Consider the following 57,671-nt stretch of genomic DNA (forward strand, 5'->3'; position numbering starts at 1 on the left):
AGCTGACCATCATCCCGCGTGGTGGCGGCACCGGCTACACCGGCGGCGCCGTGCCATTGGATGCGATGAGCGCCGTCATCAACACCGAAAAACTCGACCGCCACAATGGCGTCGAATATGTCGACCTGCCCGGCCTTGAGGGCAAACGTCCGGTGATTCACTGCGGTGCGGGCGTGGTAACGCGCCGTGTCGAAGAAACCGCCTCCGCCGCCAAACTCGTGTTTGCGGTCGACCCCACTTCCGCCGATGCTTCTTGCGTGGGCGGTAATGTGGCTATGAATGCCGGCGGCAAAAAAGCAGTATTGTGGGGCACGGCGCTGGATAATCTGGCGTGGTGGAAAATGGTTAACCCCGAGGGCGAATGGCTGAAAATCGAACGCGTGCGCCACAATTTCGGTAAAATCCATGATGAAGAAACCGCCGTTTTCGATGTGCACACGCTGGATTCAGACGGCCTCAAAGTTGTGAAAACCGAACGGCTGGAAATTGCCGGCCACAAATTCCGCAAAGTCGGCCTCGGCAAAGACGTCACCGATAAATTTCTCAGCGGCCTGCCCGGTGTGCAGAAAGAAGGCACCGACGGCATCATCACCAGCTGCGCCTTTGTGTTGCACACCATGCCCCAACACATCCGCACCGTGTGCCTGGAATTTTTCGGCACCGTGGCCAACGCCACACCGTCTATCGTAGAAATCCGCGATTACCTGCTCGGCCACGATGCCGTACAGCTGGCCGGTTTGGAGCATCTCGACTGGCGCTATGTGCGCGCAGTCGGCTATGCCACCAAAGCCGCAGGCAAAGGCCGCCCGAAAATGGTGTTGATTGCCGATGTGGTATCTGACGATGAAAACGCCGTACAAGAAGCAGCTTCGCACATTGTGAAGTTGGCCAACGCCCGCGACGGCGAAGGCTTTATCGCCGTGTCGCCCGAAGCCCGCAAAACCTTCTGGCTCGACCGCAGCCGCACCGCCGCCATTGCCAAACACACCAACGCCTTTAAAATCAACGAAGACGTGGTGATTCCACTGGAGCGTTTGGGCGAGTATTCAGACGGCATCGAACGCATCAACATCGAATTATCGATTAAAAACAAACTCGCCTTGTGCGAAGCCTTGCTGCCCTATCTGCACGGCAAACTGCCTGTCGACAAAATGGGCACCGACCTGCCCAGCAGCGAATTATTGGGCGAACGCGCCAACCACGCGCTCAAACATGTGCAAACCGTGCAAGAGCGCTGGCAATGGCTGCTCGACAATCTCGATGCGCCGCTGGCCGACTACAAACAGCGCTACGGCGGTGCGGTTCACGCCGCCCCCGAAGCGCGCGATGATGAAAGCAGCTTCACCGCTTTTCGCGATTTCTGTCTGCGCGTGTCGGTGAAATCCGACATCATGAAACCGCTGGCTGAAATTTTCAGCGGCAAAACCGACACCAAAATTCTCGCCGACCTTGCCAAAATCCACAGCCGCGTGGTGCGCGGGCGTGTGTTTGTGGCGCTGCACATGCACGCAGGCGACGGCAACGTGCACACCAACATTCCGGTGAACTCTGATGACTATGAAATGCTGCAAACCGCCCACAAAGCGGTTGACCGCATCATGGTGATTGCCCGCAACCTCAACGGCGTGATTTCCGGCGAACACGGCATCGGCATTACCAAGCTCGAATATCTCACCGATGAAGAAATGCAGCCTTTTTGGGATTACAAAACCCGCATCGACCCCGAAGGCCACTTCAACCGCCACAAGCTGATGAAAGGCGCCGACTTGCGCCACGCCTACACGCCCTCATTTGAATTGTTGGGCGTAGAATCGCTGATTATGGAGCAATCCGACCTCGGCACCATCGCCGAATCGGTAAAAGACTGTCTGCGCTGCGGCAAATGCAAACCCGTGTGTTCCACCCACGTGCCGCGCGCCAACCTGCTCTACAGCCCGCGCAACAAAATCCTCGGTGTCGGCCTCTTAACCGAAGCGTTTTTATACGAAGAGCAAACCCGCCGCGGCGTGTCGCTGCGCCATTTCGACGAACTCAACGATGTCGGCGACCACTGCACCGTCTGCCACCGCTGCGTGAAGCCCTGCCCGGTCAACATCGATTTCGGCGACGTTACCGTGGCCATCCGCAACTACCTGCGCAAAACCGGCAAAAAGCGCTTCAACCCCACCGTAGCCGCCGGGATGGCCTTTCTGAATGCCAAAGACCCGCGCACCATCAACATCTTGCGCAAAGGCGTGGTAGATGCCGGCTTCAAACTGCAAAACTGGGGCTACCAAATGGGTAAAAAATTCCATTTGGGCGCCAAAAAACAAAAAAACGCCCCCAAAACCACCGTGGGCGCCACCCCGATAAAAGAGCAGGTGGTGCATTTCATCAACCGCCCGCTGCCGCGCAATGTGCCGATTAAAACCGCCCGCGCACTTTTGGGCGTGGAAGACAACAAAACCGTGCCGATTATCCGCAACCCCGCCCTGCCCGAAGACAGCGAAGCCGTGTTCTACTTTCCCGGCTGCGGCTCTGAACGCCTGTTCAGCCAAGTCGGCCTCGCCACCCAGGCCATGCTGTGGCACGCCGGCGTACAAACCGTGCTCCCGCCCGGCTACCTCTGCTGCGGCTATCCGCAAGATGCCGGCGGCAATGCCGACAAAGCCGAACAAATGACCACCGAAAACCGCGTACTGTTCCACCGCGTGGCCAACACCCTAAACTACCTCGATATCAAAACCGTGGTCGTGAGCTGCGGCACCTGCTACGACCAGCTCGAAAAATACCGCTTTGAAGAAATCTTCCCCGGCTGCCGCATGATCGACATCCACGAATTTTTGCTGGAAAAAGGCATCAAACTCGACGGCGTCAGCGGCCAGCAATACCTGTATCACGACCCTTGCCACTCACCCATCAAAACCACCAATCCCACCCAGCTCACCAGCAAACTGATGGGGCAGGAAGTGGTATTGAGCGACCGTTGCTGCGGCGAGAGCGGCATGTTTGCCGTAAAACGCCCCGATATCGCCACTCAGGTAAAATTCCGCAAGCAGGAAGAAATTGAAAAAAACAAAGCGCAACTGCCGCAAGGCGAGCCCGTGAAAATGCTCACCTCCTGCCCCGCCTGCCTGCAAGGCTTGAGCCGCTACAGCGACGACAACAATATGCCCGCCGACTATATCGTGGTGGAGATGGCCAAGCATGTTCTCGGCGACACATGGCAAAATGATTTTGTTGAAAAAGCCACCCGCGGCGGTATTGAAAAAGTGCTGCTCTAACAGCATATAAAGGCCGTCTGAATAGTTTAATGCCCTTCCACAAAAACAAGCTGACAAGGCGCAAGCCGAAACGCTGCACACATATGGAGCCGGTTGACTTGGGCGTTAACGCCTTAGCGAAATCAGCCCTATTCGAGCGCAGGCGAGCCAATACAGTTAGATGATTTGTATAATTTGTATGAATGGGTATAACAGGTATCAAACCATTCAGACGGCCTTATTTTTTACACCAAAGGATGAACCATGCTGATGCGCCGTATCAAACAAATTGTTGTTGCCTATCTCGTACAAAAAGCCGTGCGCCATATTTCACGCAAAATACAGCAACCGCGCAAATAATCAATACGCCGGCTCATTGATGCCCACTCATAAAAGTTAAGCAAACAAGGCAGCGAGCCCAAGATAGCTCAGGCCATATGGGGTCGGTTGACTGAGTGCTTCAGAAAGTTTGCGGGCGAAGCCCTCGCTGCGGCTGCGTGGCAACCACCACCCGCTATTCAATGAAAACAAGGCCGTCTGAAACTGCACTTACCGTTTTCAGACGGCCTTAACCTATCGGCAAACGCTTCACCGGCGCCGGCAAACCCGCCAATTACCCCCATTCACACAAGCAAGCTAACAAAGCGGCAGGCTGAACACAGTCGCACACTTGCTTCGGGCTCAGGAAAAGCAACGCAATCGGATTATGTTTGCAAGATAAACAGGCCGTCTGAAAGCTTTCAGACGGCCTGTTTATCTATAAACCGGATGGAAAACAGAAAATATACATTGGCACAAAAATGCGATGGCAAGATGCCTGCCGCATATCTGCACCTGATGGCTTATCCGCTGAAACCTTATTCCGGAATACGCAGTTTCTGACCCGGATAGATTTTATCGGGGTTGCTCAACATCGGTTTGTTGGCTTCAAAAATTTTCATGTATTTATTGGCATCACCGTAATATTTTTTGGCAATGGCCGACAAAGTGTCGCCACTGGCCACATCATGGTATTGCGCAGCCGAAGATGCCGGGAAAGTCAGATTATTTTCTACATCAGACACACCGGTTACATTACCGGCGGCCAACACTGCTTTTTCAGCCGCTTCTTGAGAAGGCGCCGAGCCGCTCAGCGTTACTTTGCCTGAAGCGCCGTCAAATGCTACGGCCAAACCGGTCAGGCCGAGGTTTTGTTTTTCAATATATGTTTGGATGGCAGCGGAAGCTTTACCGTTTAAATCTTCCACATTGGCAGCAGCCGCAGCAGCCACTTCTTTTTCGTCTTTGCCAAACAATTTTTCGCCTGCATTTTTAATAAAGCTGAACAAACCCATGTTTTCACTCCTAATCGTTAAAAAATCCGGCGAACCGGCTAGGCTTCCTGACATTCGTTGATAAGGGCATTTTGGCTCCTGAACATGCAGCAGATGCGCTTTTAAGGGCAAAATACGCCTGTCAATCAAATTTAGTCAGAACAACTTAAGCTTTATCATTGTATCGCCGGGCTGTTTTTTCAAGCGCCAGAGGTAAAAATTACTTGGTTTTACATAATACGGCACAGTTGGAAACCGACACTTGCTCCGACTGATTAAGCGCCCGCCACCGTAAATATTAAACCGCTTCACTATAGAACGGTAAACACCTTTCGCTATACAATACGGCACTTACCTCTCCCAATTTCAGACGGCCATGAACGGCGATATCACCCTGCTTACTTTATTTTTTATCGGCTTTTTCGGCGGCGGCCACTGCGTGGGCATGTGTGGCGGGCTTTCCAGCGCCTTCGCCTTACAGCTGCCCCCGCATATCCACCGTTTTTGGCTGATTTTACTGCTCAACAGCGGCCGTATCAGCAGCTATGTGTTGATCGGCGTATTGCTCGGCGGGCTCGGCCAAATCGGCATTTCACTCGACCAAACCCGCTGGCTGCAAAACAGTCTGTTTGCCGCCGCCAATATTTTATTGCTATTGTTGGGGCTGTATCTGGCCGGCTTATCGACTTTGGCCACTAAAATAGAAACCATCGGCAAGCCCGTTTGGCGGCGGCTGAATCCGCTTTTAAACAAACTTCTGCCCATACAGTCAATACCCGCCTGCTTCGGCGTGGGGCTGCTGTGGGGCTGGCTGCCTTGCGGGCTGGTATACAGCGCATCGCTCTATGCACTCGGCAGCGGCAATGCGGCACAAGGCGGGCTGTATATGCTGGCGTTTGCCTTGGGCACACTGCCAAATCTGCTGGCTATGGGTTTTTTTGCGACGCAATTAAAAAGCTTTTTGCAACGGCGCAGCATCAGGCTGGCCGCCGGCTTGATGGTGGCAGGCTGGGCGCTGTGGCAGCTGATTCAATTTGTGCATACCCGTTTTTGAGCCAATCAAGCCGTTTTGGGTATATGCATCCGACCGGCGGCCTGCAACTTTATCCGGCCAAACCATGCCGGCACAAGCCATACCAAATACTTGAGGCCGTCTGAAGATTCAGACGGCCTCATACCCATTCACAACCATAACCTAACGGCGTTGACCCGCCTGTGCTCGAAGAGGGCTGGGTATCGCTAGAATACCCCAAGATGCTGAAACGCCAAGTCAAGCACTACCTCTACTGTGTTCGGTTCAGCCCGGTTTGCTTATTGTTGTAAATGGCCATCAATCATTTGCATACAATAAACCATAACGGGTAACATCAAACCCGGAGGCAGATGCTCAGTGCAACAGCCCCCACAACATACGTGCGGCAATCACCAGCAACAAAATACCGAATGCCAGCTTGAGCTTTTCAGGCGGCAGTTTGTGTGCGGCTTTAACGCCCAACGGCGCAAACAGCATAGTCGCCACGCTTAACACCGCCACTGCCGGCAGATACCAAAAGCCCCATGTGCCTTCAGGCAGGCCGGCCACATTCCAGCCTGAATACAGATAGCCCACCGCACCGGCTACAGCTATCGGCCAGGCCAACCCTGCCGAAGTGCCCACGGCGGTGCGCACCGGCACATTGCAATACAGCATAAACGGCACCGACAACGAGCCGCCGCCGATGCCCACCCAGCTCGAAGCAATGCCGAACAGCGAACCGACCGCCGTCAGACCGGCCGCCCCCGGCAGGCTGCGCGAAGGCTTGGGCTTGGCATCGGCCAAAGTTTTAAACGCCACCAGCAACACAAACACCACAAAAAAGATTTGCAGCGCTGCATTGGAAATATATTTTGCCAACACCGAGCCGACCATCACGCCGGCAATCATTCCCGGCGCCATGCGCCGCACCACCGCCCAATCCACACCACCCTTGCGGTGCTGCGCCATCACGCTGGAAAACGTGGTAAACACCATAATGGCAAACGACGTGCCCACAGCCAAATGCTGCGCATGGTCAATTGCGCCCAGCCCCTGCATCTGCAACACCCACAACACCACCGGCACCACCACCATGCCGCCGCCGATACCGAGCAGCCCGGCGACAAACCCGGCAAAACTGCCCACCAGCAGCATAATCAGTATAACTTCAAGATTCCACATAATTTTCTTTCAGACGGCCTCAAGCCGCCACAGCCGCCATCGGGCCATGCTGATTCAAGCAAACAATCTGACCGTGTGTTTGATTCAGATTGAAGAAAACGGTTTCGCCACGACAGAGCCAACCGAACCTGCACAGTTATGCTGCTTTTATCTTGCCGTCTTAGGGTGTCCAGATGTGTCGTTTATGGCGGGATTTTTGTTCCTAAAAATGCAGATGCAAGGCAAAAAACGCAGCAAGATTGGACATCTTGCGAGGATTTTTAACGCAGCAGCTGCGTTTTCAGGGGCAAAATACACCCTTAAATCGAATGGTTAGGATTCCCTAGTGTTTTTTTGAATAGACATTCACAAGCTGCATCACAGATAAAGCGGCTGTTTCAGTGGTGTTTGCGCCGTTTAAGCCACTTCCAGCCGAACATCACATAACCCGACAAACTATAGGCCAGGAAAAACAAAAACAACACCAACGAAGGCTCCATCGCCACCACCAGCAACACCAACATAGCCAAAATAATGGCAAAGAAAGGCACTTTGCGGCGCACGTTGATTTCTTTAAAGCTCCAAAACGGCACTTGCGCCACCATCGACAAACCGGCAAACAAGGTGATAAACAAACAGATCCATTCCACCGCAGGAAAACGTTCATAGCTGTGGTTGACCCAAATCATGCCCACAATCAGTGCCGCCGCAGTCGGGCTTGGGATACCGATAAACCAGCGTTTGTCGGCCTTACCGATTAAAGTGTTGAACAGTGCCAGCCGCAAAGCCGCGCAGGCGCAATAAATAAAAGCCACCGAATAGCCCACTTTGCCAAACTGCCAAAGCTGCCATTTATAGGCAATCAATGCCGGCGCCACACCGAAGCTCACCATATCGGCCAGGCTGTCGAGCTGCTCGCCAAACGCGCTCTGGCTGTTGGTCCAGCGCGCCACCCGCCCGTCCATGCCGTCGAGCAGCATTGCCACAAACACGGCAATCGCCGCAGTTTCGTAGCGCCCGTGCATGGCTTGGGTGATGGCGAAAAAAGCGCAGAAAAGCGCCGCTATCGTAAATGAATTCGGCAGCAGGTAAATACTGTTTTGACGTAATGAAGGCCGGTTACCCGGCAACGGATTTTGCGGTGTAGCCATATTTTTCCTGTTTGGCCGCGAGGTTTCAGACGGCCTGCGCTTAAGATGCTACCGATTATACCGCATATTACACCGCCAAACCGCCTTGTTGCATGTGATCAAAGCAGAGCTCATGTTGAGATAAGCCATCGTGCTGAAAGTATCCTGAGGCCGTCTGAACCCTCCGGTAAACCAGTAATCATTCAGACGGCCTGCAATATCAAAAAAGCAGACCCGAGGGTCTGCTTTGAACACTTTATACAGCATCTGCACTTCAATACATGCCTTCGCGCTCTTCACGGGTGCTGATATAAATATTTTTCACCTGAGTATAGGCGGCCAGCATCATTTTGTGGTTTTCGCGGCCGATGCCGGAAGTTTTATAACCGCCAAACGGTGCGCCTGCGGGCAGACGGTTGTAACAGTTCACCCACATACGGCCGGTTTCCACAGCTTTGGCCACGCGCAGGGCGCGGTTGATGTTGAGTGTCCACACTGCACCGCCGAGGCCGTATTCGCTGTCGTTGGCCATGGCAATCACTTCTTCTTCGGTTTTGAATTTAATCACGGTCGCCACCGGGCCGAAAATTTCTTCCTGGGCAATGCGGTCATCATTGCTGTTGGCGGCAATCAAGGTCGGCTCAAAGAATTCACCCTTGCCCAGATCACCACTCTCGGCGCGTTTGCCGCCGGTGATGATGCGCGCGCCTTCTTGCTCGCCGATTTTCACGTATTTGGTGATGGTGTCCATCTGACCGGCGTTTACTTGTGCGCCCATTTGGGTATCATCTTCCCACGGCAGGCCGACTTTTACCTTTTTGAATTCTTCAGCCAATGCGGCCACAAATTTGTCGTAAATGCCTTCTTGCACAAAAATGCGCGAACCGGCACAACATACTTGTCCTTGGTTAAACAAGATGCCTTTTTGTGCGCCCTCAAGCGCCTTGTCAAACGGCATGTCGTCAAAGAAGATATTGGCTGATTTGCCGCCCAATTCCAGCGTGGCGGGAATCAGCATTTCGGCAGCGGCGATGCCGACATGGCGGCCGATTTCGGTAGAGCCGGTAAACGCCAACTTGCTGAAGCCTTTATGGTGCAACATATATTCGCCGGATTTGGAGCCGCGACCGGTAATCACGTTCAACACGCCTTTGGGCAGCAGATGGTTGATTTTTTGGGCAAACGACAGCAAGCTCAGCGAGGTGCTGGATGAGGGATGAATCACCACCGTGCAGCCCGCAGCCAACGCCGGCGCAATTTTCCAAGCAGCCATCAGGAAAGGAAAGTTCCACGGGATAATCTGGCCGACCACGCCGATGGGTTCGCGCAATACGATGGAAATATCTTCATTATAAATTTCGTTGACGCTGCCCTCTTCGGCCAGAATCACGCCGGCAAAATAGCGGAAATGCTCAGCACCCAACGGAATATCGGCAGCGCGGGTTTCGCGAATCGGCTTGCCGTTATCAAGTGTTTCCTGCAAGGCCAGCTCTTCGGCGTACTCGTCAATCACATCGGCGATTTTGTTGAGAATGGCGCTGCGCTCGTAAACAGTGGTATGCCGCCAGGTTTTAAACGCTTCCTGGGCAGCTGCCACGGCGGCATCAACGTCTTCATTGGTGGCATCAATAAAAGTGGCCAACGGCTCGTTGTTGGAAGGGTTGTAAGAAGTCAGGCTTTCGCCCTTGCTGCCGTTGGTCCATTCGCCGTTAATCAAGAGGCCGTATGCTTTATCAAACACGTTTAAATCTTTTGCCATGTTACTTCTCCTTAATATGATATGTGTGAACATCTGACTACCCATTCACAAAAATAACCTAACGGCTTTGGCTCGCCTTGCCGCACTACTTACACTGTCTTCGGTCCGCCGCCTTGTTAACTTACTTTTGTGAATGGGTATAACCGATACCGAGCATGCAAAATTGAATGCTCAGCCCTGCAAAAGTGGTTTCAGCTTAGACCGATTCGCTGCTGATTTCAAGGCGGCAAGCCATGATATTTTCTTACAAAAAACCTGCCGCCGGGCAAACATTTTCAATAACAGATATATTGATTAAATATTTTTTTATTTTCTATTCAAAGATATACAAAAAGAAATGTATTTACATATTTGCTCTATTTTTGAATTCAAAACATATCGACACAGGTGTATATAAACGCAAAATATTGTTAATGCTTTATTCGAAAAAAGGCCGTCTGAAAATTCAGACGGCCCGGATCAAATGCAGGTATGACAAACCTTCCATGATGCAAGCTGCTGCGGTATCCGGCAGCAGCTGCTAGGAGGTTCGTTTATAAAGGGATTTTTGCTCCTGGAAATACAGATACCGGGCAAAAAACACAGCAAGAGACATCTTGCGAGTATTTTTTAACGCAGCAGATGCGTTTTTCAGAAGTAAAATACACCCGTAAATCGAATGGTCAGGATACCTTATCGAAACAGCTTAGTTTTTATCCAAATCTACCAATTTGTTTTGCGCAATCCACGGCATCATACCGCGCAATTGATTGCCGACCACTTCAATCGGATGCTCGGCATTGATGCGGCGGCGGGCAGTCATGGCCGGGTAGTTGGTGGCGCCTTCCTGAATAAACATTTTGGCGTATTCGCCGGTTTGAATGCGTTTCAGGGCGTTGCGCATGGCATCTTTGGTGGCGGCAGTGACCACTTCCGGGCCGGTTACGTATTCGCCGTATTCGGCATTGTTGGAAATAGAGTAATTCATGTTGGCAATGCCGCCTTCATACATCAAATCCACAATCAGTTTCAATTCGTGCAGGCATTCGAAATAAGCCATTTCAGGCGCGTAGCCGGCTTCAACCAAGGTTTCAAAGCCGCATTTCACCAGCTCAACCGCGCCGCCGCACAATACGGCTTGTTCGCCGAAAAGATCGGTTTCGGTTTCTTCGCGGAAGTTGGTTTCAATCACACCGCCTTTGGTGCCGCCGTTGGCTGCGGCATAAGAGAGGGCGATATCGCGGGCTTTACCTGATTTATCTTGGTAAACTGCAATCAGCGTGGGCACACCGCCGCCTTTTTTGTATTCGCTGCGCACGGTATGGCCGGGGCCTTTGGGAGCGACCATCACCACGTCGAGGTCTTCACGCGGCACGATTTGGTTGTAATGCACATTAAAACCGTGGGCAAAGGCCAATACCGCGCCCTGTTTCAGGTTGGCTTCGATTTCGTTTTTATACACAGTAGGCTGGTTTTCATCCGGCAGCAAAATCATCACCACATCGGCAGCTTTGGTGGCTTCTGCCACGCTCAATACTTTATGGCCGGCAGCTTCGGCTTTTTTCCATGAGCCGCCCTGACGCAAACCGATTACCACGTTAACACCTGAATCTTTCAGGTTGGCCGCATGGGCGTGGCCTTGCGAACCATAACCGATAATGGCTACGGTTTTGCCTTTGATCAGGCTTAAGTCTGCGTCTTTATCGTAAAACACTTGCATTTTTTTTCCTTTGATATCGAGGGGTTGGCTAATAAATTTAATCAGAAATGCTTTGCATCAAGATAATTTCCAAACTGTCGGTTTTGCCTTCGATGGCGTTGACAAAGGCTTGGAAATGGGCGCTGGCATTATGCTCGTCAATTGCAGCCTGCGACTGCCAGTTTTCGATAAATACCAAACGGTCGGGCTGATTGATGTCTTGATGCAGGTCGTAGCTGATATTGCCTGCTTCACGGCGGCTGGCCGAGACCAATTGTTGAAACTTCTCAAGCAGCTCTTGGCGGTGCCCGGCTTTGACAACAATGGTGGCGACAATTTTAATGCTCGACATGTTCACACTCCGAAAAATGATAACAGAATCAAATATACTTGATTTTCCGGCTTGCCGGATAGGTTTGTTTTCAGACGGCCTGAAAAACAAATACGACAGGCCGTCTGAAAATACCGGTCAGATTTTTAAAATCCGTTCACCACGGCCGATGCCTGCCGCACCGGTACGCACGGTTTCCAAAATCAGGTTTTTGCTGACGGTTTCGAGGAAAGAATCGAGCTTGTCGCTGGTGCCGGTCACTTCAATGGTATAGCTTTTATCGGTTACATCCACCACGCGGCCCCGGTAAATTTCAGCCAGGCGCAGCATTTCGTCGCGATCTTTGCCGATGGCACGGATTTTAACCAGCATCATTTCACGCTCAACAAAGCGGCTTTCGTTTAAATCCACCACTTTTACCACTTCAATCAGCTTGTTGAGCTGTTTGGTAATCTGCTCCAACACCGCATCGTCACCGTGGGTAACGATGGTCATGCGCGAAAGGGTTTTGTCTTCCGTAGCGGCTACAGAAAGCGAGTCGATGTTGTAATCGCGTGCGGAAAACAGGCCGACCACACGGCTCATCGCGCCCGATTCGTTTTCCATCAGGATAGATAAGATGTGTCTCATGGCACGCTCCTTGTGTCGTAATCTCGATCGTTTACATCGTTTACATCGCTATCTTGCGGCGTTTCACGCATATGCGGCGGCAACACCATTTCATCCAGGCCCTTGCCGTTGCCCACCATCGGGAACACGTTTTGTTTTTTATCGGTGATAAAATCCATAAACACAAAGCGGTCTTTCAGCGCCAACGCCTCACGCAGCGCACCTTCCACATCAGAAGCTTTTTCAATGCGCATGCCCACATGGCCGTAAGCTTCGGCCAATTTCACAAAATCGGGCAGCGAGTCGAAATAGGTTTCCGATTCGCGGTTGCTGTAGTAAAGCTCCTGCCATTGGCGCACCATGCCCAAATAGCCGTTGTTCAAACAAATGGTTTTAATCGGCAGCTTGTATTGGAAACAGGTGGACAGCTCTTGGATATTCATCTGAATCGAGCCTTCGCCGGTGATGCAGCACACATCTTTGCTCGGGTCGGCCAGATAAGCGCCCATCGCATAGGGCAAACCCACGCCCATAGTGCCGAGGCCGCCTGAATTGAGCCATTGGCGCGGCCGTTCAAACGGATAATATTGTGCGGCAAACATTTGATGCTGGCCGACATCGGAGGTGATGATGGCATCATTGTGGGTGATTTCCGCCAATGTTTTCACCACCATCTGCGGCAGGATGATATCGCCTTCGGTATCGGGAATACGCAGGCAGTTACGGCTGCGCCAGGCTTCTACGGTTTGCCACCATTTGCCCAACGCGGCATCATTCAGGGTAAGCTCCTGTTTTTTCCAGATGCCGATCATTTCACGCAAGACGTTTTTCACATCGCCCACAATCGGCACGTCTGCTTTAACACGTTTGGAAATGCTGGAAGGGTCGATATCGATATGGATAACTTTTTTCGGTTTTTCGGTAAATTTTTCCGGCACCGAAACCACGCGGTCATCAAAACGCGCGCCCACCGCCACCACCACATCGGCATTATGCATGGCCAAATTGGCTTCATAAGTGCCGTGCATGCCGAGCATACCGAGAAACTGTTTGTGCGACGAAGGATAAGCACCCAAGCCCATCAGCGTGCCGGTGCAAGGTACGCCGGTCAGTTGTACAAACTCGATTAATTCTTCGGAAGCATTGCCCAATACCACCCCGCCGCCGAAATACACCAATGGGCGCTTGGCTGCCGCCAGCATTTGGATGGCTTTTTTGATTTGACCGGTATGGCCTTGCGTTACCGGCTGGTAGGAGCGGATAAAAATGTCTTCCTGCGGATAGCTGAACTTGGCCATGGCCTGGGTAACGTCTTTGGCCACATCGATAACCACCGGGCCGGGGCGGCCGGTTTGCGCGATTTGGAACGCTTTTTTCACCGTGTCGGCCAACTCGTGGATGCTGGTTACCAGAAAATTATGTTTCACACACGGGCGCGACACGCCGATCATGTCGATTTCCTGAAACGCATCACTGCCGATGGCGGGCGTGCCGACCTGACCGGAAATCACCACCATCGGAATCGAATCGCTATAGGCAGTAGCAATGCCGGTAATCGCATTGGTGGCACCGGGGCCGGATGTGACCAGCGCCACGCCCACTTTGCCGCTGGTGCGCGCATAGGCATCGGCCGCATGCACGGCTGCCTGTTCGTGGCGCACCAAAATATGCTTGAATTTGTTTAACTGGAAAAGCGCATCGTAAATTTCGAGTACGGCGCCGCCGGGATAGCCGAATACGTATTCCACGCCCTCGGCTTTGAGACTTTGCACAAGGATTTGTGCACCTGATAATTGCATGGCAACCTCTTTTGTGTTGCATGTAAACCAATAGGAGCCACCGGCCTCGCCACCGCACCTGTAATGCGATTTCTGCAAGCAGCGGTTTAGGGTACGCGCATTGCAGAAATCCGGCGACAACCAAGCAACCCAGTCAATTGATTTAGATGCTTTGAGAGTTTATCGAAAAAGAAGCCACACGATAACGCAAACCCCGCCCCCAAGCAAGACAAAAACTTTCACTTTTTAACAAAAAAAATTCATAAATCCGCTAATCTCTGATTTTTATCAAAATATCCTGCCCGCAAAATCGGTTACAAATACGCAAATCGGGCAGTGCTGCCATTGCCGCACTGCCCGATTCTGCCGGTTGCATATTTTATTTACCGCTTCAGCCCTAAAGATTGCTGCGGCCGTAAATAGAAATTTGGCGCACCCAACAGGGATCGAACCTGTGACCTCCAGCTTCGGAAACTGACGCTCTTCCAACTGAGCTATGGGTGCATAAGCCTGCGGCCTTCAATCTTTGATTAATTTTGAAGCACAACAAGCTTTAGGGGCGTAAGATTAACCCAAATCGCGCAAATAGGCAAAGTTTTTATGTCTGCCCCGCTCCTGATGATGCACAACAGGCTTTTCAGACGGCCATTTCATGATAAATTTACTTTTTTTGAAACAAACCGGCCATTAAAGATTGGAAAGCCTCTGCGAATTCAGTATAATCCAGCAAATTATTGTTAATTCAAATTAACAAAAACCATAACATTTTCGTCACAACTACCAAAACGGCGAGGCCAACCAAATGAACCGACTTACCAACAATAAAGCCCGAGGCTCTGCACTCATTACCCTCTTGGGCGGGTATCGTTATTCTGCTTGCAGTTCTGTTTTTCCTGGTAAAACTGGCTACCAGCGGCTATTACAGCGATGTAGAAGAAAGCACCCAGTCTGCCACCGAAACCCGCATCATGCCTGTGGGCAATGTGACCATGGGCGACGGCACGCCCGTCGGCGAGCGCACCGGCGAGCAAATTTTCAACAAAATCTGTATCCAATGTCATGCTGCCGACAGCGTGGTACCCAACTCTCCGAAAGTGACCCACAACGCCGAATGGGCACCGCGTATCGCCCAAGGTTTCGATACCTTGTTCAACCATGCGCTTAACGGCTTTAACGCCATGCCGGCCAAGGGCGGCGCGGCCGATCTGACCGACGACGAGCTCAAACGCGCCATCGTATTTATGACCAACCAGTCGGGCGGCAATTTTGAAGCGCCCGCCGTAGGCGCTGCCACCGATGCGGCAGCCTCCGGTGTTGCAGCTTCCGATGCCGCACCCGCAGCCGGCGCAGCAAGTGTCGACGGCAAACAAGTGTTCGACAGCCTGTGTATGGCCTGCCACGCCGCCGATTCTGCAATTCCCTTCTCACCAAAAATTACCCACAATGCCGACTGGACTGATCGCATCAAACAAGGTAAAGAAACCTTGTTCAAGCATGCCATCGAAGGCTACACCGGCCCCGACGGCGGCCTGATGCCGCCCAAAGGCGGTAATGCGGCACTGACCGATGAAGAAGTGAAAGCGGCGGTTACCTATATGGTCAACCAATCCGGCGGCAATATCTGATTTTGCCTGATATGCCAAAGCGCATCCTTTGCGGGTGCGCTTTTTTTATAGCCGCTCAACCGAATTATCTCAATCATCTTACCTTACGTGAGTTTGGGATAAGATAATCCATGAGATATACTGCTTTGCTCCACCCTGGGGTGTCCTGATGTGTCGTTTATAAGGGGATTTTTGCTCTTGAAAATGTAGATGCCAGGCAAAAAGCACAGCAAGATTGGGTATCTTGCAAGGCTTTTTAACACAACAGATGTATTTTTAGCGCCAAAAAGATGATGATATATGACACATCAGGACACCCTAACCCTCCCTCGTGGGGGCGGGGAAGGGAGCAGAATGCCGCAATACCAAGCGATAGGTTATTTTTGTGAATAGATATAAATGGGCAAAAAACAAAGATACTTTGTGTGGCAGCAAAACAGGCAGGCCGTCTGAAAGCCTTGTTTTACCAAGCTTTCAGACGGCCTGCATTCATACCGCATCAGCGGTTGGAGCCTTGCACCATATCCAATAAAAACAACCGGCAATCCAAATTACCGTTAAACAACGGAATTTTGCGCTTGGGCTGCAAACGCATCAGCTTGGGCATATCGCGATCAGCAGTCAGCATGCCGGCCAACCAGCCGGCATAATGCTGCTTGAGCCAACTGCCCAATTGCGGATACAGCGCCTGCAAAGCCTGTGTTTCGGCCAATCTTACGCCATAGGGCGGGTTTGAAATCATGATGCCGCCCGCTCCGTTGGGGCGTGCTGCTTGGGCATCTTGCACCTGCCAGCGGATTAAATCGTTGACTTCAGCCGCTTCTGCATTGGCTGCCGCAGCCCGTATCATATGGCGGTCATTATCGCTGCCCGCAATCGGCGCAGCGGTTTGAAACACCACTTTTTGCTCGGCCTCACGGCGGATTTTATCCCACAAGGCTTTATCAAACCCTTGCAGCTTTTCAAAACCAAAACGGCGCATCAGGCCCGGGGCGCGGCGGGTTGCAATCCAGGCGGCTTCGATGGCGATGGTGCCGCTGCCACAAAACGGGTCTTGAAACGGCTGACTGCCGTCGTAACCGGCCAGCAACAGCAGGCCTGCCGCCAGATTTTCGCGCAGCGGTGCTTCGCCGGTGTCTTGCCGGTAACCGCGTTTAAACAAGGCTTCACCACTGGTGTCGATAAAAATCTGCACGGTTTTGTCGTTGAGAAAAGCATGTACGCGCACATCGGGGTGGAGTTTGCCCACACTCGGGCGGGCACCGCATGCATCCCGAAAGGCATCACACAAAGCATCTTTGATTTTCAGGCCGACAAAATCCAAGCTTTTGACTTGTGCGCGCTTGCCTTCCACTTTTACTTTAAAAGTTTGCGCCAGTTCAAACCAATTGCCCCACTTGATATTGCGGGCAAGTTTATAAATATCGTCTTCATTGCGGTAGCTGCCTTTGGTCAGTTGCAGCAATACGCGGCTGGCAGTGCGCGTATAAAGATTGGCACGGTAAACCTGTTCCAATGGGCCTTTGCAGGCCACGCCGCCGTCGGTCGGCTCAATCTGCGTGCAGCCCTGCCCCGCCAACTCGGCAGACAATATATTTTCCAGGCCGCGCGGGCAGGTAACGAAAAGGGAATAAGTGGTCATGGATGTTCTTTATCTAGATGCCCGGCGGTCTGCCGGCGCGGATGGGTAATCGTGTGCGCATTATAGCTCATAATGCCTGTCTGTTCCGCCTTATCCCCGTTCACAAAAACAAGCCCATAAGTTGGCGAACTAAAGACAGCGCAGTTAATACGGGGTTGATTAACTCGGTGCTTCAGCACCTTAGCGAAACCCGTCCTCTTCGAGCACAGACGAATCAATGCGGTTAGGTTATTTTTGTGAAAGGACTTAGCTCAAACAGAAAGTTCACGGGCGGCGCCCACGCTACATCTGCATTGCCAACCGTTACCGGCAATTCTATTAAAGCAAGGCCGTCTGAAACCGCACTTTACCGTTTTCAGACGGCCTGACCTTAACCTATCGGCAAACGCTTAACCGGTGCTGTCAATCAACACTATTCGGCATTACTGTGAGCGGTGTTGGTGGGCAGTATTGTAGCGTGGGCTCCGCTCACGGAAAAACTAGCCATACCGCCTTCAGATCGCCGCCTTGTTAGCTTGTTTTGTGAATGGATATTATCCCAAATCAAGGCGAAACTGTTTATACATACTTTCATTATCAATCACACATGCCGTCTGAAACCCGTTCAGACGGCATGTGTGATCGTCACAGCGTGGCAGCCTTTTCGGTTTTTCAATCTTGCGGTGCCGCGTCTTCAGCCAGCGCAGCCAACACCGAAGCAAGCAAGCCGGGGAAACGTGCATCTAAATCTTCACGCCGCAGTGATAATTGATATTCGCGCCCATGGCGGATCTGCCACACCACCCCGCTATCCCGCAAAATACGCCAATGATGGGTCATGGTAGATTTGGGAACCCCGGGTAAAACCGCACAACACGGGTGCGGCCCGCCCTCTGCAATCATGCGTACAGCCGCCAAGCGCAACGGATTGCCCAAAGCCACCAATACGTTTTCCAAGCGAATCTGCTCACGAGCCGGATGATTAGCCGGTAAATTCTGCGAAAAAATGCGTGTATTCATGCTGCGGATAGTATGCACAGCTTACGGCTAAGTCAAGCCGCCGCATACCATACGCAGGCCGTCTGATGCCTGCCCACAACAATAATCTAACGGCATTGGCGCGCCTTACCATACACGTGCACCATCTTCGGCTTATTGCCTTGTTCAGCTTACTTGCGTGCATGGGCATTAACCGCACAATGGCTGCCGCTGCAACAGAAATTTGGCCAAGGCCTCTCTGCTTAATAAAAAACCGGAATCCTGTAAAGAAGATTCCGGTCTTGAACAGCATCAGCGGTTATAGCGTCACGGATTGCGGCGTACCAAGCGGTAATAAGTTTCTCCGCTTTGAATATAACCTAAATCTACACGGGCGATTTCAGCGATGGCATCCTGCCCTTCGGCCAAATCCATGACCTCCGCCGCCAACGCGGTGTTGCGTAAAGCGAGCGCCTGGTTTTTTTCTTCCTGCGCCACCACCCGGTCTTGCAGCTGCCACATATCGCGCCAACCGCCTTTGGAAAGCCAAAGGCTGTATTGAAACCATGCAATTGCAGCCATTAAAACCAAAGTCACCCACTTCATGGTTTATGCCTTATTTGCCCAGTTGGTAGAAGGCGGCTTTGCCGGGATAGTAAGCGGCTTCGGCCAATTCTTCTTCAATGCGCAACAGTTGATTGTATTTGGCCATGCGGTCAGAGCGGCTCAGCGAACCGGTTTTGATCTGCATGCAGTTGGTGGCTACAGCCAAATCAGCAATGGTGCTGTCTTCGGTTTCACCCGAGCGGTGGCTCATCACGCTGGCATAGCGGTTGCGTTTGGCCAGCTCGACGGCTTTAAGGGTTTCGCTTAAGGTGCCGATTTGGTTAACTTTAACCAGCAGGGCATTGGCTACACCTTTTTCGATACCTTCGGCGAGGATTTTCGGATTGGTAACAAACAAATCGTCGCCCACCAATTGCACTTTGGCGCCCAGTTTTTCAGTCAGCAGTTTCCAGCCTTCCCAGTCGTTTTCGTCCATGCCGTCTTCAATGGAGATAATCGGGTATTTGGCCACCAATTCGGCCAGATAGTCGGCAAATTCTTCGCTGCTGTAGGCTTTGCCTTCGGCTTCGAGGTGGTATTTGCCGTCTTTATAGAACTCGCTGGAAGCGCAATCCATCGCAAACAACACGTCTTCGCCCGGAATATAGCCGGCAGCTTTAACAGCTTCTTCCATCAGTTGCAGAGCTTCTTCGTGGCTGTTCAGGTTGGGGGCGAAACCGCCTTCGTCGCCAACGGTGGTGGGAAAGCCTTTGCTGTCGCACAGTTTTTTCAGCACATGGAAAATTTCCGCGCCGCAACGCAGGGCTTCACGGAAGCTTGCCGCGCCTACCGGCATAATCATGAATTCTTGGATATTCAAGCTGTTGTTGGCATGCTCGCCGCCGTTAATCACGTTCATCATCGGCACAGGCATGGCCATCGGGCCGGCACCACCGATATAGCGGTAAAGCGGCAAACCTGCATCTTCGGCGGCGGCACGGGCTACAGCCATAGACACGGCCAAGGTGGCGTTTGCGCCCAAGCGGCCTTTATTGTCGGTACCGTCCAAATCGAGCATGATTTGGTCGACATAAGATTGCTCGCTGGCATCGATGCCGATTAAAGCTTGGGCGATTTCGTTGTTGACGTGCTCTACGGCTTGCAACACGCCTTTGCCGAGATAACGGCTTTTATCGCCGTCACGCAGTTCCAAAGCTTCTTTCTGACCGGTAGAGGCGCCGGATGGTACGGCTGCGCGACCCATTACGCCGGATTCGAGCAACACATCGCACTCTACAGTGGGATTACCGCGCGAATCCAAAATTTCGCGGGCAAAAATATCAACAATTGCGCTCATGCAAGTCTCCTAAAAACAAAACAATATTAACTAACCATCAATCTTTTTCAGACGGCCTCAAACTTTATCTCAACGCCCACAGGCCGTCTGAAGCAATATTACAACGCGGAATTATACTGATTCAGGCCGTCTGAAACGAGTATTTTCCCGGATAAATATGAAAAACTTGTGCAACATCAATCTCTATCGCCATTCAATTGGAATCATCCTACTTTGTTGGCTCGCTTTGCCATACGATTTATGCGGTTTCCGGCCCGCCGCTCCGTATGATGATGCAATTAAACGGCTCTATACGCCATCAATGGGCTGCCCGCTTGCGGCCAACCCATTGTTTCATATATTAACGCACATGGTAGTTTGGTGCTTCTTTGGTAATCTGCACATCATGCACGTGCGATTCGCTCATACCGGCCGAAGTGATTTCCACAAATTCGGCTTTGGCATGCATCTCGGCAATGGTGGCGCAACCCAAATAGCCCATGCTCGAACGCAAGCCGCCCATCAGCTGGTGGATAATCTGCACAATCGGGCCTTTATAGGGCACACGGCCTTCGATACCTTCGGGCACATATTTGTCGCTGCTGTCTTTATCTTGGAAATAGCGGTCGGAAGAGCCTTGGCTCATGGCGCCCAGCGAACCCATGCCGCGATAAGACTTATAAGAACGGCCTTGATACAGCTCAATTTCGCCCGGCGCTTCTTCGGTGCCGGCAAACATACCGCCTATCATCACGCAATGCGCACCGGCCGCCAGCGCTTTGGCGATATCGCCTGAAAAACGGATGCCGCCGTCGGCAATCAGCGGCACGCCGGTGCCTTTGAGCGCTTCGGATACATTATGAATTGCCGTCAGTTGCGGCACGCCCACGCCGGCCACAATACGGGTGGTGCAGATTGAGCCCGGGCCGATGCCCACTTTCACCGCATCCGCCCCTGCGGCCACCAAATCCAGCGCCGCCTGTGCCGTGGCGATGTTGCCGCCGATAACCTGCACATGCGGATAATGCTCTTTTACCCATTTCACACGATCAAGCACCCCTTGGCTGTGGCCGTGGGCGGTGTCTACCACCAGCACATCCACCCCGGCTTCCACCAGCGCTTTCACACGCTCGTCGGTATCCGCACCCACACCCACCGCAGCGCCGACACGCAAACGGCCGTCGGCATCTTTGTTGGCATTGGGAAATTCGGTATTTTTCAGAATATCTTTGACCGTAATCAGGCCTTTAAGCTCCCATGCATCGTTCACCACCAAAACGCGCTCGACTTTATGCTCATGCATCACATCGCGCGCTTCATCGATGCCAGTGCCCACCGGCACGGTCACCAAGCGCTCACGCGGCGTCATAATGGCCGACACGGGCTGGTCGAGGCGTTTTTCAAAACGCAGGTCGCGGTTGGTAACCAAGCCCACCACTTTGCCGTTTTCCACCACCGGCAAGCCCGACATTTTGCGTTTGCGCTTAGCCTGCATTTCCAGCAGCTCGCCGATCAGCAGCTCCGGCCCGATGGTAACCGGGTCTTTAACAATACCGCTTTCGTGGCGCTTGACTTTGGCCACGGCATTTGCCTGGCGCTCGGGCGTCATGTTTTTATGGATAATGCCGATGCCGCCTTCCTGTGCCATCGAAATGGCCAGCCTGGCTTCGGTAACAGTATCCATTGCAGAAGAAAGCAAGGGGGTGTTGAGGGTGATGTTGCGGGTGAGCGGGGTTTGAAGTTTGACGTCGCGCGGCAGCACTTGGGAATGTGCGGGAACCAGCAAAACATCGTCAAAGGTATAGGCTTTTTCTACGATACGCATGATGCTCAGGCTTTCTCGGTTTGTGCAAGATGCACGGCATTGTAGCAAATTTACGCCGCTATTAATAGCGGTTTACATAAATAAACCCAACACTTCATCATGACATCAAAGTAAGAAAACAGTACAATTGAGGCCGTCTGAAAACCACTGATAAAAGTATCGGATAATGCACATTACCACACTTGCCAAACTCATTCTCACCGGCGCGCTGGCGGTCTCTGCCCCGCTGTCTGCCGCCGAAGTCTTCACCTGGAAAAACCACAGCGGCACCAACACCTATTCCGACGTGCCGCGCAACCTCAAGCCGGCACAATCCGGCAGGGTTAACGTGCGCACCCGCAGCGTAACCCCCGCCGTGCCGACACAACCGGCCGTTGCCGAAAATCAGTCGCTGGCCGATCAGCAAAAGCAGCTCAGCGAAGAAATCGCCCGCCAAAACAAACAAGTAGAAGCGCAAAACCAAAAAATCGAAGCAGAAAACCGCCGGCAGCAAGAGGCCAACTGCCAAACCGCCCGCATCAACCGCCAGTTTGCCGAAAGCGCCCGCGTCAACAACCGTGCCGATTTAATCGCCCGCTACGATGCCGATATTGCCAAATTCTGCAATTAAACACACTCTGCCGAGGCCGTCTGAAACACCGCGTTTCTTTCAGACGGCCTTTTACTGCCTCCAGCCCAACAATTGTTAACAATTTATTGCCAATGCTATTCTTCTTTGCTATGCTGCAACCATCACTTTCCGGCTGCTGAAGCGGCCTTCGGGATTCAACCATCTACCTGTTAAAGCAGCCTATTACCGCCATCGGCATCAAGACACGGCGCTTTAAAAAGGCGGGTCGGATCGAACAGAGCTGCGGCACAGCAGCGTTTATAGTGGCCACACTATATATTCGGAGCGCACCCATCATGATTCAAATCAACCTCAACGGCCGTTGGCAGCAAATCGACCGAATCGACCCCAACACTACCCTGCTGCACTATCTGCGCCATCACGCCGCGCTCACCGACAGCAAAGAAGGCTGTGCCGGCGGCGACTGCGGCGCCTGCTCGGTGTTGCTCGGACAGCAGCAGGCCGACGGCAGCATCCGCTACCGCCACATCAACAGCTGCATCGCCCTGCTCGCACAAGCACACAACGGCTACATTGTCACCGCCTCCGCCCTCGCCACCCTGCACGATTCAGACGGCCTGCATCCGGCTCAACGCGCGCTGGTCGAGCAACACGGCTCGCAATGCGGCTTTTGCACGCCCGGATTTGCCGTGGCGCTGGCCGCGCTGTATGAAAACCATTCCGGCCGCGCCGCCGACAAAGCTCAAGTGCATACCGCCATTTCCGGCAATTTGTGCCGCTGCACCGGCTACCGCCCGATTGTCGAAGCCGGATTGAGCATGCACCAATATGCAGCCCATGCAGGCCAAACCGCAACGCCAGCGCCGCCTCCTGCCGCCGATTGCGCCGAACTGAGCCACAACGGCCGCACGCTGCTGATTCCGCAAAACGAAGCCCAATTGCAGCAAGCCTTGCGCCGGTATCCCGATGCCGTATTGTGGGCCGGCGGCACCGATTTGGGGCTGACCCTCACCCAACAATTCAAACAATACGACACCATTATCTGCCTGCACCAAGTGGCCGAACTGCTTCAGACGGCCTCGAATAAACACAGCATCGATATCGGCGCGGCGGTGTGTTATCAAGATGCTGAAACGCTGCTGCACGAGCATTTTCCCGCATTCGGCGCACTGATGCACCGCTTTGCCTCACAGCCCATCCGCCATCTCGGCACCATCGGCGGCAACATTGCCAACGCTTCGCCCATCGGCGACACTCCGCCGGTTTTATTGGCTTTGGAGGCGGAAGTCGAAATTGTCGAAGTGCTTTCAGACGGCCGCCGGCACCACACGATTGCGCTGGCCGATTTCTTTCTCGACTACAAACAAACCCGCCTGCCTAAAGCCGCCTATATCCGCAACATCCGTATTCCGCAACTGCAAGCCGGGGAAGCCCTGCATGTTTACAAAGTGAGCAAACGGCCGGAAGACGACATTTCCGCCGTGCTTTTCGCCGCCAAAATGCGCATCATCAGTGGCCGTATCCAAGCCGCCCGCATTGCCTACGGCGGCATGGCGGCCATTCCGAAGCTGGCCGTGCGCACCGCCGCCGCGCTGGTCGACAAGCCGTTTGAGATAGAGAACCTGCAACAAGCAGCCAACCACCTGCCGGATGAATTCTCGCCGATGAGCGATGTACGCGCTGGTGCAGCTTACCGTATGCAGGTCGCACAAAATCTGCTGCTGAAGCCGCTGCTGGCAAACGAAACCGCCGAGGCCGTCTGAACAGCTGTTCATCAAGGCAATCCGGCTGCGTTGCCGCTGTTTTATCCGCTAACGGTTATCAATGGCAATCACAAACCAACAAGCGCACCGTATTTCTTTATCCCAAAACATATCTGAAAAACAAAAAAAGCCGTCTGAAAACCCTTTATCCGGCTTATTCAGACGGCCACCGTAAAGGCAACCCCATGAGCCACACACCCGACACCGCCCATCTGCTGCAACAACCCGTACAAGGCAGCGCCGGGCAGCCGCACCCGCACGACAGCGCCCGCCGCCACGTTACCGGCAGCGCGCCCTATGTAGACGATATGGCCGAGCTGCCCGGCACCGTACACATCGCCATCGGCAAAAGCCCGATTGCCCATGGCCGTCTGAACGCCCTGCATCTGGATGATGTGCGCACGGCAGAAGGCGTTATCGACATTTTAACCTTTGCCGATTTACCCGCCGAAACCGATGTCGGCCCTGTTTTCAAGGGCGACCCTTTGCTGGTAGAAAAAGAAATTTCCTTTTACGGCCAGCCTTTATTTGCCGTGGCCGCCCGCTCGCACCGTCTGGCCAAACAGGCCGCTTTATCGGGCAGAGCCGATTGCGAAGCCGCCGAGCCGGTGCTCGATATCGCCGCCGCCATGCGCCAAAACCGCTTCGTGCGCCCGCCCCATTTCATGCAAAAAGGCGATGCCGCCGCCGTATTGGCCGCCGCCGAGCACACGTTAAGCGGCAAACTGTATGTGCGCGGGCAGGAGCATTTTTATCTGGAAACCCAGGTTTCCTACGCCATTCCCGAAGACGACGGCGGCGTCACCGTATACTGCTCCACCCAACACCCCAGCGAAGTGCAGAAACTGGTGGCCGAAGTATTGGGCATACCATTGGCGCTGGTGCGGATTATCGTACGCCGTTTGGGCGGCGGCTTCGGCGGCAAAGAAACCCAAGCCGCGCCGTGGGCCTGCCTGGCCGCCCTGTTTGCCGTGCGCCTCAAGCGCCCCGCCAAGCTCAGACTCGACCGCCAAGACGACATGCAGCTCACCGGCAAACGGCATGATTTTGCCAACGAATACCGCGCCGCTTTTGATGCAGACGGCAAAATCCAAGCGGCAGACATCCGGCTGGCCGCACTCTGCGGCTACTCGCCCGATCTTTCCGATGCCATTGTCGACCGCGCCATGTTTCACAGCGACAACGCCTACCACTACCCCAACGCGCTCATCAGCGGCTACCGCTGCCAAACCCACACCGTCTCCAACACCGCTTTCCGCGGTTTCGGCGGCCCGCAAGGCGTGATTGCCGCCGAAGCGCTGATGGAAGATATTGCCCAAGCCGTCGGCCACGATGCGCTCGATGTGCGCTACACCAACCTCTATCAAGAAGGCGACAGCACCCATTACGGCCAGAAAATCGAACATTTTTACCTGCCCGAGCTGATGCGCGAGCTCGAACAAAGCAGCGGCTACCGCACCCGCCGCGAGGCCGTCGGCGCCTTTAACCGCCGCCACCGCCACCAAAAACGCGGCCTCGCACTCACGCCGGTTAAATTCGGCATTTCGTTTACCGTCACCTTTTTAAACCAAGGCGGCGCGCTGGTGCATATTTACACCGACGGCAGCGTCCATCTCAATCACGGCGGCGTAGAAATGGGACAAGGCCTGTTTACCAAAGTGGCGCAAATCGTGGCGGCCGAATTCGCGCTCGACATTGAACGCATCAAAATTTCCGCCACCGATACCGATAAAGTGCCCAACACATCCGCCACCGCCGCCTCATCGGGCACCGACCTCAACGGCATGGCCGCACAAAATGCCTGCCGCACGCTCAAACAGCGCTTGTTGGATTTTATCGGCAGTCATTTCGACAGGCCGTCTGAAAACGTGCGCTTCTGGCGCAACCATGTCTTGATTGCCGATAACGACATCCGCACTGCCGATAATGATGCGCTGGCCGCACTCGCCGCCGACCCGCAACACTGCCGCTGCCTCGCTTTCGGCGAATTGGCAACCTTGGCCTACCAACACAGCATTTCACTTTCGGCCAGCGGCTTTTATGCCACACCGGAAATTTATTACCACCGCGACAGCGCCAGCGGCAAACCGTTTTATTACTTCGCTTTCGGTGCCGCTTGCAGCGAAGTGGAAATCGACACCCTCACCGGCGAATACCGCGTATTGCGCAGCGACATCCTGCACGATGTCGGCCGCTCCATCAATCCGGCCGTCGACATCGGCCAGATTGAAGGCGGCTTTATCCAAGGCATGGGCTGGCTCACCACCGAAGATTTGCGCTGGAACGACAACGGCAGGCTCGACAGCGCCGCTGCCGCCACCTATAAAATCCCCACCGCCGCCGATGTGCCCGAAATATTCAACGTAGCGCTCTATCACCGCGCCAATCCCGAAGCCACCGTTTACCACAGCAAAGCCGTGGGCGAACCGCCTTTTATGCTGGGCATCTCCGTCTGGTGCGCCCTGCGCGATGCCGTGGCCGCCTGCGCCGATTACCGCGTGCGCCCCGAATTAAACGCCCCCGCCACACCGGAAGAAATCCTGCATGCCGTCAACCGCGTACAGTCAGGAGCAGATAATGCCGTCTGAACACCCATGCCCATCGCACTCACTACACAACAGGCCGTCTGAACACCACACTTGGCATCAGGCGCTCGACAACTGCCACCGCAACCGAACGCCGCATGTGCTGGTTTCGATTATCGGCACTGCCGGCTCCGCCCCGCGCGGCTGCGGCAGCAAAATGGTCATCACCGCCGATGCCGCATACGACACCATCGGCGGCGGCGGTTTGGAACACCGCCTGATTGAAAAAGCCCGCCTGTTGTTGCAGGATGCACCCACCGGCGACAGCGCCCATACCCACATCGAAAACTTTTCCCTCGGCGCCAGCTTCGGCCAATGCTGCGGCGGCAGCGTTACCGTATTGTTTGAATGTTTTGCCTTTGCCGCACAACGCATCGTGCTTTTCGGCGCCGGCCATGTAGCGCAGGCGCTGGTCGGCATATTGGCACAACTGCCCTGCCGTGTAGATTGGTTCGACAACCGCGAAGACATACTGCCGCAGTCTGAACACCCCCGCATCCGCTGCCGCCGCTACCATGAAGATGATGCCGCCGCCACCATGCAGGCTTACGGTCAAGGCGCCTATATCTTAATCATGACCCACCGCCACGATTTGGATTACACCCTCATCGAAGCCGCCCTCGCCCTGCCCGCGCCCGCCGCCTTTATCGGCTGTATCGGCTCGGCCACCAAAGCCAAAAGTTTCACTCAAAAGCTGGCACGACAAGGCTTTGGCAGCGCCGACAGCAAACGCATCCACATGCCCGTCGGCCTGCCCGGCAAAGGCAAAACCCCGATGGAAGTGGCCGTGGCGGTGGCCGCCCAATGGCTGCAATGGCGTGATGCACAACTGCCCGACACCCCCCGGCGCAACGAAGGCATCGGGCGCCCGGCGCTGGCAGCATTGTCGCAATCAGCAGTAGAAAAGATGTGAATCATAAAAATTGGAATCATATCAACCGTTTCAGACGGCCTGAAACATTTTGTTTAAACACAGGCCGTCTGAATACCCATTCACAAAAGTAAGCTGACAAGGCGGCGGGCCGAAGACAGTACACACGTACGGGGCTGGTTGACTTGGCGCTTCAGCGCCTTAGCGAAAGCAGTCCTCTTCGAGCTCAGGCGAGCCAACGCGGTTAGGTTATTTTTGTGAATGGGTATGAAACAGCAAAAATAAAATACTCAGGAGCCCACCATGACCCTACACGCACACTTCGGCGAAATTCTCCATTATCTGCCCGACGGCCGCCCCGAATATTTTTCAGACGGCCTCTTGCTGGTAGACGAAGACAGCGGCACCATCATCGAATGCACCGCCGCCCAAAGCCGCCCCGACCTGCCCGATCACATCCGTCAAACGCGCCACCCAAACGCGCTGCTGATGCCGGGCTTTATCGACAGCCACTGCCATTATCCGCAAATCGACATCATGGCCAGCTACGGCGAACAGCTGCTCGACTGGCTCAACCAATACACCTTTCCCGCCGAAGCCGAATTTGCCGATGCCGCCCACGCCCGCGCTGTGGCCGAATTTTTTCTCGATGAGCTGCAAAACGCCGGCACCACCACCGCCATGGTGTTCGCCACCAGCCATCCGCAATCAGCCGATGCCTTTTTTGAAGCCGCCCGCGCCCGCAATATGCGCCATATCTGCGGTAAGGTGCTGATGGACAGAAACGCGCCGGCCGCCCTGCTCGACAGCGCCCGCTCCGGCTATGCCAACAGCAAAACCCTGATTGAGCGTTGGCACAACCAAGGCCGTCTGAAATACGCCGTTACCCCGCGTTTTGCCATCACCTCCACGCCCGAACAACTTGCATCGGCAGGCAAACTGCTGGCCGAATACCCCGGCGTGTATCTGCAAACCCATCTGGCCGAAAACCACGCCGAAATCGATTTCACCGCCACACTGTTCCCCGAGCGCAAAAGCTATCTCGATGTTTACGAACACTACGGCCTGCTCGGTGCCACCAGCACCTTTGCCCACGGCATCCACCTCAACGATGCCGAACGCCGCCGCCTGGGCGACAGCGGCAGCCAAATCGCCTTCTGCCCCTCATCCAACCTGTTTCTCGGCAGCGGCCTGTTTAACCTGAGCGCCAGCCGCGCCCTGTGCGGCGTAAGCTTCGCCTCCGACATCGGCGCCGGCAACAGCTACTGCATGCTCGCCACACTGGCCGCCGCCTACCAAGTCTGCCAGCTCCAAGGCTATGCCCTATCGGCACACGAAGCGTTTTACAGCATCACCCAAGGCAACGCCCAAAGCCTGCGCCTTGATGCCCATATCGGCAACTTCAACACCGGCAAAGAAGCCGACTTTATCGCACTCGACTGGCAGGCCACGCCGCTGTTGGCCAGGCGCACCGCCCGCTGCCGCAGCCTCGAAGAAAAACTGTTTGCCCTGATGATGCTCGGCGACGATCGGGCCGTGAAAGCCACTTATATTGCCGGCAAAAAAGTGTAAGCGTTCCCATCTGCTAAGGCCGTCTGAAAAACCACAGATTTCAGACGGCCTTTGACAATTAAGGTATCATTCAGGCCGTCTGAAACCTTTTTCCGCCACCGCCGTGAACCCAGCTTTTGATATCGATATTTTCCTGAAAAACCTGCCCAACCTGCCGGGCGTATACCGCATGCTCGACAAAAGCGGCAACGTGCTCTATGTCGGCAAAGCCGTCAACCTCAAGCGGCGCGTGGCCAGCTATTTTCAAAAAAACGACCATTCCCCGCGCATCACCCTGATGGTGAAGCAAGTGCATTCGGTCGAAACCACCGTTACCCGCAGCGAGGCCGAAGCGCTGATTCTGGAAAACAACTTCATCAAAGCGCTGTCGCCGAAATACAATATTCTGTTTCGCGACGACAAAAGCTATCCCTACCTGATGCTCACCGGCCACGAATGCCCGCAGATGGCCTATTATCGCGGCACGCTCAAAAAGCCCAACCAATATTTCGGCCCCTACCCCAACGGCTATGCCGTGCGCGACAGCATTCAAATTCTGCAAAAAGTGTTCCGCCTGCGCACCTGTGAAGACAGCGTGTTCGCCAACCGCGACCGCGCCTGCCTGCTCTACCAAATCCGCCGCTGCTCCGGCCCCTGCGTCGGCCACATCAGCCACAAAGATTATCAAGCCAGCGTCAATGAAGCCGTTACCTTTCTCAACGGCAAAACCGGCGAGCTCACCCAAACCCTGCACCACAAAATGCAGCAGGCCGCTGCCGCACTGCAATTCGAAGAAGCCGCCCGTTACCGCGACCAAATCCAAGCCCTCGGTCTCGTGCAGAGCCAACAATTCATCGACAGCAAAAACCCAAACAACCCCAACGATATCGACATTCTCGCCTTAGCATTAGAAAGCGGCACCGTGTGCATCCACTGGGTGAGCATCCGCGGCGGGCGGCATGTGGGCGACAAAAGCTTTTTCCCCGACGTGCGCCACGACCCCGACCCGCAGGCGCAAGAATACGCCGAAGCCTTTGTCGCCCAACACTACCTCGGCAAAAGCAAACCCGACATCATCATCAGCAACTTCCCCCTGCCCGAAAGCCTGCAAGAAGCGCTGATTTCCGAACACGGCAAACACATGCAGTTTGTCACCAAAACCATCGGCGAGCGCAAAATATGGCTGAAAATGGCCGAACAAAACGCCCGCCTAGCCATCAACCAACACCGCTTGCAACACAACAACCAACAGCAACGCATCGATGATCTGGCGCGCGTGCTCAACATGGATTCAGACGGCCTGCAACGGCTGGAATGCTTCGACATCAGCCACACCCAAGGCGAAGCCACCATCGCCAGCTGCGTGGTCTATGACGAACAAAATATCCAACCCTCGCAATACCGCCGCTACAACATCACCACGGCCAAAGCCGGCGACGACTATGCCGCCATGCGCGAAGTACTCACCCGCCGCTACGGCAAAATGGCCGAAGCCCAAGCCAACGGCGAAGCAGTAAAATGGCCCGACGCCGTATTGATAGACGGCGGCAAAGGCCAAGTCGGCATGGCCGTAGACGTGTGGCAAGAGCTCGGGCTCACCATCCCCATCATCGGCATCGCCAAAGGCCCCGAACGCAAAGCCGGGCTGGAAGAGCTGATACTGCCGTTCAGCGGCGAAACCTTCCGCCTGCCGCCCAACAGCCCCGCCCTGCACCTCTTACAAACCGTGCGCGACGAATCCCACCGCTTCGCCATCACCGGCCACCGCAAAAAACGCGACAAAGCCCGCGTTACCTCATCCTTAAGCGAAATTCCCGGCATCGGCAGCAAACGCCGCCAAGCCCTGCTCACCCGCTTCGGCGGCCTGCGCGGCGTTACCGCCGCCAGCATCGAAGATCTGGCCCAAGTAGAAGGCATCAGCGATGCCTTAGCCGAAAAGATTTACCGGCATCTGCATTAAAAGCCTGCCGGCCATATAGCATAAATGTTTTTTCTTCTGCCATATAAAAAGGCCGTCTGAAAGCAGCTCTTTCAGACGGCCAAACACCTTTAATACCCGTTAACCTTCAAACCGTTTGATTTCACCATAATGAATCTCAATTTTTTCCGGCTCTACGGCCAAACAATATTGTTTACGGTTTTTGCAGCCGGAGCTCTCAATTTCATAATATTTGGCATAATCACACAAATACTTGGTAAGCTTGTTTTTAATCCGGGTCGGCACTTCTTTCCAGATTTCCTGAATATCCAAATCACCAAATCTTTTTTCCAAACATTGCATATCGCCCAACTGCCTTACCCTCAAACTTTCCTTCAATTGCCGGTAATAATGCCAATAACGCCGCTTTAGCAATTCAGCATCATCATTCATGCTTTTCTGCCGCACCAAAGCCTTCCCCATTATCCTAAATTCAGCCATCGCCAGATAAAAGCTGAATTCACGCTCCGTCAGCTTAATCGGTTCAGCATCACCACATAGAATACGCAAGCTGCGGCAGTCAATCACCAAATGAAAATCTGCCAAATCTTTTTGCGTTACCGCCACCGCCTGCGAAAAGCTCCAACCGTCAGCCAATACCAGCTTCGGCATGCCCTCACGCATCCGCACAAACGGAATATCTGCCAGCATCACCTGAGCCTCGGCCGCATCACGCATACCCCGCGGCGTACTCAACATTTTACTCTGCTGAGGCGGGTAGAAAAACTCGCGGTTTTGCTCGAATGCTTCTTCCACCAACACATGCGACAAACGATCCTGCCGGCGGCCGAACAAGGATAACGCATAGCCGATATAAAACCCCATCGACTTACGCCCGCCCGCAATCGACACATGCAGCTCGGTTTGCTCATCCGCACACAAATCATGGATAAAGCGCACAATCTGATCAGCCGCCAGATTATTTTCCTCCGGCGAACGGATATCCGCCAACGGCTCACCCCGATTGTCCTTAATCACATGAATACAACCGGCATCAAACCGGATAGACGGCAACGCATATTCCGCACACAAGCGCCCGAAAAAACCATTATCGCCCAACAACGAGCCAACAATATTCTCTGCCCCCGTCTGCGTGGTCAGCACATGGATTTCCTCAGGCAGCCATTGATGTTGCGTGTGCAGCGCATACAGCGTTTCAGTCACAATTTGCGGCGACATGCCTGTTACCGCCACGAGGATTTTCCGTTTATCGACCATGCAGCCATTTCTCCAACAACGTTTTCATTCCTTTCAAATCCTTTTGCTCAATCACATCTATCTGCGCCCCACGGGCACGGTCGCGCGACTGCGCCAACAGCTCTCGATACGACACCAACATCGCCCGCGTGCGCAAGCCGCCCAATTTTTTCAGTGATTCCAGCTTATACAACGCCTCTTCCGCCTTCGCTTCCGAACGGGTAAAATTCGCTGTTTTACATTCAATCACATGCAACACATTATCCGCCAACACCACCACATCCAACTCATTATGCTGGCGACTGTCGGCCTTAGCATTTTCAATCTGCACATTCAACGCCACATCTTGCACCCCCGGCAGAGATTTAACCGTCTGAAACACATAATCCTCAAACCAGCCGCCACCCACATATTGGCGGGCTTCCAAATCAGCAAAATGCAGCTTCTCCCCTTTCTGCTCCGCCAAATCATATTGCTCCAACAAAGACAGCAAGTGCGCCATGTTTTGCATATTGTGGCTTTTAGGGGCAGCACAGACCAACGCCTGTTTATTCTTCTGCACATTCTTCTGCACAGCCTCGGAAATCGCAAAATTCAATGCGCTCAACTCATCAGCCAAGGAGCCGTGAGCGCGCACCAGCTCTTCCACAAACGGCTGACACTGCGGTTTTTGCAAACGGTTTTGTATTTCCCCGCGCACCGGATAACCATGCAGCTTCAGATAATCCTCGATTTTGATTTTCGGCGGCTGAAGCTGCACACGCTCACTACCCTCCAGCAGCAACACCTCATTGCTGTCGGCAGTAAAATAAAATGCCGGATAACCCGCATCCTTAAACATACCGTAAGCTGCAATCGCCATCAGCTTGGTACCGCCGGTCACATTCAACGCCACCTGCTCCTTATCCACATCACACAGCAGTTCAAACACCTGCTCGCCCACCTTTGCCATATCATACGCATCCGCCACCTCAAGCTGCCGCACTCGCACCCCGCAGCGCTCACTCAACACCTTGGCCAACACTTCCGCTTTAGCCCGCATTCGCTCCGTTACCAACAGCACCACCTCTTGCGGGCGGAAATCCCTATCCAATACCGGCACAAAATTCGGCACTGCCTGATCCGACACCAAACACACATGCACATCAAATTTCTTCATTATCACTCTCCCTTTTCTTTCAGACGGCCTTTACAAAGCCTGCACCTCAAAGCGCTGCAAAGCACAGCCCAAACGCAGCATATCATTAACCGAATACTCCGAGCCGCGGCCCGCTTCCGTTTGCGCCAAAGTCAAAAAATAAAACGCGGCACCACGTGCGCACACTTCCGCCGCCAAGTGCAGCGGCAGCGTACCCAATACCACATCGCCCGGTTGCACCACAGCCGGATCCAAATGGCGCACAAAACAATCCACCTGCCATTGCGGCTGCTGTTTTATCCACTCAACAGCCCCCTCATGGCGCGACACAAAATAAATCACTATTATCCCCTAAAACGACTAAAAACACATATTATCCCTATTCCCTACCACTTAACAGCCGCACAAAATTGTGTTTGCACTGCTACACCCCTTCCAAGCCGTCTGAAACAAAATAGCGATTCAACCAACCACCCCCGCCAACCACACCCCCTCAGGCACACAATCTGCCCCCAAAGCCTTGCATAAACCACCCTTAGGCAGCGGATACACCCGCACATCATCTGCCCGCTTATCCAGAAACGGCAGCAAGCCCGCTATACAGCGTTCTAAATCCGCCTGCTCCCCCACCAGCAGAAACACACTGTTTTGCAGCGGCAACGCGTGGCCGCACAACCAACGATACACCCGCTGCAAACGTGCCGGCTTCGCCACATCATACGCAATCAGCCACCGCATCCTGCCGCTCCAACAACAACATTTCAGACGGCTCAAAACCTTCCGTTTCACCCCTTGCCGCCCCCAAAGCCGCCAGCAAATCCATACACGCCCGATACATCAGCGGCCGCCACCCCTTCGCCGCCGACTCAAACGCCGCATAAAACCGCAGCCGCCCCGCTTTACCCATCATACAAGCCTCCCCACGCATCGAAAAATCCTCCGGCCGCATCACACCTTCTGCAAACAAATCCACCGCCCATTCATCATAAAGCGGCCGCAGCGGCTCCAACAAATCACTCGCCAGTGACTCACGCCCATGCGCCGGCTCATGATAAAAACCCACAAAAGGATCCAACCCCGTCAGATAAATCTGGCGCACCAGCTCAAAATGCAGCAACGTATACCCCAACGACAATACCACATTAAATGCATCTCTCGGCGGCCTGCGGTTGCGCCCCCGAAAACCCAGCGAATCCGGCAACACCTTGGCCAAAGCCGCAAAATAATGCGCCGCTGCCACCCCCTCCAAGCCACGCAACACCGCCCCATCCGGCACATCTTCCACTTGCGCCGCCGCCCGCACCACCACCTCAACATCCGCCTGCAAACGCCTACGCACCGTTTCGTTTTTCGCCGACAGCTTATCCAAACACGCCAACTGCCCCCGCAATTTTTCCGCCACCCAATCCCTAGCCATCAGCAAGCAGAAATCCGACTGAGCCGCCAGCGCAAACTGCACCAAGCGCCGGCGTGCATCCACCCGCAAACTCGGCATCAACAACACCGGCGCCCGCTTACGCCCGCTCAACACCACCACCCCCGCACCCTGCTCCCCCAACTTGCCCAACACCGAAGCCGAAAGCTGCAAATCCCCGCGGATACACACCCGCTCCAACACCCGTAACGGCACCGTACCCATCCGCACATCTTCATCATAAAACGCCAACGCCGCCCCATCCACCCGCAGCATTAACCCCTTGCGATCAATAAACAATGTCGTCATCCCGCCCCCTATCCAATCACAAACGGCTCGTAAGCCATACTTTTTGCACACCCCAACAACAACGGCGTTACCCGCTCATCCAGCCGCACCACCTGCAACCGGTCGGTCGGTGCCAACATCAACGGCAGTCGCACACACAAATCCTCCAGCTCTCCTTGCGTAAGCCAACACTCAAATAAAGATTTCTGCCCCCCTACCGCATAGCCCCGCAAAATCCCGCGCACCTGCCGCTGCACACAGCAATCGCCGATATCATAAGCAAACAAATACAAATGCCTTTTAGCCATACCATACTCCCGCTTCAGCAAGACTCAATTGAAGAAATTTTCAGATAGCCTCAACCATCCTATCCCCGATTTAATGAGGCTTTTTTTGAACCCACCTTGCCGCCTATTCCGCCGGCAGCCTGTCGGATACGTTCAAAACTCTTGCTTACTTGCCTTAGGCAGCCATAATAATATTGACTTTAAGTTCTTTTGCCATTTTCCATTCTCAGGATACTGCAATGGGTGAACAATCTGAAACCGAACGTTTCTTTGCCATGGTAAACGGCGCAATCAGCATGATAATTACGATGCTTAGTCGCCTGTTTTTACTGTTTTTACTGTTTTTGGTAATAGCAGCCTTGGTGGTTTTTATGATTCTCTTCAATATCCATCCGGGCTGATGCCGGCTTTTCCCAACAGGCCGTCTGAATTTTCAGACGGCCTGTTTATTTGCCGCCTTCATTTGCCCGCATAACCCAAATAGCGCGGTGCGTCCATCGCAACAAATCCAGCAGATTATGTCTGAGTCCCCGATTTGATGGGGCTTTTTTGAATTTACAATCACATATTTTTCATAAGGTATTGGACTCAACATCTCGTAAAGTGAACCCATATGCTCGTTTGCCTCTTCCATAGAGACATTTTGAGAAAAATAAATGTATTGAGCAGCCCTGTCGTAAAAGGCGCTATCTGGGAAATAATCGTTGGTTGGTAAGTTTGTGCCCATTGCCTCATTCATGGCCGCAACCATATTTGCATCAAGTATGCAGCATGAATAATACAAGTAATAACAATACGTCTTGTTTTTATTTTTAATGATATTGCTGCATCCTAAACAAACGATTACGGCATTTATCGTGTTACTATAGATTCGGCAATTTTAATTCTAAAAATCTTTTGTTAATTTCTTTTTAAAACAATTAGATTGATTTAAAAAATTCAATTATTTAATTGCCGTTTCTATAATTATACCCGCGCGGCCATTTCAGGGTCGTTCAAAACCCACTCGCGACCATCTTGCTCAAGCGTGAAATGCGTGGTGTTTTCAAAATAGTTTTCACGGTAAAACTCTTTGAATTTTTCTGCCGCAATCAATGTGTGCACATCGGTTTTGCCGCGATATTCTGCCAGCATTTCTTCATCCATCGTGTCACCGAAATGGTAACCGTGGCGAGCCATCACATCTTTCACGGCAAACCAATACACGCCAAACTCGGCATAGGCTTCAGGCCGTTCGGTAATGCGGTCAAACAGCAGCTTTGCGCCAAATGCCGCCAAATCGGAAAATCCTGAATTTTGCTTCAGTTTTTCCTGCGTATCAGCAGTTTGCGCATCCCAATCTTCTTGCGATTCAAACATGCGGAATGATTTCAACATCGGTATTTCCTTTCAAATTCAAGTGGTGCAAATTTGACATAATCCGCACTACCTGTCTATGCCTTTCAGTCGATGTCTTAATCCCCGATTTGATGGGGCTTTTTTGAATCAATAGATTTAGAAGCACAAACCGCCAGCCACCCGTCTTAATCCCCGATTTGATGGGGCTTTTTTTGAATCAAGCTTATCCAATTACAATTTTTGGGTGAACAGTCTTAATCCCCGATTTGATGGGGCTTTTTTTGAATAGATTTCGTTTTTTGAATAGATTTCGTTTACCGAATTGTCCACTGCTGGCAGTCTTAATCCCCGATTTGATGGGGCTTTTTTTGAATTCATATGGCGCAACAAAGATGGGTGGCAGGACAGTCTTAATCCCCGATTTGATGGGGCTTTTTTTGAATCGACGGGGCCAGTGCAGCCTGCACACGCAGCTGGGTCTTAATCCCCGATTTGATGGGGCTTTTTTTGAATGTATCACATGAAGTACCAGAGTACCGCCGAGAGTCTTAATCCCCGATTTGATGGGGCTTTTTTTGAATTCATATGGCGCAACAAAGATGGGTGGCAGGACAGTCTTAATCCCCGATTTGATGGGGCTTTTTTTGAATTACAAGCACATGGAAGGTAATATCATCACCCGATGTCTTAATCCCCGATTTGATGGGGCTTTTTTTGAATTTTACGCCTTCATCGAAAGAAGCGGAGGGCTATGTCTTAATCCCCGATTTGATGGGGCTTTTTTTGAATTTAACACATTATACACTAGACATCTAAATCGTATGTCTTAATCCCCGATTTGATGGGGCTTTTTTTGAATCCGTAACCTGCATAATCGCGTTGATTGTGGTGTCTTAATCCCCGATTTGATGGGGCTTTTTTTGAATGCAGCGGTAGCGTCAATCACAGGCAGCCCGTTGCGTCTTAATCCCCGATTTGATGGGGCTTTTTTTGAATGACTAGAAATTTTAAAAGCGAGTCTCGCTAAAAAGTCTTAATCCCCGATTTGATGGGGCTTTTTTTGAATCTTAACTATCCGAACCTGCGTATCGAAGAGAAAGTCTTAATCCCCGATTTGATGGGGCTTTTTTTGAATGCATCTTCATCACAGTTAGGGTCAGCATCACCACGTCTTAATCCCCGATTTGATGGGGCTTTTTTTGAATTCCAGCTCTCTACCCGATATTCAGATGGGTCTGTCGTCTTAATCCCCGATTTGATGGGGCTTTTTTTGAATGATACGACATACGCTGCCAGTTGTCTTTAAACCGTCTTAATCCCCGATTTGATGGGGCTTTTTTTGAATACGCTAAATCAAGCTCTCTGGCAGTTGATTATATCGGTCTTAATCCCCGATTTGATGGGGCTTTTTTTGAATGGTTATCAATCAGAAAATTGCGAAAAATTTTTAAGTCTTAATCCCCGATTTGATGGGGCTTTTTTTGAATGAATTTCAGTATTTTAATAATCCCAAGATGTACGTCTTAATCCCCGATTTGATGGGGCTTTTTTTGAATGACGAACGCAATAATAGTACTGCTACTGTGCCTGGTCTTAATCCCCGATTTGATGGGGCTTTTTTTGAATTTCTTCCCGAAACTTGTTGGTTTGCCCGATGACGTCTTAATCCCCGATTTGATGGGGCTTTTTTTGAATCCTCGTTCCTTAACAATTCGGAATGCCCTCTTTTCGTCTTAATCCCCGATTTGATGGGGCTTTTTTTGAATACCAAGCTGCGTTGTGATGTCATATCAGACGGCGTCTTAATCCCCGATTTGATGGGGCTTTTTTTGAATGAATGAAGAATTTGAACGTGCAGTAGATGCAGCAGTCTTAATCCCCGATTTGATGGGGCTTTTTTTGAATTCTCCTCAACGAGTTGGCGCGCAGAAATTGTCATTTAACTGTCTTAATCCCCGATTTGATGGGGCTTTTTTTGAATTTAATGGATGAAAGGATTTATACCATGTCTAAAAGGTCTTAATCCCCGATTTGATGGGGCTTTTTTTGAATCCGTTACCACCGACAAAAGAGATGATGCCTACTGGTCTTAATCCCCGATTTGATGGGGCTTTTTTTGAATGCTACTGATGCGCTTGATGCGGGTGAGTTTGAGCGTCTTAATCCCCGATTTGATGGGGCTTTTTTTGAATGCTAGGCTATACAAATGAAGAGGCGCATATTCAGTCTTAATCCCCGATTTGATGGGGCTTTTTTTGAATAGCAGGCGTTTATTTTCCTCTTGTTAATCAGAATATTGCAAACACTGTTTCCAATATTTTCTGCCTTAACAAAGCTAATCATAATTTAACCTCTGCTTAACTCGTAACGACCAAGGCCGAATACGGTTTCTTTGCCGATATGCAGCCATTGGCCGATATGCAGCAATTGGGAGAATTCTAGCGGCAAATCTTGAAGCTGCCAAGTGCCGGTAATGCCACCGAGGGTCATTTCGCGCTGCTGGCGGTTGGAATAGCGGTTCCAGTCGCGCCATTGCAGTTGCGGGCAGCTGCCGACTTCGGCGGCGGCGGCGCTCAGACGGCCGAAATCGGCATTTATCGGTTGCTGCCAGTGGGTGGCTGCAATAGTGGATACGCGCCGCATCAGTTGGCGTAGCAAAATGTCGGCCTTGATGCGGTGGATACCCAATACGCTGCCTTGACTTTGCAGACGCATAGGAGTGCGAATACGAAGAGTACACTGCTCGGGATAAGCTTGCGGCAGCGGTAGACTATCGGAATGGGGAAGGATATGGCCGTCTGAATAGATACTCTGCCAGTTTTTTGGGGTTTCGATGTGGATGTCGTTCAGACGGCCTTGCCCCCAAGTGGCACCAATACCACGCTGGAATGCTCTATCGAAAGCGTGGGCAATCAGGGGCAGCTGTTGTCTGGCTCTGCCGAGCAGTACTATATCAAAGCTGAAAGGTTCGCCGGCAGCATAATGGCGGCGGCCGTCTTCGGGGGCTTCGATAATGTAGGGCTGCGGTGGCGTTTGCTGCTGGCTGCGGTTGAGGCTGCTGCTGGCCGGGGCGGCGAAGATGCGGGTGTAGGGGCAGCTTTCGAGCAGGGGGCAGCCGCTGCATTCTTTTTGGCGGGTCATGCAGGCGGCGCGGCGCAGGGCGTGGCCAAACACGCCGCGCAGGGTGGAGCCGGCATATTCGGGCAGCTTCAGATCGCTATCGAGCATGAATTGAAAACGGTAGCGGGCAATGGGCAACTCGGCAGGCAGGTTGAGCGGGTTTTGCGGGTTCATAACGTTTTCCTTGTTTTGACCGCCTGTTTGCCGGCGGGTTTCAAACGGCCTTTATTCGCCGCGCAATTGGCGCAGAATGGCTTTGATTTCTTTTTCGCGCTTACCGACAAAAAATCCGCGTTTGATAACTTCGAGCTTTTTAAACGAGAAAGCAGCGGCAATTTGCTGCTTGCTGTTGTCGTCAAACTCTTTGACAGCTTGCTCGAAGGCGGTTTTCATTTGGTTGAAAAAAGCACTGTTAGCGACATCGTTGCGGCTATCGAAGTCGAATTGTTGCAGTCGCTCTTCCCAGTCGGCAATCAGACGCTCGGTGGGGTTCATGGCTTCAAGCTCGGCAGCGCGCTGTGCGGCAGCGGCCTGTTCGGCCTGTGCCTCGGCAATGCGGGCCTGTTCGGCGGCTTCGGCTTCTGCCCTCAAAGCAGCGGCTTTAGCGGCGGCGGCCTGCTTACGCCCAGCCAGCTTGCTTTGAATAGCCTGAATGTCGTGCAGATGACTACTATTTTGACGGCACCAGTCTTGTAGGGCATTGTTTTCGCTTTGCGGGTCGATTTCGATTAGCGCCCAGCCAAACGGCAGCAGGCCATGGGTTTCGCCCGCTGCTTGGGCAGCGAGCCAAACAGTTTTGGTTTGTGCAAGACCGCTGATAGTTTTGCTTTCAGCTCCGCCGTGCTTTCCTAGCCGCACCAGCATGATGTTTCCACGATTAAGCTGCGGCATCAGCTCAGCCAGTAGCATACGGGTGTGTTGCAGCCATGCTGGGTCAACCAGCTCTTGATCGGCGAGGATCTTATTTTCGGCTTCAAAGCGCAAGATGTGATAACGATTGGCATCTAGGGCAAGCTGTTGCAGGCTTTTGGGCTGCACAGGTTTTCTTGGCAGGCTTTTGTCGGGCTGCTTGATATGGGGTTTGTGCGCCAGCAACAATTGCTGCAGAGTGCAATCAGCGACAAAAGCTCGGTATTGCCCGTGTTGGATGGTTTCGCGGCGGCCGGTAACGCCTTTGGCTCGTACAACTTGGCCGTCTTTGACCACTTTTTGCTTTTTGTGGTTGGTGGCATATTGGATTTGGGTGGCATATTGGATTTGGGTGGCCACTAGGCCTTGCGGCATAAAATCGGCAGTTTTAAGCAGGCGCAGGCCGTCTGAAGCAAAGCTGCCCAAGAGGTTGCTTTCATAACGTATGGCATTGCGCTGATCAATACGCTCTCTAGACAGATTGCCGTCGCTAAGGCGCTCCAGCACGGCGGTGCGCAAACAGCCCTTGAAAGCACTACCGGGAATATAGGGCCGGTGGTTGTGCGGATTGATGGCGGTGCGCTCGATAGTAAAGTTGTTGCCAACCTTATTACCGCTGCGCTCGCGATTGGCTACCTGACCCAGCTTCTCTTGGTAGTTGTCTGCCAAAGCGCGGCTGACGCCCACAACGTTATGGGCGCAATCGGCAAACACGCTGCCGTGTTTTTTGAAGTAGCGTTGAATGGCAAAGATGTCGCCGCGTTTGGCGGTTTCCAGCAATTCGTTGCGCTGCAAGGGGGTGAGTGCGGCTTGCGACGGATCGAATGCATACAGTGCGCCGTCTTCAATCACATAATTGGTCGGTTCGTAGTCTTCGCCGCTGCCCAGATGCAGCGGTGAGAGCGGGGTCAGAAAGAGTTGGTAATGCTGTAAAAAGGCTTGCGGCATGTTGCGCTCCATAGCAAATCGGGCGGCAGGCCGTCTGAAAACGGCGCTTGCCCGGGTTGTCTGGTGGTTTGGTTAATTGGCCTGCTCCAGGTCAAAGCTTAAGGCAGGGGCGTAGCCTTGTTGTACGGCTTGCGGCTGGCTTTGGGAAATACCCGTTATCCCCTGCCCGACATTATGTTTGCCTGAAGGTGTGCCGCTGAATACGGCGCCGGTTTGTGCCATCAACACCGGCTGTTTAAACGGCTGCCCGGCGGTGGCCTGGATGTTGCCGTGGCGGCCGAAGCGAGTTTGGGTGTGGTAATAGCTGTGTGCAGCATCATAGCCCAAACCTTGCGGGCAACTGGCGGCAAGGGTGAAGACAGCATTGCCGCTGCGTTGCTCAAACAGGGCGGTTTTTTCTAGGGCGATGATGCTGAATTTGCCCAAGCCTGTGCTGGCATCACGCCCGTAGCCGCTCAAGCCGATATTGGTCAGCACTTGCTGCAATTGCGCCGCGTTCAGACGGCCTTCGTCCAACAGCAGGTAAATCTGCCATTCGTGCCCTGCGGCATACCAGATTTGTTCGCTTTCGTATGGAGCAAACCCGGTGCCTGCTCCGGTGGTGTGGGTTTGGCGGTTGAGGCTGTTGTGCGGCTGGCTGTGGCGGCTGATGAGCTCAGGCACCAGATCGTTACTGCTTTTGGCCTTCATTTGCCAGCGGCGGCTCGGTTCGCCTAATGCGCTTTCGGGCAGCCATTGGCGCTTTTTCAGCTTTTTGCGATCGGTTTCTTCACCTTGCTGCCAATAGGCAGACGGCAGAGTCGGCAGCGGCACATAACCTTTCGGAAAGGCATCAGATACCACGAGAAAGGGGCTGCCTTTGGTGTAGCCTTGCAGGCAGCTTTCTAATAGGGCTTCGCCGTATTGCTCGACAATGCCCCAGCAAATCTGCCCAAACAGGGTATCGCCCACCAGCGGGGTGCCGAAGGCGGTTTCGGGGCGGAGGGTGAGTTGGTAGGCTTGCATGGCTTTATTTCGCAAAGGGTTGGGTTTGATCAAAGTCTGCGCTGATGTCTTCGCCGTTTAATGTGAGGGCTTCAAAAGCCACTTTGCCGTAGCCACGCGAGCCGGAACCACCGAGGCTGTCGAGCTCAAGCAGCTTCAAGCCTTTCAGCAGGGTCTTGAGCAAATCTTCGCCATCGTTGTCGAATTGTTTGATGGTGAGCTTGAAGTCGAATTCGGCACCGGCCGGCACGCGCTCGGTTTGGCGCGGGTGTTCTGCCGTGCCGGCAATGCGGTTGATACGGTTTTCGCTTTTGGCTTCGGTAAACGGCAGGTTGTCGCTGCGCAGACGCTCGGCATAGTCTTTATTGAGGGCGCAATCCCAAAAGGATACGCGGGTGTGGCCGATTTCTTTTTGAAAGTCTTCGCTTTGGGTGTCGCCGCTGATGCCGAACAGTTGCAGAATCTGTTTGATGGCGGTTTGTTCTTCATCCTTTGCGCTGTCGTATTCTTTTTTGCCCAATGGTGCTTCTTGCACGGCGCCGCTTTTCCATTCGAGCAGGCTGCGGATTTTGCCTTTGAGGCTGCTGCCGGGGATATACGGCTCGCCGCTGACGGGGTGTTTGATGACGCTATTGTCGATGCCGCCGATATGGATTTCGCTGTCGCCCGCGCCGATGTGCAGGCCGGTTTGCAAAACCAGTTTGGCTTCCAGGATGTCGATTTTCTTCAGTTGCATGATGTTTTCTCCAGTTATTTCTGTTCGTTGGCTTTGCGGAAACCGAGCACGGCTTCAAAAAAGAGTTTGGCGTTTTTGAGGGTATCGGCGCTGTTGATTTGACTGATAATCTGGTTGAATACGGCGACAAAATTGCCATCCACATGCCCCCGCCCTTGCGAATAGGCGGCCTTGGCTTTCAGCATCTGGATAAACGGGGCGGCATTTTGATAAGCTTCGCCGCGTGAGGCTGCCTGAAACACTTTGTCGTGCCACATGGCCAATTCGTCGTAGAATTTGCGCAGTTGGGTGGATTTGTTGACATCGGCCACTCTGCCGCGATCATTCGCTCTCGGGCTGATATGCTCGGCTGCCTCTTTGGCAACGTCGCTGAAAATATCGGCTTGCAATGTGTTTAATTCGATGCGTTTCAAGTTCATTTCGTTATCTCGCTCTCAGTAGGTAAAAGTGGTTAAACAGCGCAATGCGGTATTTTGCGCCCAGTTTTTCAATGCCGTTTTGGTAAAAAGCTTCGGTAAGCTGTTTATAGGCGTTGTTTTTATCGCCGATGTGCTTGTTGTCGTTGACATAGCGGCGGGTGCGGTAGGCAAAACGGCTGCGCCACATGCTGGCGGCTACGTCGCCTTTGGCAGCCTTCTCTGCCTGCTCGCTGAATTGCAACATGCTGTAGATAAAGCCGGTGCTCAAACCGTAGCTTTGTTTCAGCTCATCGATACGCGCTGAGGCCGTCTGAATAGGGGCCCATTGCGGCCATGCCACAGCTTGGCTGTATACGCAAATGCTGTTTTTCAGACACGCTTTGCCTTCATGCTTATATTGGTTGTTTTTGGCAGCTTCCAGCGCTTCTTCTGCGTAAGCCGATAATTTAGCTAACGGCAGGTCGGGCTTGGTAACAGCAATACCTGCGCTGAACGTGATGCCCTTATTGCCTGCTACATATTCGCTGAAGCACGCATGCATCTCGGCTGCCAACTGCTGTATTTTCAGCCATGGGCCGATAAGGAAGAAATCATCGCCGCCGGCAAACACGGTGTAGGTATTGGGGTATTTCTCGGCACAACAAGCCGGCAGCCACAGGCTGAAAAAGTGGTTCATCTGTCGTGATAAGGCGGCCATTTTGGCAAATGTAGGCTCGCTTAATCCTTGCTGGAAAATACTGCCGAGGTTATCGACATCGCCTTTGAGCGTAGCAATGGCCACTTTACCGATAAAGCTTTGGCCGTCTTCACTGTGTCGTTCTTCGCACGCCAAATGGCTGAAGGTTTTCGGGTTGCCTGGCTGCACTTCGCCACTGTCTGCTGCTTCTTTGATAACCGTATATTTTCCTTCCAGCCAGCTATCGCCTTCGCTGAATCGGGGCACATAAGCATTGATGTAGCGGCGGGCATAGCCTTGCCACAAGTTGCTTTTGGTATTGTCCGGCCTTTCGGTATTGCCCGGCAAACTGAAATCCCAAAAGCGTAACAAGCTGCCATCCTTGGCCTGTGCACCAAATTTGCCGCTGATTTCTTGCTCTTCGGTGAAGGCAACAGTAAAGTCAAACAACGGCAAAGACAGTTTACGGGTGGCGTTGCTGTCTGTAATGCTGTCGCCATGTTCCAGCACCATCAAGCGGTCTTTCCGAACCAGTTCGCTGCCGAGATAGATTTGATCTCGCGACAGCCGCGCCACTACGTTGCCGTTATCGTCCAACTCTTCGCCGGGCAGTTGCTGGTTGTAACAGCACACACCCAAATGGTAATCAGCACTGAGTACGGTAGCGGCGGATGCGGTCAAATCAAAACGCTGTAATTTAGCTTGCTCCAGCACTTCGAATGATTGTTTCATCAGCGCTTTGAAGCCTTCTTTATTGACAAAGTCATTGCAGCTTGCTGCTTGAGTGGCTAAGCCGAGCGCTACTTGACCGTAGCTGTGCTGTAAAAACCACTGATTGATATCAACACGCACTTTCTCAACTGCCTCACGCACTTTGGCTGTATTCGGCGCCACAATCATAAATTTGCCGGCGGCATTGAGAATCTGCGAGGTGGGCGGCAAGTCGCAAGCGCGCAACACTTTCAACGCGGCCAGCTCGGCAAACAGCGACACTTGGAATGAGCGCCCGCGCAGCAGCTTGGCGGCATGCTTGTTGGTTTGGCTGCCGGATGCAAAAATAAAATTCTGAATACCGAAAAAATCGCCCTGAATCAACAAAATCTTTTGCTCGTCCCAATCACTGCGACTTTTCAAGGCCGCAGCAGCAGCTTCATCGGTTTGCCTGGCTGCCTCATGCCAACGCCACAAGGCGGCGGCAAGAGCAGCGGTGGTTTTACTATGGTCGTAAAGCGATACTTCGGGTTTGACACCGAAAGCAGTTGCCGCCGGAATAGCTTGGGTATAGCTCTGCCATAAAGTATCAAAATGGTCTAGCCATAAATGCCAATTGCTGCGGTGGGTTGCCGGAATCTCTTCCAAGCCTTGTAAAAACGCCTGCCATAATTCACGGTATTCTTGTTGGGCAGGCCGGTTTTCAGACGGCTCAATCTTTTCCCTTTTTTGTGGGAAAATGCTTTCCGGCGATAGGGATTTGAGCGGGTAGCAATAGGCTAAATCGGCATTCGCACTCGGTTTGCCGCCAGCCTTCAAGCCGACTTGCTCAAATAAAGTCAACAGGCGTGCCTGATAATGATTTTTGCCGGTTTTCAAGCCCGCGGCCGATTCGGCATTATCATCGGCTTGGTTGTAACGCTCAAATTCTTCCCGCTCAAAGCCGGATGCAACCCGATCAGCCGTGGCGATAATCCACTGCAAAAATGTGTCGGGTTTGTGATGCATCGCCGAGGCATTGAGCAGAGAATCGGTTTTGTCTTCCCCGCCTTGACGGGAAGCAAAGGGATACATATCGCCACGCACTAAATCCGGCGCGTGTTTCTCCAAAATATCCCAAGCTAAGGCAGTGTAGGCAGCGTGTTTGTGGGTATAATGACCGGTCGGCTTGCCATCGGCAAATCTTACCGGGCAATAAAGCTGGATATGTGTTTGCAATTTTTCATCCGGCACTTCCAGTCGGGCACGTTCAGCAAATTTGCCCAAATCATGCAAATAAGCGGCAAATGCCACCTTTGCTGTTGCATTATGCATAACCCCTCCTTAACCAAGGTTAAATTATATTAATATTTGGAACTTTTTTGTATTACATACATGCAATAAATATTTTGCATAGACACACAAATTTGTTTCTCGCTTGAATAATGAAACCAAGTGCAATGTTTTTTTAAAAGCCTCATAAGCAGCGTGCCGGGTTAAGCACCTGCATAGATGTAAATTAATTCTCTTCACGACCAACTGAATATAATCATCACTCCACCAACCTATATCCCGCTACTTCAGAAGAAAATATCCCACAGCAGCCATTACTGTTTTCATTCATTCTCCATTACCACAAGGGTATAAAGTTCTGGAAGTAAAGCTTGCCTTTTAAGATGCAGATACTATAGTTTTACATGTAGTGCCGTGTGGATTCACGTAAAATTGTCGCAGCGCTGCCTTCAAAATTGATATGCTTTGATAATCTTTCTTAGCGCATATTTCTATATGACGAAAATTGACTTACGGCCGCCTTATCTGTATCTGCTTGTTGCATTTGGATGGTAAATACAAGGTTATAGAATCATCCCCGCTTCAGACGGCCTCACCATAAACATTTCCAAGCGCCGTCACAAATTCGTTATAATATCTACCATTGATTCAGACGGCCTTACGGAAGCTGCCCGCTTTTAGTATCAAAACAGCACGCCCTAAAAAAATCAGCCGCTTACCCATACCGTCGGAACACAAACCACCACACAAAGAAAGCCCCGCCGATTATGCCGTGGAATATCCCGATTTTCCTTACCTGGATGCGCGTGTTGCTGATTCCGGTGTTCACCGTCTTATTTTATCTGCCTGCGGGCTGGCTTGACCCGCAAACCGTCAACTGGACAGCCGCCGTGATTTTTGCCGCCGCCGCGGTTACCGATTGGTTTGACGGCTTTCTTGCCCGGCTGTGGAAACAAACCTCTGATTTTGGCGCTTTTCTTGATCCGGTTGCCGATAAATTAATGGTTGCCGTCGCTCTGATTCTGCTTGTGAGTGTCGGCCGCACCTATGCCATCTTCGCCATGATTATCATCGGCCGCGAAATTACCATTTCCGCCCTGCGCGAATGGATGGCGCAAATGGGAAAACGCGGTAGTGTGGCAGTAGCCACCATCGGCAAATTCAAAACCACCGCTCAGATGGTCGCCATTTTGCTGCTCCTCATCAGCTTGCGTGATTTTCACGGCCTCGATTTGATTTTTATCGGTAACATATTGATGTTTCTGGCCTCCGTGCTCACCATCTGGTCGATGTTCTATTACTTGAAAATGGCCTGGAAAGAATTCCGGCAATAATTTTCCGCCAAAAGGCTTGACAGTAAATTTCTACGCACTATAATGGCGTTCTCTTGTTGATACAGCAATGCAATCAAGCAAGCCCAAGCGGGAATAGCTCAGTTGGTAGAGCGCAACCTTGCCAAGGTTGAGGTCGCGAGTTCGAGACTCGTTTCCCGCTCCACAGTTTATGTTTCAAATGTAATTCCGATGCGGGAATAGCTCAGTTGGTAGAGCGCAACCTTGCCAAGGTTGAGGTCGCGAGTTCGAGACTCGTTTCCCGCTCCAACATCTTGCATTTGAACTCACGCGGGAATAGCTCAGTTGGTAGAGCGCAACCTTGCCAAGGTTGAGGTCGCGAGTTCGAGACTCGTTTCCCGCTCCAAAAACACCAAGCCGTTTACACCACTAAAACGGCTTGTTTTACAAGTTCCAAAGGCGGAATGGCAGAGTGGTTATGCAGCGGCCTGCAAAGCCGTGTACGCCGGTTCGATTCCGACTTCCGCCTCCACAATACAGCAGCATACGTTTTCTTCATGGCGGGGTGGCAGAGTGTTTATGCGATAAGGGGTGCAACCCTTATACAGGCCGGTTAAAATCCGAGCCCCCGCCTCCAGTTGAATATCTTTAAAACCACGGTCTGCCGGGTTTTAAAGATATCGCCCGGATGGTGAAATAGGTAGACACAACGGACTTAAAATCCGTCGGGGCTAAACACCCCGTGCCGGTTCGATTCCGGCTCCGGGCACCAACAAAACACTGTTTTTATTAGCTATTTCAACCTCCTTTCCTCTACTGTCCGGCTCCAAAATGTGAGCCGGATTTTTGCATTGTGCCAATTCTGTGCCAACAGCCGTCACAACACTCTCCAACATCTGAGCATGCGGGTGCAAATGCTCCGGTGCCAAATGCGCATAACGCTGAACCATCGAAAGTGTTTTCCAGCCACCCATCCCTTGCAAAACACGAAGTGGTATCCCCCGCTGCACCAGCCAGCTCGCCCATGTGTGCCGCAAATCATGCCAGGTAAAATTTTCAATGCCAGCCTTTAACAACGATTCTTTCCAGTACCGGCTATTAATTTCCTGAATCGGGTTTTTCCGCTTATTTACAAAAACATAAATCGGATGTTTTCCAACTTGCCGCCTAATGACTTCCATCGCCGTATCATTTAATGCAACTCCCAAAGCCTGACCGGCCTTCATTTCATCAGAGTGATACCACGCCACCTTACGGGCAAGATCAAGTTGCTGCCACTTTAAATCCAGTACATTTCTTTGTCTCAGCCCCGTGTTCAGGCTAAATAACGTGAGTTCGGGATAAGCCAGCACGTTTCCTATCCCCTAGCGGGCAAGCCGGCGGCACTGATTTTTACTCCCGGCTTAAACGGCATCAAGCAATACGCAACCAAGCCCGAAATCAAATTCAGCAAGAAACCTGTATAAGAACGGTGCCGTGTATGCTCTATTTGGCAAAGGTTTTTCAACTCATCAAATACCGACTCGATCACACCGCGCTTTTGCAGAAACCCCGGCTCAAAAGGTATTTTATCCTTTTGTTTCATATTCTTTTTCTTCCCCGTTACCAAACGAATGCCATATTCGTTTTGCAGCCATTGAGTCAGCTCCTTACCCAAATAGCCCTTGTCGCCGACAACAATGCTCCACAATGAGGCCGCCATATCTTTCCAAGCATGGCGGTCGTTGACGTTACCCGGGGTTAACCGGACATCGACAAGTGCGCCTTGATGGTTGATAAGGGCATGGAGTTTGAAGCCGTAGAACCAACCCATACTGCTTTTACCGCGCCGGGCGCTGCCTGCAAAAACACGGTGGGTCGGGATGCGGCGGTTATGGCAAACGGCTAAAGCGGTGGAGTCGACAAAGCTGATGCCGCTGCATTGGCCCATTTGTGTTTTGAGAAAGGCGGAAAAGGGGATGATGGTGCGTTGTGCCAATTCGACAAAGCGGTTGTAGGAGGGCATATTGGGAAATGCCTGGCTGAGCATGCGTTTGATTTGGAAGAGATAATAGGTTTTGAAATGGCGATAGCGGATTTGGTGGAAATAAATCCAAACGGTCATGATTTCTGCTGTGCTGACGGAGGCTTTGCGCTGTCGGATTTTTTTGTTTGCTTGGTGTGAAATGCGTTGTTGATTAAATTTCGGTTCGAATGTTTTGCAAAAATCGTCCACGAGACAGAAAAGTTCGGTAAGATAATCCATGAGAGGCCTTCTTGTGGTTTTTTTGTTTGTGTGCAAACAGCAGCTTACTACAAGTCGGCTTCTCTTTTTTGGAATCTTCTTATCCCGAACTCACGTTAAATAAACATATATAAAAAGGCCGTCTGAAACACTTTTTCACTTTCAGACATCCTTTTTTGTTATAAATTAAATAGTTGCGGCAGATTCAACCCTCCCAACAACAGCACCCGTTAATACTCGATTATTGCGCTTCACTACCCATTCACAACAATAAACTAACCGCGTTGGCTCGCCTCAGCTCGAAGAAAAGCGGTTTCGTTGAGGCACTAAGACATTAAGTCCACCGGCTCATGTTATCTCTACTATCTTCGGCTCCTCTTGTTCGCTTACTTGATGAATCAGTATGACTGAGCGCTTGGTAAAATACTTTTTCAGCACAAATACCCAATCACTCAACCATTCCGGCGCAAACCGGAATAGCGTTAACCGAACGATTTCTGCTGCTTTAGCAGAAATTTTGCAAACGCTTCTTACTGGCTGCGGAAAATGCGGCTGCTGTTTTCCCGTCCCGGCTGTCGTGTTTCACGTGGTTGCTGCATCCGTTGTTGTTGCATGCGCTGGCGGTTTTGGTTTTGCAACTGTTCGCGGCGCTGTTGGCTCTGGCGTTGCATTTGCTCGCGACGCTGCTCATTTTGCCGTTGCATTTGCTCACGGCGCTGTTCACCCTGACGCTGTATTTGCTCGCGGCGCCGCTCGTTTTGACGGCGGGTTTGTTCGTTGCGCTGATTGTTTTGGCGCTGCTGCTCGGCACGCCGGCGTTCGCGCAACTGCTCGCGGCGTTCATCGGCTTGGCGTTGCTGTTCAAAGCGCCGGCGCTGCTGCATCTGCTCGCGCTGGCGCTCATTTTGGCGGCGCAGCTCTTCCGCACGACGGCGGTTTTGGTCGCGCTGCTGGTTGAGGCGTTGCTGTTCCAGCCGCTGCTGTTGTTCGCGGATAAAAATGGCGCGCTGGCGCTCGCTCATGCGGCGGTAGGCATCGTTGGTGCGGTAATAATAATCGTGGTTGTAGGCCACGCCGTTGTTGTAATACACGCCGTTATCGTAATAAATACCGCTGCGGTAGCTGCCGCGGTTGTAGCCGTCGTAATCATCGTAAACCACGCAACCTGAAAGGCCGATTGCCGCTGCTAAAAATAAAATGGCGGTGCGTTTCATGATTGTTCCTTTCGTTATTTGTTAAAGCGCCGTATCAGGGTAGCCTGATATGTCGTTGATGAGGGGATTTTTGCTCCTGGAAATGCAGATGCCGGGCAAAAAACACAGCAGATGCGTTTTCAGAAGCAAAACACACCCGTAATGAACTCGCAGGGTTCTGCACTGTTTGTATAACCTGCGGCCTATCGCCTGATTTGCTTATACCCATTCACAAAAGCAAGCGGACAAGGCGAGCCGAAGACTGTACAACTAGTAATTAGTACGGCAAGGCGTTAGCTTATTTTTGTGAATGCGTATCGGACGGCCTTTGTATCCTGCCCAAATTTCCGCCGCGCTTCAACATACCTGCATGCATGTTTATTTGATATTGCCTTTTTTAACGGGAATGCGCAACTTTTCACCGACAACTGCCCGAATGTGAGGCCGTCTGAAACCATCGCGGCGTGTTACAATTCAAGCTTTCAGACGGCCTTTCTCATTATGGCAAAAGCACCGAAAACGATTTATCAATGCAGCGAATGCGGCGGCACCACGCCGAAATGGCAGGGAAAATGCCCGCATTGCGGCGAATGGAACACTTTGCAGGAAAGCCTGGCCGCGCCGGAGCCGAAAAACGCGCGTTTCCAATCGTGGGCGGCAGATGTATCGCAAGTGCAGGCGTTATCGGAAGTCACCGCCACCGAAGTGCCGCGCAATCCCACCGGCATGGGCGAGCTTGACCGGGTGCTCGGCGGCGGCCTGGTAAACGGCGCGGTGATTCTGCTCGGCGGCGACCCGGGCATCGGCAAATCTACCCTGCTTTTGCAAACCATCGCGCTGATGGCACAAAGCCGCAAGGTGCTGTATGTGTCGGGCGAAGAATCGGCGCAACAAGTGGCTTTGCGCGCGCAGCGCCTGGAAGTGCAGCCCGACGGCGTCAACCTATTGGCAGAAATCCGCATGGAAGCGATTCAGACGGCCTTAAAACAGCATGAGCCTGATGTGGTGGTGATTGATTCGATTCAAACCATGTATTCCGATCAGATTACTTCGGCGCCGGGCTCGGTATCGCAAGTGCGCGAATGTGCCGCACAGCTCACCCGCATGGCCAAGCAGATGGGTATCAGCATGATTCTGGTCGGCCATGTTACCAAAGACGGCGCCATCGCCGGCCCGCGCGTGCTGGAGCATATGGTGGATACGGTGCTTTATTTCGAGGGCGACACCCATTCCAATTACCGCATGATACGTGCGATTAAAAACCGCTTCGGCGCCGCCAACGAGCTGGGGGTGTTTGCCATGACCGAACACGGCTTGAAAGGCGTCTCAAACCCATCGGCGATTTTTCTGGCCAGCTACCGTGACGATGTGCCCGGTTCGTGCGTATTGGTGACTCAAGAAGGCAGCCGCCCGCTGTTGGTGGAAATTCAGGCGCTGGTAGACGATGCCCACGGCTTCACGCCCAAACGGCTTACCGTAGGCTTGGAGCAAAACCGCCTCGCCATGCTGCTGGCGGTGCTCAACCGCCATGCCGGCATCGCCTGTTTTGATCAAGATGTATTTCTGAATGCGGTGGGCGGTGTCAAAATCAACGAGCCGGCAGCCGACTTGGCGGTTATTCTGGCCATGCTTTCCAGCTTCCGCAACCGCCCGTTGCCTGAAAAAATGGTCGCATTCGGCGAAATCGGTTTGAGCGGCGAAGTGCGGCCGGTGGCGCGCGGGCAAGAGCGGCTGAAAGAAGCGGAAAAACTCGGTTTCAAACGCGCCATCGTGCCCAAAGCCAATATGCCGCGCAATCCCAAAGAATACCCCGGCTTGCAGATTTTCGGCGTCAGCAGCCTGCAAGAAGCAGTTGATGTGTGCCGCCATACGCCAGAATAAAGCCCTGCCGCCCGGTTCGATGACATTCGTCGAATCATTCGGCATTGCAATCCCCTCATAAACAACACATCAGAATACCCTAGGGTGTCCTGATGTGTTGTTTATGAGGGGATTTTTGTTCCTGAAAATGCAGATGCCAGGCAAAAAACACAGCAGATGCGTTTTCAGGGGCAAAAAGCACCCGTAAATCGACACATCAGGATACCCTAATCTGCAAACGGTTTTTTCTGCCAATACGGCTTGTCTGTTTTCAGACGGCCTTGCAGCACTTCATCACCGCCAAGTTCAAAATACAAAGCCCCTTGCCGATCAGTGCGCAACAGCCGGATACCGTGGGCGCGCACGCGGCTTTGCACTGCCGGTGCCGGATGATTGTAAGCATTACCGTAACCGCTTGAAGCCACCGCATATTGCGGCGCGACGGCATTCAGAAAACTGCCGTCCGACGATGAATTACTGCCGTGATGGCCCAGCAGCAACACTTGGCTGTAAAGCGCTTCACCATACTGCGCCACTAAGGCGCGCTCTCCCGCCCGCCCCAAATCCCCGCCGACCAGCAAAGCCTGATTGCCCGCCACCACGCGCAGCACGCAGCTTTGATCGTTATCATGCATACTGTCGGGCGCATCACCCTTGCCATCCGGCCGCGCAGAAACACGTAAAAACTCAAACTGCACGCCATCCCACTGCCAACTTTGTTCGGCACAATCTTGCGCCCCCGCATAAAACGCCGGCTGCCCCGCCCACAACCTGCGCGGCTTTTTGGCCTGTTTTACCGCCGCAAAACCGCCATCGTGGTCGGCATCCTGATGCGACAGCACCAAAGCATCCAGCCCGCGCACGCCCGCAGCATTCAAGCCCGGCAACACCGCCATCCCCGCGGCCGCCTCTGTGCCCGTGTCGAACAACAGGCGGTGCTGGCGGGTTTGCAGCAACACCGACAAACCCTGCCCCACATCCCACACCACCGCTTTCAGACGGCCTTCGCCAACCGGTGGCGGCCGATACCAAACAAACCCTGCCAACACCAAACATGCCAACGGTTTCAAACCCAAACCGCGCGGCAGCAGCAACACCCCTGCTGCCAACACCGCCAAACACACCAACGGCCAGGGAGCCGCCGCCACCGCATATTCCGGCGCCTGCGCAGCCAGCCATATCAGCAGGCGCAAAGTATATTCACCTGCCGCGGCCGCCAGCCACTGCAAAGGCGGCCACGGCAGCAATGAAGCCAGCAGCGCCAACGGCACCAACACCCAAGAAAACCACGGAATCGCCACCGCATTGACCAACGGGCTGATGAGCGGCACCGAAGCAAACACACTGCCGAGCAACACCACCGACAACACCGTTACCGCCCACTGCCCCTGAGCCGCCAAATGCCAGCCCCGCCCCGCTTCACGATAGCGCCCCGAAGACACCCAAAGCAGGGCCGCCACCAAACCGAACGACAGCCAAAACCCCGCCGCCAACACCGATGCCGGATCAATCAGCAGCACCAATGCCAAAGCCTGCCACCACCCGCGCCACACCGAGGCACCGCTGCCGCGCCACCAAGCCCAAGCAAGCGCCAACAACATCAGCACACTGCGTTGGGTCGGCACCGAAAACCCGGCCAGCCCCGCATACAGCAAGCCCGCCGTCACCCCTGCCACCAACATCAAAGTGCGCGGCCGCGATGGCGTAAACGGCAAAAAACGCAACCCTCTGCCCACCAACCAACCTGCCATCAGCGCCACCATGCCCACATGCAGCCCTGAAATACTCACCAAATGGTTTACCCCTAAAGGCCGGAATGCCTGCCACGCCGCCGCACTCAGCGCCGATTGCTCGCCGATACTCAAGGCCCGCATCAAACCCAGGCCGTCTGAAAGCGCCATATCCTGCCCATCGGGTGCTTGCCAACGGCGGCTGATCTGCTCGCGCCACAACGGCAGCCACATCAAAATTTCAGCCCTATCACCCCGTGCCTGCGGCGGAGGCGGCATGGCCTCACGCACCTTGCCCACCGTGCCGATGCCGCCGATACCGTTGGCCAGCGCCCAAGCCTCGCGGTTAAACCCCGCGCCATTCACCTCGCCTATAGGCGGCCGCACCCGCGCCTGCACCTGCCAACGGCTGCCCACCGGCCATTCGCGCAGCTGATAATCGGCAAGCTGCAAACGGTAGCGACGGCCTTCCCCATCCACCGCATCCGCCCGAAAACGCACCCGCCGCTCATCACGCTGCGGCAAATCCGCCACCGTTAGCCTCAGCACCGCACTACCCACCACCTGTAACGGCCACTGCGCCGCCAACGCCGCTTGCGTACGCCACACGCCGTAACCCATCCCCGCCAGCAGCGCGCACAACAACCACAACGGCCGGAAACGCCAGGCCGCCGCCAGCAAACCCAGCCACAACACTATTACCGCCGGCCAATGCGGCACAGCCGGCAAAGCAAACGACAACACCACCCCCAACACCCACAACGGCAACCCGTAGCGCAACACGGCACCCTTCCCCTTTTTTGACCATCAACAGCGAAAGCTTAAGCCAAAACAAAGCAAATGTCATGAATATTATGCACATGATTTTTCAGACGGCCTACAAACAAAACCCTGTATAATGGCCGTCTGAAACCTTTTTAAGACCGGATTATGGCCAACCAACGACTCATCTACGGTTTTCACGCCGTCAACGCCCGCCTGTGGCAAAACCCGAACAGCATTACCGAGCTTTATATTCAAGAAGGCAAAAACGATGCCCGTACCCGCGATGTGCTGGAAAAAGCCGCCGCCGAAAACGTACGCATCCACTTTGCCGATACCGCCCGGCTTGATGCCATCAGCAAAGGCGCACGCCATCAGGGCGTAGCCGGTTTTATCGATGCATCAAAAAACCACGTGCACCTGGAAGACGTATTGGAAAACCTGAGCGAGCCGCCCTTACTGCTGGTGCTCGACGGCATCACCGACCCGCACAACCTCGGCGCCTGCCTGCGCACCGCCGATGCCATGGGCGTGCACGCCGTGATTGCACCGAAAGACAAAAGCGCCGGGCTGAACGCCACCGTCAGCAAAGTGGCCTGCGGCGCCGCCGAAACCGTGCCCTACATCACCGTGACCAACCTCGCCCGCACCTTGCGTGAGCTGAAAGAATACGGCATCTGGATTGTCGGCACCGATATGGGCGGCGACGCCGATTTGTTCCATTGCAACCTGCCCGATGCCGTGGCCTGGGTAATGGGCAACGAAGGCGAAGGCATGCGCCGCCTCACCCGCGAACATTGCGATATGCTGGTATCGATACCGATGTTCGGCACGGTAGAAAGCATGAACGTATCCGTATCCGCCGGCATGGTGCTCAGCGAAACCCGCCGCCAGCGGGCGCTGAAAACAGAATCATAACCGCTAAACCGATCAGCAACACCGGATACCGCCTGCCCCTACATAACTTTGAGGCCGTCTGAAAACACGGGTTTCAGACGGCCTCAAAATTAAGCGCCTATTTTGCGCAGCAGCAGATTAAGGCAGCCTGCAAAGCTATGCTTAGCCAAACCTGCCATCACGCAAATTTTATACCGAATCATCTGACACCATGAACACAATCTATCCAAGCCTGACCATCGCCCTCATTACCAAAAATGAAGCCGCCAATCTTGAAGCCTGCCTGCAAAGCACCGCCGGCCTGACAGATAAAATTGTGATTATCGACTCGGGCAGCAGCGACGCCACCGCCGACATCGCCAACCGTTACGGCGCCGCCTTTCACAGACATGAAGATTGGCCGGGCTTCGGCCGCCAACGCAACCGCGCCCATCAATATATAGAAACAGACTGGGTATTATGGCTCGATGCCGACGAGCGCCTGACACCCGAATTAAACCAAAGCATTCAGACGGCCTTGAAGCAAACCCCTGCCGACGGGAAAACCGCTTTTTCATTCAACCGCTTAAGCAACACTTTCGGCGCCTTTATCCGTCATTGCGGCTGGTATCCCGACTGGGTAGTACGCCTCTATCCCACCGCCCATGCACGCTACAGCGATGATTTGGTGCATGAAAAAGTACTGCTGCCGGCCGATACGCAAGTGAAAAAACTGCAAGGCGATGCGCTGCACTACACCTATGCAACCCTGGATCAATTTTTGGCCAAGCAGAATCTTTATGGCCGGCTCTGGGCAGAACAACGACTTGCCAAAGGCAAAACCGCATCGCTCAGCCAAGCCATGGTGCATGGCGCAGGCAGCTTTATCAAAATGTATATTCTCAAAGCCGGCTTTCTGGATGGCCGGCACGGTTTGCTGCTGTCGATATTATTGGCACAAGCAACGTTTAACAAATATGCAGCTTTGTGGCTGGCCGGCAAAAAATAATACGTTGATTAACAAGGCCGTCTGAAGCGCACATCTTTACCGA

General features: G+C 53.1%; 45 protein-coding genes, 6 tRNA genes, 1 pseudogene and 1 CRISPR repeat array (1 of these 53 running past the window's edge). Of the genes and pseudogenes, 20 read left to right on the forward strand and 32 right to left on the reverse strand.

Annotated elements, in window-relative coordinates:
* On the forward strand, positions 1 to 3,263 hold the 3' portion of the coding sequence (locus tag LVJ83_RS09530) for a DUF3683 domain-containing protein (protein ID WP_244784271.1). The gene continues 568 nt to the left of window position 1, outside the view; the window shows 3,263 of its 3,831 coding nt (coding positions 569–3,831); the start codon falls outside the window, past its left edge; it ends in the stop codon at positions 3,261 to 3,263.
* Between the two features lie 836 nt (positions 3,264 to 4,099).
* Here the strand turns inward: LVJ83_RS09530 and lysM are convergent.
* Entirely contained in the window at positions 4,100 to 4,576 is a 477-nt protein-coding gene (gene lysM / locus LVJ83_RS09535) for a peptidoglycan-binding protein LysM (protein WP_244784272.1), read from the reverse strand.
* A 355-nt stretch (positions 4,577 to 4,931) separates the two neighbouring features.
* Between lysM and LVJ83_RS09540 the strand changes: the two genes are divergently transcribed.
* A complete protein-coding gene (locus LVJ83_RS09540) occupies positions 4,932 to 5,609 on the forward strand; it encodes a sulfite exporter TauE/SafE family protein (RefSeq protein ID WP_244784273.1) in 678 nt (225 codons plus the stop codon).
* A 333-nt stretch (positions 5,610 to 5,942) separates the two neighbouring features.
* Here LVJ83_RS09540 and LVJ83_RS09545 read toward each other — a convergent pair whose 3' ends face one another.
* Positions 5,943 to 6,752 (reverse strand): sulfite exporter TauE/SafE family protein, encoded by an 810-nt coding sequence (locus LVJ83_RS09545; RefSeq protein WP_244784274.1) that lies wholly within the window; start codon positions 6,750 to 6,752, stop codon positions 5,943 to 5,945.
* A 46-nt stretch (positions 6,753 to 6,798) separates the two neighbouring features.
* Between LVJ83_RS09545 and LVJ83_RS09550 the strand changes: the two genes are divergently transcribed.
* The gene (locus tag LVJ83_RS09550; RefSeq protein WP_244784275.1) at positions 6,799 to 7,068 is read left to right on the forward strand and encodes a hypothetical protein; all 270 of its coding nucleotides are present in this window, start codon (positions 6,799 to 6,801) and stop codon (positions 7,066 to 7,068) included.
* A 61-nt stretch (positions 7,069 to 7,129) separates the two neighbouring features.
* Here LVJ83_RS09550 and pssA read toward each other — a convergent pair whose 3' ends face one another.
* The 7 genes from pssA to LVJ83_RS09585 form a co-directional block, all read right to left on the reverse strand.
* Positions 7,130 to 7,882 (reverse strand): CDP-diacylglycerol--serine O-phosphatidyltransferase, encoded by a 753-nt coding sequence (gene pssA, locus LVJ83_RS09555; protein ID WP_244784276.1) that lies wholly within the window; start codon positions 7,880 to 7,882, stop codon positions 7,130 to 7,132.
* 253 nt (positions 7,883 to 8,135) lie between these two features.
* The gene (locus LVJ83_RS09560) at positions 8,136 to 9,620 is read right to left on the reverse strand and encodes an aldehyde dehydrogenase family protein (protein WP_244784277.1); all 1,485 of its coding nucleotides are present in this window, start codon (positions 9,618 to 9,620) and stop codon (positions 8,136 to 8,138) included.
* A 685-nt stretch (positions 9,621 to 10,305) separates the two neighbouring features.
* The gene (gene ilvC, locus LVJ83_RS09565) at positions 10,306 to 11,319 is read right to left on the reverse strand and encodes a ketol-acid reductoisomerase (RefSeq protein WP_244784278.1); all 1,014 of its coding nucleotides are present in this window, start codon (positions 11,317 to 11,319) and stop codon (positions 10,306 to 10,308) included.
* Between the two features lie 37 nt (positions 11,320 to 11,356).
* Entirely contained in the window at positions 11,357 to 11,650 is a 294-nt protein-coding gene (locus tag LVJ83_RS09570) for a putative quinol monooxygenase (RefSeq protein ID WP_244784279.1), read from the reverse strand.
* Between the two features lie 117 nt (positions 11,651 to 11,767).
* Positions 11,768 to 12,259, reverse strand: coding sequence for an acetolactate synthase small subunit (ilvN, locus tag LVJ83_RS09575; RefSeq protein WP_244784280.1), 492 nt, complete (start codon positions 12,257 to 12,259; stop codon positions 11,768 to 11,770).
* Positions 12,256 to 14,037, reverse strand: coding sequence for a biosynthetic-type acetolactate synthase large subunit (gene ilvB, locus LVJ83_RS09580; RefSeq protein WP_244784281.1), 1,782 nt, complete (start codon positions 14,035 to 14,037; stop codon positions 12,256 to 12,258). Before ilvB ends, ilvN begins: the two co-directional genes overlap by 4 nt.
* Positions 14,038 to 14,444: 407 nt before the next feature.
* A tRNA-Arg gene (locus LVJ83_RS09585) sits at positions 14,445 to 14,520 on the reverse strand.
* A gap of 298 nt (positions 14,521 to 14,818) precedes the next feature.
* Between LVJ83_RS09585 and LVJ83_RS09590 the strand changes: the two are divergent.
* Positions 14,819 to 15,641: pseudogene (locus tag LVJ83_RS09590) on the forward strand (c-type cytochrome).
* 478 nt (positions 15,642 to 16,119) lie between these two features.
* On the opposite strand, the gene LVJ83_RS09595 reads toward LVJ83_RS09590, so the two are convergent.
* The 5 genes from LVJ83_RS09595 to guaB form a co-directional block, all read right to left on the reverse strand.
* The gene (locus LVJ83_RS09595; RefSeq protein ID WP_244784282.1) at positions 16,120 to 17,262 is read right to left on the reverse strand and encodes a THUMP domain-containing class I SAM-dependent RNA methyltransferase; all 1,143 of its coding nucleotides are present in this window, start codon (positions 17,260 to 17,262) and stop codon (positions 16,120 to 16,122) included.
* Positions 17,263 to 17,913: 651 nt separating this feature from the next.
* Entirely contained in the window at positions 17,914 to 18,261 is a 348-nt protein-coding gene (locus LVJ83_RS09600; RefSeq protein ID WP_244784283.1) for an ArsR/SmtB family transcription factor, read from the reverse strand.
* 285 nt (positions 18,262 to 18,546) lie between these two features.
* A complete protein-coding gene (gene ftsB, locus LVJ83_RS09605; protein WP_244784284.1) occupies positions 18,547 to 18,825 on the reverse strand; it encodes a cell division protein FtsB in 279 nt (92 codons plus the stop codon).
* Positions 18,826 to 18,835: 10 nt separating this feature from the next.
* On the reverse strand, positions 18,836 to 20,122 hold the full coding sequence (gene eno, locus LVJ83_RS09610; protein ID WP_244784285.1) for a phosphopyruvate hydratase: 1,287 nt from the start codon (positions 20,120 to 20,122) through the stop codon (positions 18,836 to 18,838).
* A gap of 340 nt (positions 20,123 to 20,462) precedes the next feature.
* Positions 20,463 to 21,926, reverse strand: coding sequence for an IMP dehydrogenase (guaB, locus tag LVJ83_RS09615; RefSeq protein ID WP_244784286.1), 1,464 nt, complete (start codon positions 21,924 to 21,926; stop codon positions 20,463 to 20,465).
* Between the two features lie 166 nt (positions 21,927 to 22,092).
* On the opposite strand from guaB, the gene LVJ83_RS09620 reads away from it, so the two are divergent.
* The 6 genes from LVJ83_RS09620 to uvrC all read left to right on the forward strand — a co-directional run bounded on the left by LVJ83_RS09620 (position 22,093) and on the right by uvrC (position 31,227).
* The gene (locus tag LVJ83_RS09620) at positions 22,093 to 22,536 is read left to right on the forward strand and encodes a DUF4124 domain-containing protein (RefSeq protein WP_244784287.1); all 444 of its coding nucleotides are present in this window, start codon (positions 22,093 to 22,095) and stop codon (positions 22,534 to 22,536) included.
* Positions 22,537 to 22,832: 296 nt separating this feature from the next.
* Entirely contained in the window at positions 22,833 to 24,260 is a 1,428-nt protein-coding gene (gene xdhA / locus LVJ83_RS09625; protein WP_244784288.1) for a xanthine dehydrogenase small subunit, read from the forward strand.
* Between the two features lie 185 nt (positions 24,261 to 24,445).
* Positions 24,446 to 26,848 carry a xanthine dehydrogenase molybdopterin binding subunit gene (xdhB, locus tag LVJ83_RS09630; RefSeq protein ID WP_244784289.1) on the forward strand — a complete coding sequence of 801 codons (2,403 nt, stop codon included), beginning with the start codon at positions 24,446 to 24,448 and terminating at the stop codon, positions 26,846 to 26,848.
* Positions 26,838 to 27,758 carry a xanthine dehydrogenase accessory protein XdhC gene (gene xdhC / locus LVJ83_RS09635; protein ID WP_244784290.1) on the forward strand — a complete coding sequence of 307 codons (921 nt, stop codon included), beginning with the start codon at positions 26,838 to 26,840 and terminating at the stop codon, positions 27,756 to 27,758. Before xdhB ends, xdhC begins: the two co-directional genes overlap by 11 nt.
* 261 nt (positions 27,759 to 28,019) lie before the next feature.
* Entirely contained in the window at positions 28,020 to 29,288 is a 1,269-nt protein-coding gene (gene guaD, locus LVJ83_RS09640; RefSeq protein WP_244784291.1) for a guanine deaminase, read from the forward strand.
* 103 nt (positions 29,289 to 29,391) lie between these two features.
* Positions 29,392 to 31,227 carry an excinuclease ABC subunit UvrC gene (gene uvrC / locus LVJ83_RS09645; RefSeq protein ID WP_244784292.1) on the forward strand — a complete coding sequence of 612 codons (1,836 nt, stop codon included), beginning with the start codon at positions 29,392 to 29,394 and terminating at the stop codon, positions 31,225 to 31,227.
* Positions 31,228 to 31,326: 99 nt separating this feature from the next.
* Here the strand turns inward: uvrC and csm6 are convergent, their stop codons facing one another.
* The 6 genes from csm6 to LVJ83_RS09675 all read right to left on the reverse strand — a co-directional run bounded on the left by csm6 (position 31,327) and on the right by LVJ83_RS09675 (position 35,590).
* On the reverse strand, positions 31,327 to 32,463 hold the full coding sequence (gene csm6 / locus LVJ83_RS09650; RefSeq protein ID WP_244784293.1) for a CRISPR-associated ring nuclease Csm6: 1,137 nt from the start codon (positions 32,461 to 32,463) through the stop codon (positions 31,327 to 31,329).
* Positions 32,453 to 33,601: a Card1-like endonuclease domain-containing protein gene (locus tag LVJ83_RS09655; protein WP_244784294.1), complete on the reverse strand. Its 1,149-nt coding sequence runs from the start codon at positions 33,599 to 33,601 to the stop codon at positions 32,453 to 32,455. Before LVJ83_RS09655 ends, csm6 begins: the two co-directional genes overlap by 11 nt.
* Before the next feature lie 30 nt (positions 33,602 to 33,631).
* Positions 33,632 to 33,922 (reverse strand): CRISPR-associated protein Csx16, encoded by a 291-nt coding sequence (gene csx16 / locus LVJ83_RS09660; RefSeq protein ID WP_244784295.1) that lies wholly within the window; start codon positions 33,920 to 33,922, stop codon positions 33,632 to 33,634.
* Between the two features lie 120 nt (positions 33,923 to 34,042).
* Positions 34,043 to 34,318: a CRISPR-associated endonuclease Cas2 gene (cas2, locus tag LVJ83_RS09665; protein ID WP_244784296.1), complete on the reverse strand. Its 276-nt coding sequence runs from the start codon at positions 34,316 to 34,318 to the stop codon at positions 34,043 to 34,045.
* Positions 34,296 to 35,303, reverse strand: a complete 1,008-nt coding sequence (cas1, locus tag LVJ83_RS09670) for a CRISPR-associated endonuclease Cas1 (protein WP_244784297.1) — start codon at positions 35,301 to 35,303, stop codon at positions 34,296 to 34,298. Before cas1 ends, cas2 begins: the two co-directional genes overlap by 23 nt.
* An 8-nt stretch (positions 35,304 to 35,311) precedes the next feature.
* Positions 35,312 to 35,590, reverse strand: a complete 279-nt coding sequence (locus LVJ83_RS09675) for a CRISPR-associated endonuclease Cas2 (RefSeq protein ID WP_244784298.1) — start codon at positions 35,588 to 35,590, stop codon at positions 35,312 to 35,314.
* A 218-nt stretch (positions 35,591 to 35,808) separates the two neighbouring features.
* On the opposite strand from LVJ83_RS09675, the gene LVJ83_RS09680 reads away from it, so the two are divergent.
* Entirely contained in the window at positions 35,809 to 35,970 is a 162-nt protein-coding gene (locus LVJ83_RS09680) for a hypothetical protein (RefSeq protein WP_244784299.1), read from the forward strand.
* Positions 35,971 to 36,002: 32 nt separating this feature from the next.
* On the opposite strand, the gene LVJ83_RS09685 is transcribed toward LVJ83_RS09680, so the two are convergent.
* From LVJ83_RS09685 to cas10, 8 genes are all read right to left on the reverse strand, one after another.
* Complete coding sequence (locus LVJ83_RS09685; RefSeq protein ID WP_244784300.1) at positions 36,003 to 36,308, reverse strand: hypothetical protein; 306 nt, start codon at positions 36,306 to 36,308, stop codon at positions 36,003 to 36,005.
* A gap of 227 nt (positions 36,309 to 36,535) precedes the next feature.
* Entirely contained in the window at positions 36,536 to 36,946 is a 411-nt protein-coding gene (locus tag LVJ83_RS09690; protein ID WP_244784301.1) for a hypothetical protein, read from the reverse strand.
* Positions 36,947 to 37,020: 74 nt separating this feature from the next.
* A CRISPR array of direct repeats spans positions 37,021 to 39,168; the repeat unit is 36 nt; unit sequence GTCTTAATCCCCGATTTGATGGGGCTTTTTTTGAAT.
* 85 nt (positions 39,169 to 39,253) lie between these two features.
* Positions 39,254 to 40,201: a CRISPR system precrRNA processing endoribonuclease RAMP protein Cas6 gene (gene cas6 / locus LVJ83_RS09695; RefSeq protein ID WP_244784302.1), complete on the reverse strand. Its 948-nt coding sequence runs from the start codon at positions 40,199 to 40,201 to the stop codon at positions 39,254 to 39,256.
* A 51-nt stretch (positions 40,202 to 40,252) separates the two neighbouring features.
* Positions 40,253 to 41,896, reverse strand: coding sequence for an RAMP superfamily CRISPR-associated protein (locus tag LVJ83_RS09700; RefSeq protein ID WP_244784303.1), 1,644 nt, complete (start codon positions 41,894 to 41,896; stop codon positions 40,253 to 40,255).
* Positions 41,897 to 41,956: 60 nt separating this feature from the next.
* Entirely contained in the window at positions 41,957 to 42,889 is a 933-nt protein-coding gene (gene csm4 / locus LVJ83_RS09705) for a type III-A CRISPR-associated RAMP protein Csm4 (RefSeq protein ID WP_244784304.1), read from the reverse strand.
* 4 nt (positions 42,890 to 42,893) lie between these two features.
* Positions 42,894 to 43,604, reverse strand: coding sequence for a type III-A CRISPR-associated RAMP protein Csm3 (gene csm3, locus LVJ83_RS09710; RefSeq protein ID WP_244784305.1), 711 nt, complete (start codon positions 43,602 to 43,604; stop codon positions 42,894 to 42,896).
* Positions 43,605 to 43,618: 14 nt separating this feature from the next.
* Positions 43,619 to 44,023, reverse strand: a complete 405-nt coding sequence (gene csm2, locus LVJ83_RS09715; protein ID WP_244784306.1) for a type III-A CRISPR-associated protein Csm2 — start codon at positions 44,021 to 44,023, stop codon at positions 43,619 to 43,621.
* 4 nt (positions 44,024 to 44,027) lie between these two features.
* Positions 44,028 to 46,724: a type III-A CRISPR-associated protein Cas10/Csm1 gene (gene cas10, locus LVJ83_RS09720; protein ID WP_244784307.1), complete on the reverse strand. Its 2,697-nt coding sequence runs from the start codon at positions 46,722 to 46,724 to the stop codon at positions 44,028 to 44,030.
* A 725-nt stretch (positions 46,725 to 47,449) separates the two neighbouring features.
* Between cas10 and pgsA the strand changes: the two genes are divergently transcribed.
* The 6 genes from pgsA (at position 47,450) to LVJ83_RS09750 (ending at position 48,746) form a co-directional block, all read left to right on the forward strand.
* Complete coding sequence (pgsA, locus tag LVJ83_RS09725; RefSeq protein ID WP_244784308.1) at positions 47,450 to 48,016, forward strand: CDP-diacylglycerol--glycerol-3-phosphate 3-phosphatidyltransferase; 567 nt, start codon at positions 47,450 to 47,452, stop codon at positions 48,014 to 48,016.
* Between the two features lie 87 nt (positions 48,017 to 48,103).
* Positions 48,104 to 48,179, forward strand: a tRNA-Gly gene (locus LVJ83_RS09730).
* Positions 48,180 to 48,207: 28 nt separating this feature from the next.
* A tRNA-Gly gene (locus tag LVJ83_RS09735) sits at positions 48,208 to 48,283 on the forward strand.
* A gap of 21 nt (positions 48,284 to 48,304) precedes the next feature.
* Positions 48,305 to 48,380 (forward strand) — tRNA-Gly (locus LVJ83_RS09740).
* A 52-nt stretch (positions 48,381 to 48,432) separates the two neighbouring features.
* Positions 48,433 to 48,506 (forward strand) — tRNA-Cys (locus LVJ83_RS09745).
* A 150-nt stretch (positions 48,507 to 48,656) separates the two neighbouring features.
* Positions 48,657 to 48,746 (forward strand) — tRNA-Leu (locus LVJ83_RS09750).
* Here LVJ83_RS09750 and LVJ83_RS09755 read toward each other — a convergent pair.
* The 3 genes from LVJ83_RS09755 to LVJ83_RS09765 all read right to left on the reverse strand — a co-directional run bounded on the left by LVJ83_RS09755 (position 48,706) and on the right by LVJ83_RS09765 (position 51,412).
* The gene (locus LVJ83_RS09755; protein WP_244784309.1) at positions 48,706 to 49,326 is read right to left on the reverse strand and encodes a site-specific integrase; all 621 of its coding nucleotides are present in this window, start codon (positions 49,324 to 49,326) and stop codon (positions 48,706 to 48,708) included. The genes LVJ83_RS09750 and LVJ83_RS09755 overlap by 41 nt on opposite strands.
* Before the next feature lie 5 nt (positions 49,327 to 49,331).
* Positions 49,332 to 50,219: an IS982 family transposase gene (locus LVJ83_RS09760; protein WP_244784310.1), complete on the reverse strand. Its 888-nt coding sequence runs from the start codon at positions 50,217 to 50,219 to the stop codon at positions 49,332 to 49,334.
* A gap of 509 nt (positions 50,220 to 50,728) precedes the next feature.
* Positions 50,729 to 51,412 (reverse strand): hypothetical protein, encoded by a 684-nt coding sequence (locus LVJ83_RS09765; protein WP_244784311.1) that lies wholly within the window; start codon positions 51,410 to 51,412, stop codon positions 50,729 to 50,731.
* 480 nt (positions 51,413 to 51,892) lie between these two features.
* Between LVJ83_RS09765 and radA the strand changes: the two genes are divergently transcribed.
* Positions 51,893 to 53,272: a DNA repair protein RadA gene (gene radA, locus LVJ83_RS09770; RefSeq protein WP_244787733.1), complete on the forward strand. Its 1,380-nt coding sequence runs from the start codon at positions 51,893 to 51,895 to the stop codon at positions 53,270 to 53,272.
* A 206-nt stretch (positions 53,273 to 53,478) separates the two neighbouring features.
* Here radA and LVJ83_RS09775 read toward each other — a convergent pair whose 3' ends face one another.
* On the reverse strand, positions 53,479 to 55,764 hold the full coding sequence (locus tag LVJ83_RS09775) for a DNA internalization-related competence protein ComEC/Rec2 (RefSeq protein WP_244784312.1): 2,286 nt from the start codon (positions 55,762 to 55,764) through the stop codon (positions 53,479 to 53,481).
* Between the two features lie 147 nt (positions 55,765 to 55,911).
* Here LVJ83_RS09775 and rlmB point away from each other — a divergent pair, with 147 nt between their 5' ends.
* The gene (gene rlmB / locus LVJ83_RS09780) at positions 55,912 to 56,661 is read left to right on the forward strand and encodes a 23S rRNA (guanosine(2251)-2'-O)-methyltransferase RlmB (RefSeq protein ID WP_244784313.1); all 750 of its coding nucleotides are present in this window, start codon (positions 55,912 to 55,914) and stop codon (positions 56,659 to 56,661) included.
* A gap of 190 nt (positions 56,662 to 56,851) precedes the next feature.
* Positions 56,852 to 57,628, forward strand: a complete 777-nt coding sequence (locus LVJ83_RS09785; protein ID WP_244784314.1) for a glycosyltransferase family 2 protein — start codon at positions 56,852 to 56,854, stop codon at positions 57,626 to 57,628.
* Positions 57,629 to 57,671: the final 43 nt, after the last annotated feature.

The sequence above is a fragment of the Uruburuella testudinis genome, from assembly GCF_022870865.1.
Taxonomy (GTDB): domain Bacteria; phylum Pseudomonadota; class Gammaproteobacteria; order Burkholderiales; family Neisseriaceae; genus Neisseria; species Neisseria testudinis.

Bases quoted from the DNA above. Each gene is read 5' to 3' on its own strand.
- LVJ83_RS09570 (WP_244784279.1), bottom strand. From the start codon at position 11,650: ATGTCGAGCATTAAAATTGTCGCCACCATTGTTGTCAAAGCCGGGCAC.
- LVJ83_RS09765 (WP_244784311.1), bottom strand. From the start codon at position 51,412: ATGAAACGCACCGCCATTTTATTTTTAGCAGCGGCAATCGGCCTTTCA.
- LVJ83_RS09620 (WP_244784287.1), top strand. From the start codon at position 22,093: ATGCACATTACCACACTTGCCAAACTCATTCTCACCGGCGCGCTGGCG.
- csm2 (WP_244784306.1), bottom strand. From the start codon at position 44,023: ATGAACTTGAAACGCATCGAATTAAACACATTGCAAGCCGATATTTTC.
- csm3 (WP_244784305.1), bottom strand. From the start codon at position 43,604: ATGCAACTGAAGAAAATCGACATCCTGGAAGCCAAACTGGTTTTGCAA.
- csm4 (WP_244784304.1), bottom strand. From the start codon at position 42,889: ATGCAAGCCTACCAACTCACCCTCCGCCCCGAAACCGCCTTCGGCACC.
- cas6 (WP_244784302.1), bottom strand. From the start codon at position 40,201: ATGAACCCGCAAAACCCGCTCAACCTGCCTGCCGAGTTGCCCATTGCC.
- LVJ83_RS09595 (WP_244784282.1), bottom strand. From the start codon at position 17,262: ATGACCACTTATTCCCTTTTCGTTACCTGCCCGCGCGGCCTGGAAAAT.
- radA (WP_244787733.1), top strand. From the start codon at position 51,893: ATGGCAAAAGCACCGAAAACGATTTATCAATGCAGCGAATGCGGCGGC.
- ilvC (WP_244784278.1), bottom strand. From the start codon at position 11,319: ATGCAAGTGTTTTACGATAAAGACGCAGACTTAAGCCTGATCAAAGGC.
- csm6 (WP_244784293.1), bottom strand. From the start codon at position 32,463: ATGGTCGATAAACGGAAAATCCTCGTGGCGGTAACAGGCATGTCGCCG.
- ilvB (WP_244784281.1), bottom strand. From the start codon at position 14,037: ATGCAATTATCAGGTGCACAAATCCTTGTGCAAAGTCTCAAAGCCGAG.
- eno (WP_244784285.1), bottom strand. From the start codon at position 20,122: ATGAGCGCAATTGTTGATATTTTTGCCCGCGAAATTTTGGATTCGCGC.
- ilvN (WP_244784280.1), bottom strand. From the start codon at position 12,259: ATGAGACACATCTTATCTATCCTGATGGAAAACGAATCGGGCGCGATG.
- LVJ83_RS09785 (WP_244784314.1), top strand. From the start codon at position 56,852: ATGAACACAATCTATCCAAGCCTGACCATCGCCCTCATTACCAAAAAT.
- LVJ83_RS09690 (WP_244784301.1), bottom strand. From the start codon at position 36,946: ATGTTGAAATCATTCCGCATGTTTGAATCGCAAGAAGATTGGGATGCG.
- cas1 (WP_244784297.1), bottom strand. From the start codon at position 35,303: ATGACGACATTGTTTATTGATCGCAAGGGGTTAATGCTGCGGGTGGAT.
- LVJ83_RS09550 (WP_244784275.1), top strand. From the start codon at position 6,799: ATGCTGATTCAAGCAAACAATCTGACCGTGTGTTTGATTCAGATTGAA.
- pssA (WP_244784276.1), bottom strand. From the start codon at position 7,882: ATGGCTACACCGCAAAATCCGTTGCCGGGTAACCGGCCTTCATTACGT.
- guaD (WP_244784291.1), top strand. From the start codon at position 28,020: ATGACCCTACACGCACACTTCGGCGAAATTCTCCATTATCTGCCCGAC.
- LVJ83_RS09600 (WP_244784283.1), bottom strand. From the start codon at position 18,261: ATGAATACACGCATTTTTTCGCAGAATTTACCGGCTAATCATCCGGCT.
- LVJ83_RS09560 (WP_244784277.1), bottom strand. From the start codon at position 9,620: ATGGCAAAAGATTTAAACGTGTTTGATAAAGCATACGGCCTCTTGATT.
- LVJ83_RS09760 (WP_244784310.1), bottom strand. From the start codon at position 50,219: ATGGATTATCTTACCGAACTTTTCTGTCTCGTGGACGATTTTTGCAAA.
- LVJ83_RS09685 (WP_244784300.1), bottom strand. From the start codon at position 36,308: ATGAATGAGGCAATGGGCACAAACTTACCAACCAACGATTATTTCCCA.
- lysM (WP_244784272.1), bottom strand. From the start codon at position 4,576: ATGGGTTTGTTCAGCTTTATTAAAAATGCAGGCGAAAAATTGTTTGGC.
- LVJ83_RS09680 (WP_244784299.1), top strand. From the start codon at position 35,809: ATGGGTGAACAATCTGAAACCGAACGTTTCTTTGCCATGGTAAACGGC.
- LVJ83_RS09655 (WP_244784294.1), bottom strand. From the start codon at position 33,601: ATGAAGAAATTTGATGTGCATGTGTGTTTGGTGTCGGATCAGGCAGTG.
- cas2 (WP_244784296.1), bottom strand. From the start codon at position 34,318: ATGCGGTGGCTGATTGCGTATGATGTGGCGAAGCCGGCACGTTTGCAG.
- xdhA (WP_244784288.1), top strand. From the start codon at position 22,833: ATGATTCAAATCAACCTCAACGGCCGTTGGCAGCAAATCGACCGAATC.
- xdhC (WP_244784290.1), top strand. From the start codon at position 26,838: ATGCCGTCTGAACACCCATGCCCATCGCACTCACTACACAACAGGCCG.
- rlmB (WP_244784313.1), top strand. From the start codon at position 55,912: ATGGCCAACCAACGACTCATCTACGGTTTTCACGCCGTCAACGCCCGC.
- LVJ83_RS09700 (WP_244784303.1), bottom strand. From the start codon at position 41,896: ATGGAGCGCAACATGCCGCAAGCCTTTTTACAGCATTACCAACTCTTT.
- ftsB (WP_244784284.1), bottom strand. From the start codon at position 18,825: ATGAAGTGGGTGACTTTGGTTTTAATGGCTGCAATTGCATGGTTTCAA.
- guaB (WP_244784286.1), bottom strand. From the start codon at position 21,926: ATGCGTATCGTAGAAAAAGCCTATACCTTTGACGATGTTTTGCTGGTT.
- LVJ83_RS09540 (WP_244784273.1), top strand. From the start codon at position 4,932: ATGAACGGCGATATCACCCTGCTTACTTTATTTTTTATCGGCTTTTTC.
- pgsA (WP_244784308.1), top strand. From the start codon at position 47,450: ATGCCGTGGAATATCCCGATTTTCCTTACCTGGATGCGCGTGTTGCTG.
- cas10 (WP_244784307.1), bottom strand. From the start codon at position 46,724: ATGCATAATGCAACAGCAAAGGTGGCATTTGCCGCTTATTTGCATGAT.
- LVJ83_RS09545 (WP_244784274.1), bottom strand. From the start codon at position 6,752: ATGTGGAATCTTGAAGTTATACTGATTATGCTGCTGGTGGGCAGTTTT.
- LVJ83_RS09675 (WP_244784298.1), bottom strand. From the start codon at position 35,590: ATGGCTAAAAGGCATTTGTATTTGTTTGCTTATGATATCGGCGATTGC.
- xdhB (WP_244784289.1), top strand. From the start codon at position 24,446: ATGAGCCACACACCCGACACCGCCCATCTGCTGCAACAACCCGTACAA.